We start from the raw sequence: 57,671 nt of genomic DNA, 5'->3' as shown, positions 1-57,671 counted from the left end.
CTGATGTTAATCCTCACCGCCATCAGCGCCTTGCTCGGCGCGCTGATTGCCTGGGGGATCACCCGTACGGTAAGGGGGCAGTTGGGTGGCGAGCCGGCCTATGCGGTACATATCGCCCGGCAGGTGGCGGAAGGCAAGCTATCCATGCCGGTCGATCTGCGTCGTGGCGATAGCAGCAGCCTGCTGGCAGCCATGAACGGTATGCGTGAACACCTGCAAGGTATCGTGCAACAGGTGCGTGAGAGCAGCGAATCCATCTCCATCGGCGCCAGTGAAATCGCGGCAGGCAGTACGGATCTCAGCCAGCGAACGGAAGAGCAGGCTGCCAGCCTGCAACAAACGGCTGCATCAATGGAGCAAATGAGCCAGGCTATTCGTCAGAATGGAGAAACGGTTCGTTCTGCCACCCATTTGGCGAATTCTGCCAGCGATACTGCGGCCAAAGGCGGCGATGCAGTTGGCAATATCGTGCAGACCATGCAGGAAATCAGCGGCAGTTCGCGGAAAATCGGCGACATTATCAGCGTGATTGACGGCATCGCTTTCCAGACCAACATTCTGGCTCTGAACGCGGCGGTCGAAGCCGCCCGTGCTGGCGAACAGGGGAGGGGCTTTGCCGTGGTCGCGGGGGAAGTTCGCTCTCTTGCTCAACGCTCCGCTTCCGCCGCTAAAGAGATCAAAGATCTGATCGGCGAAAGCGTCGCCACAGTGGATAAAGGCGCGGCATTAGTTGGCGATGCGGGCGACACTATCAATGAACTGGTAAGACAGGTGCGCAACGTCGCCTCGATGATTACCGAGATTGGCGTCACGACTGAAGAACAGGAGCATGGCATCAGCCAGATTAACGATGCCATCAACCAACTGGATCAGGTGACCCAGCAGAACGCCGCGCTGGTGGAAGAATCCGCCAGCGCCGCCGACAGTCTGAGCGATCAGGCCGCCAAGCTGGTGGAGCTGATGAGCGTATTCACTGTTGCTCAGGCGCGTAGAACACCTGCGGCTGCGCCGACATTAAACAAGCCGGCCCAGCCTAAACTTGCGCTCTCCTCCAGCAGCGACTGGGAACAGTTCTAAATGACGACCCTGAATATTTTATAAACAGCAGCGCTAACCGCTAAAACGTGCCTGAAGTACTTTCTCCTCAATGACAAGGAAAGGTAAATAAAAATCAGAGGGCGTGTTACCAAACTCATGCCGCATTGGTGGCCTGAGTTTTTTGTATGGATTACAGCGCCCTGCGCAGCCTTGCCACCGCTTCATGCATCTGCGCTCCCGTCGCGGTTGCAAAGGAGAAGCGCAGCGTTGAATAGTCCGGCGTATCAGGGAAAAAGAATTCACCCGGCACGAACACCACCCCCTGATGCAGCGTTTTTTTCAGCCAGTCGGTGGTATTAAACGGCTGACGGAATGTAGCCCACAGAAACATACCGCCTTTCGGCTGGTTAAAAGTGATGACCTCGCCCAGCTCTTTGTCGATCAAGCCAGACAACTGCTCGCTTTTTTCCTTGTAGGAATACCGGATTTTTTCAATCTGCGCCTCCAAACGACCCAACCCCAGATAACATTCCACGATGCTTTGCGACAGTGCGCTGGCATGTAAATCGGCAGCCTGTTTAATAATGGCGACTTTATGCAACAGCCAATCCGGCAGGATCGCCCAGCCAAGACGTAAGCCCGGCGCGAGGATCTTTGAAAACGTGGAGGTATAGAGCACCTGTTCCGTATTGCCCAGTTCATCCTGAGCCAGTTGGAACAGTGTTGGGTGACGTTCTTCGGTAAAACGCAATTCCCCGTAAGGATCGTCTTCGATAATGACAAAACCATAACGCTCCGCCAGGGTGATCAACTGCTTGCGACGCTCATAACTCAGGGTAACGCCGCTGGGATTACCGAAGTTCGGCACGATGTACACGCCTTTAATGCGCCGTTTTTGCAACAAAGTTTCCAGCTCATCCACCACCATGCCATGTTGGTCGGAGGCAACGGACATCACCTGCGCCTGCGCCAGTTCAAGCGTTTGCAACGCAGCAAGGTAGGTCGGGCGTTCAACCACAAATATGTCGCCCGGATCAACCATCGCACGCATAATCAAATCCAGCGCCTGCTGTGAACCCGCTGTCACTACGATGTCTTCAGCCTGCGTTTTCACGCCACGCGCCGCGCAAAGAGCGGCAATGCGCTCGCGTAAAATCGGGCTGCCTTCTGTTAACCCATATTGGAAAGCGCTGGTCGACTGCTCGGTGATGGCTAACTGCGTTGCCTGCTTCAGACCGTCAAAATCAAACAGTGCATCCGACGGTATTCCTCCGGCCAGCGAGATAATATTATCCATCTTGCTCTGTTTAAGCAGTTCACGAATGGCGGAACTTTTCAACTGCGCGATACGGTGCGCCAGTAACCCTTCAGACATTTTTCTTCCCATACCTTATTGCAGAACAGGTCGGCAAGCTGACCTGAATTCGATTAACCACCCAGATAGGCTGAACGTACCGCTTCATTTGCCAGTAATGCCGCACCGGTATCTTCCAGCACCACATGACCGTTTTCCAACACATAACCACGGTCGGCCAGACGCAGAGCCTGATTGGCGTTTTGTTCCACCAGGAAAATGGTCATGCCTTCTTCACGCAGTTGCGCGATGGTATCAAAAATTTGCAGGATGATAATCGGCGCCAGCCCCAGAGAGGGTTCGTCCAGCAGCAATAAACGCGGCTGGCTCATCAATGCCCGGCCAATGGCCAGCATTTGCTGTTCGCCGCCGGACATGGTGCCGGCACGCTGGGCGCGTCGCTCATACAGACGTGGAAACAGGCCGTATACTCGCTCGATCCGCTGCTGATACTGGTCCCTATCGGCAAAGAACCCACCCATCGCCAGATTCTCTTCTACCGTCATGCGAGAAAATACGCGACGACCTTCGGGGACAATGGCGATCGCCTCACGCATAATCTGCGCGGTTTGCCAGTGGGTGATGTCTTTACCATCAAAGGTGATGGCGCCTTCCGTTGCTCGCGGGTCGCCACACAGCGTACCCAGTAATGTGGTTTTACCGGCGCCGTTGGCGCCGATGAGCGTAACGATTTCGCCCTGCTCAATATGCAGGCTCACCTGATGCAGCGCCTGGATTTTACCGTAATGGGCCGAAACCTGATTTAATGACAGCATAAACGTTATCCTTCACCCAGATAAGCACGGATGACATCCGGGTTATTGCGAATTTCAGCCGGGGTGCCGTGGGCCAGCGGCGTCCCCTGATTGACGACATAAATCCTGTCGGAAATCCCCATGACCAGCTTCATGTCATGTTCAATCAGCAGTACAGAAACCTGATGGCGATCGCGCAACTCAGCGATCAGCTGATCCAGCTCGTCGGTTTCTTTCGGGTTAAGTCCGGCGGCAGGCTCATCAAGCATTAACAGCTCCGGGCGTGTCACCATACAGCGGGCGATTTCCAGCCGGCGCTGTTGACCGTAGGCCAGATTGCCCGCCTGGCGGTTGGCCAGCTCCAGCAAACCGATGCGTTCCAGCCACACCGCGGCGCGATCCTGGGCGTCTGATTCCGCACGACGGAAGCCCGGCGTTTTCAGCAACCCGGCGAACACGCCGCTTTTGAGGTGCTGATGTTGCGCCACCAGCAGGTTTTCAATCACGGTCATTTCACGGAATAAACGTACGTGCTGGAAGGTGCGCACTACGCCCATCCGGGCGATTTTCTGTCCTGGCAACCCTTCAAGATGTCGATCGCGCAGCATAATCGTGCCGCCGGTGGGGCGATAAAAGCCGGTCAGGCAGTTAAATACCGTGGTTTTACCCGCGCCGTTCGGGCCGATCAGCGAGACAATTTCCCCCGCGTGAATATCCAGCTCAACATTGTTGACCGCCAGCAGACCGCCGAAGCGCATCATCAGACCTCTGACCGATAATAATGGCTGCGTACTCATGCCTGCTCTTCCTTCTTACCTACTTTCAGCTTCATTTGCGGGCGCTTCATCGGCAGCAAACCTTGCGGGCGCCAAATCATCATCAATACCATCAGCGCACCCAGCAGCAACATGCTGTATTCGTTCAGATCGCGCATCAGTTCACGCGAAACCACCAGCAGTACGGCTGCGAGGATCACCGCAAATTGCGAACCCATGCCGCCCAGTACCACAATCGCCAGCACAAATGCAGACTCGGCGAACGTAAAGGATTCCGGGCTGACAAACCCCTGACGGGCTGCAAACAGCGTACCGGCAAAACCCGCGAACGCGGCGCTGATGGTAAATGCCGTCAGCTTGATCCTGGTCGGGCTTAACCCCAGCGAGCGGCAGGCAATTTCATCATCACGCAACGCTTCCCAGGCGCGGCCCAGCGGCATACGCAACAGGCGGTTGATCACAAACAGGGTCAGCACCACCAGCAGCAACGCCACCAGATAAAGGAAGATAATGCGATCACTGGGGTCGTACTTCAGGCCGAAAAAGTTATGGAAGGTATCCCAGCCGTCGCGGACGCTGCGGCTGAACTCCAGGCCAAAGAAGGTCGGTTTCGGGATCTGGCTGATGCCGTTCGGGCCGCCGGTGATTTCGGTGTTGTTCAGCAGCAGGATACGAACAATCTCACCGAATCCCAATGTGACGATCGCCAGATAGTCGCCCCGCAGACGCAATACCGGGAAGCCGAGCAGGAAACCTGACAACGCGGCCATCATGCCTGCCAGCGGCAGACTTTCCCAAAAGCCCAAACCGTAGTAGTGGTTCAGCAAGGCGTAGGTATAGGCGCCGATGGCATAAAAACCGCCATAGCCTAATACCAACAGACCAGACAGCCCAACCACGACGTTAAGTCCCAGTCCCAGCATCACGTAAATCAGCGTGAGGGTGGCAATATCCACCGTTCCGCGTGACACCAGAAACGGCCAGGCGACGGCGGCGATAATCAGCAGGATCGCCAGCACTTTCTGCCGCGGCGTACTGCCGTCAAAGCTCGGTAATACCAGCGACGGGCCAGAAAATTTCTTCATGCTCTGTTGAAGGAAAGGGCGGATTAGCTGGAAGAAAAAAACCACCACGCAGCCTGCTCCGATCCAGTACCAGCGAACTTGATCGGCTCCCCGGACAACCAGTCTGGTGCCATCAAGCTCCAGTTGCATACCCATGATAAAGGCAGCCAGCACCAGCAGCATAAACGCCGAGACGAATGCATTGAAAAGACTGAGCTGTTTCATACCTTCTCAACCTCCGGACGCCCAAGAATACCGGTGGGCATTACCAGCAGCACCACGATCAACAACGCGAACGACACCGCATCTTTGTACTCGGTGCTTAGATAAGCCGATGTCAGCGCTTCCGCCACGCCCAGAATCAACCCGCCGATCATTGCGCCGGGAATACTGCCAATACCGCCAAGTACGGCGGCGGTAAAGGCTTTCATCCCCGCCATAAAGCCGATGTAAGGGTTAATCACCCCATAGAATTGCCCCAGCAGCACACCCGCCACCGCTGCCATCAGCGCGCCAATCACAAAGGTCAGGGAGATCACCCGGTCAGTGCTGATACCGAGCAGACTGGCCATTTTCAGGTCTTCCGCACAGGCGCGGCAGGCCCGTCCCATGCGTGAATAGCGAATAAACAGCGTCAGCGCCAGCATCGCCAGGAACGTCACAATCCAGATGGTCAACTGCATGGTACTGATCGTCGCGGCAAAGCCGTTGCTCTCGCCCAGCGTCCATTGCCCGGTTATCAGACTAGGCAGCGCGACATCACGGGAGCCTTGCGTCAGGCTGACGTAGTTTTGCAGAAAAATTGACATGCCGATGGCGGAGATAAGGGCGATCAAACGCTTGGACGTGCGTACCGGACGATAGGCGACGCGTTCGATGCTCCAGCCATAGGCGCTGGAAATCACCACGGCGGCGATAAAGGCCACGCCGATTAATAACCAGCCTGCATCAATGCCCATCATCATCAGGGCAGCGATAACGATAAAAGAGACATAGCTACCGATCATATAGACTTCGCCGTGGGCAAAGTTAATCATGCCGATAATGCCGTAAACCATGGTGTAGCCAATGGCGATCAGCGCATAAGTGCTGCCCAACGTCAGGCCGTTGAACATCTGCTGAAGAAAATAGAGGAACTGCTCGGACATACCTTAACCTTAAACTCAGCCCCCGCGTCTTACGAGCACGGGGGCATCGGTATTGAGGGATTAATACAGAATCGGTTGATTATTTCACAACGCTGGAAGTACCGTCTGCGTGCCACTCAAATACACCAAACTCGAACCCTTTCAGGTCACCTTTTGCGTCCCAACTTAATGGGCCCATCACGGTATCAACTGATTTTGCTTTCAGATCGCTTGCCAGCGAGTCTGGTTCCATGCTGCCGCTACGCTGCATGGCAGTAGTCAGGGACTGCAATGCGGCATAGGTCGTCCAGACGAATGGGCCTGTCGGGTCGAGCTTTTTCGCTTTCAGCGCGTCGACGATCGGTTGGTTTGCCGGCACCTGATCGTAACGCTTAGGCAAGGTGACCAGCATACCTTCAGAGGCTTCACCCGCGATATTAGACAGTGATGAGTTGCCCACGCCCTCTGGCCCCATAAATTTGGTCGTCATGCCCGCCTGGCGGGCCTGGCGCAGAATTTGCCCCATTTCCGGGTAGTATCCGCCAAAATAAACGAAGTCCACGTTTTCTTTCTTCAAACGCGCAACCAGCGTGGAGAAGTCTTTGTCGCCCGCTGTCACACCTTCAAACAGCACAACGTTCGCCCCGGTTTTTTTCAGGTTATCCTGAACAGAACGAGCCAATCCTTCGCCGTATTGCTGTTTATCATGCACAATGGCGATACGCTGAGGTTTAATCGTCTCGACAATGTATTTCGCGGCGGTCGGGCCCTGATCAGAATCGAGGCCGGTGGTGCGCAGTATCAGTTCATAACCACGGGTGGTCAGGTCGGCGTTGGTCGCGGCTGGCGTAATCATAATCACGCCTTCTTCTTCGTAAATATCAGACGCAGGCTGGGTGGAGGAAGAACACAGATGACCAATCACATAGCGAATACCGTCATTAATAACCTTGTTTGCTACGGCGACCGCCTGTTTCGGGTCACAGGCATCATCATATTCAACGCCAACCAGTTTATTGCCGTTCACGCCGCCTTTGGCATTGATATCGGCAATGGCCTGACGTGCGCCAATGAACTCCATATCGCCATACTGCGCTACCGGGCCAGACATTGCACCGACAACCGCCACCTTAATATCTGCGGCGTTTGCAGCCTGACTCAATGCGATTGCCATGCATCCCATCAGCAGTGTTTTACCTTTACTAAATTTCATCCGTTTACCCTATGTATCGTTATTATGGATACTGTCGAAAAATTGACGGTTCAGTGTCATAAGATAACCTTTTTCCTGATATACAAAAATAGGTTAAGCCTGTTAGTAGTGATAATTTATAATAAGTTTTTATTTTTCATATTATTAAGCAGGATTTTTATGCTGTGAATTAACGAATTCTATCAAAGGCGAGCTGTCTTCACAGCATAAAATGCTAGCTTTAAAACCCAGCATTTAATTTATTTATGCTTGCCTGTGTTACGTTGCACGTGAACCGATGACGGTTTACTCGAAAAATTGGAGAATCAAAAAATAATTCTCCCTGTTAAAATTTATCATGTAACTATTTGACTACAAATAAGATATATTATTCTTCACTCATTTAATGGAGTGCTCGTAAATGAAACTGACCGTTGAGTGTCTTACTGAATTCAGTCACCAGGATAAAATTGATCTGGCTAAAATCTGGCCGCATCAGAATCTCGATCTTCTGCAAGCTGGGCTGGCACTGGATCGCCGCTTATTTGTCGCCCGTTTTAATGATCGGTTGTTAGCGGGGGTGATGGTGGAAATCAAAGGGGAATACGCCCAACTGAGCGATCTTGTGGTACGTATAGAAACCCGACGACATGGGGTAGGTCTGTATCTCATAGAGGAGGTACTCCGGCAATTACCCGACATCAAAGAGTGCTGGCTGGCTACTGCCGATCACGCTGCGGTTGATGAGTCGGTGCTGGGGAAATTTATGATTAGTTGCGGTTTTTCGCCGGTGTCTGGCGGCTGGCGTTTTATCAGAAACTGAAGTAGGCAAAGGCAAGATTGATGTCATCAAAAAAAACGACCGGGCAACCGGCCCGGTCGTGAGTGCTGAGATTACGCTATCAGGCTTCAATCGCCGCCCGTAGCTTTTTCATCGCATTCTTTTCCAACTGCCGTACCCGCTCTGCGGATACGCCATATTGGTCAGCCAACTCCTGCAATGTTGACTTGTTATCATCATCCAGCCAGCGCGCACGAATGATATGCTGGCTGCGCTCATCCAGGCTTTCCAGCGCGTAGGTCAGTTTATCCGCCGCATGATTGTCCCAGTTATCTTCCTCGATGCCATCGGCAAAATCAGAGGATTTATCCTGTAGATAAAGCATTGGCGACATCGCTTTGCCGTCATGCGTCTCTTCGTCCGGCGTGGGATCGAACGTCATATCCTGTGCGGCCATGCGGGATTCCATCTCACGCACATCTTTGCTGGTGACGCCCAGTTCACGCGCCACCAGTTCAACTTCGTCCTGATTAAACCAGCCAAGACGTTTTTTAGATTTTCTCAGGTTAAAGAATAACTTACGTTGCGCTTTGGTGGTCGCCACTTTCACGATACGCCAGTTACGCAGAACGTATTCGTGAATTTCAGCTTTAATCCAGTGCACCGCGAAGGAGACCAGACGAACGCCCACTTCAGGATTAAAGCGGCGCACCGCTTTCATCAGACCGATGTTTCCTTCCTGAATCAGATCCGCCTGCGGCAGACCGTAGCCAGAATAATTACGGGCAACATGAATAACAAAACGCAGGTGCGACAGAATAAGCTCTTTAGCGGCTTCCAGATCGCCCTGATAATGCAGCCGTTCAGCCAGAGCCCGCTCTTCCTCCGCCGTCAGCATCGGATAGGCATTGGCGGCTCTAATGTAACCTTCCAGACTGCCCTGGGGAACTAAGGTGAAAGTTTGCATATCTTTAGTCATTCAACCCCTCTCATTACTTATTTATGCGGTGCTTCTCACGAGAGAACCGCTCAGGCGATTGTCTCCGACAAACCGCGATATTAATACTGCTTTACGCTGCTGTTTTGCAACAATCATGGCGCAGCATCTGTATATTCAGACTGTGATTCCGCTCGCAAGTTCCTCATATTTTTATCCATCTTATTTAACATATCAAGACGAATATCAGTGAAAATCATGCGCCGACAGCAGCGAAAAAAGCGCTGCGGCCAAGGGGTTTTCCCCTGTGCTCATAGCCTGAATGACAAGGGAAGATTATAGCAAAAAAAGATTACTGTGGTGTAAAACGGCGTAAATGTTGGGCTGTAGCCAGCCATGCGGCCAACCAGCCAATCATCGCCGCGATAAGCAACAACAGCAGGGACTCATCCCAACTTAGTCCTTTTACTGTAAAAGTGGTTCCAAACACTGATGCAACCTGAGTGACGACAGCACCCAGCTTCCACACCAATGCTTGCGACAGGATTAACGACAGCACGGCGCCGCCAAATCCCATTACAGCGCCGCCGTTCAGGAATGGCCGCAGGATAAAGCCATCGGTTGCGCCAATCAGTTTCATGACATTAATGGTTTCACGACGGCTGAAGATACTCAGGCGAACACTGTTGCCGATCACTAAAAAGACGGCGATCACCATTAATATGCCAATTGTCGCGGAAATCTGCCCAACCAGATTGGTTAATGCCACCAGCCGCGCAAACCAGCTGTCGTCCATGCGCACTTCATCCACGCCTTGTGTCGCCGCCACCCGGTCGCGCAGCGTCGTGAGGGTATCTGCACTCTGGAAATTCATCTTGGGGGTAATAATGGCCACCGCCGGCAACGGGTTTTCTTCAAGCATATCCAGCGCACCGCCAAAGCCAGACCAGTTACGGAACTCGCTCATTGCCTCATTACGCGACAGATAATTAACCTTCTCGACCCCGTCTTCTGACTGAAGTTGGGCGATTACCGCTTGTGCGGCGTTATCATCCAGGGATTTATCCAGATATACGGTTAACTGCGGCGTGGGATACCATTGCGTTGCAGCCTGACTGACATTTTTCCATATCAGATAACAAATACTCGGCAACGCCAGAGAAATGGCAATCACCATCACGGTTAACAGCGTCGCCAGCGGCTGACGCAACATATCGGCCAGTGTGTTCATCCAGGCGTAGCGCCACTGTTCCCGCCAACCGCCACGCAACGACTTGGCTTTCATGCCGGGCTTTTTCACATTACGGCTGTTATTCGCCATGATGGTTTCCCCCAATCATGCGACCTTCGGATAGCGTCATTACCCGATAATTCCGCCGGGATATCAACCCGGTGTCATGGGTTGCCATCAATACGGTTACCCCCACCCGGTTGAACTCTTCAAACAGACGCAAAATGCCTTCGGACAGCACATCATCCAGATTACCTGTCGGTTCGTCCGCCAGTAAAACGGCGGGCTTATTGACCACTGCCCGCGCAATACCGACACGCTGCTGCTCCCCGCCTGAAAGCTGGATAGGGTAGTTTCTGGCTTTATCCAACAAACCCACCTTATCGAGCGCGGCGGACACCCGACGGCGGATGTCTTCGCTGCTGGCGCCGGCAATGACGAGCGGCATCGCCACATTGTCATAAACGGTACGCTCCATCAGCAGATGATGATCCTGAAAGATCATCCCGATCTGACGGCGCAGAAAGGGCACTTCACGCTTTGTTAAGCGGCTGATGTTGTGTCCGCTGAACAGAATCTGACCCGCACTGGGGCGTTCAATACCGCAAATCAGTTTCAGCAGGGTGCTTTTCCCCGCGCCTGAATGGCCAGTCAGAAAGGCCATTTCCGCCGGGCGCAGATGAAAATCCACCCCCAGCAAGGCCTGGCGTCCACCGAGATAAGCTTTACTGACCTGTTCAAAGCGAATCATCCGTTTTAATCCTCTCGGGCAAAAAGTGCCTCAATAAAATCGTCAGCCTTGAATGGCCGCAAATCTTCGATACCTTCACCTACTCCAATATAGCGGATAGGAATACCAAACTGGTCGGCGATAGCGAAAATCACCCCGCCTTTGGCGGTGCCATCGAGTTTGGTCAGCGAGATCCCCGTTAATCCGACGGCCTCGTTGAACAGCTTGGTCTGACTCACCGCGTTCTGTCCGGTACTGGCGTCCAGCGTCAGCATCACTTCATGCGGCGCTTCTCCATCCAGCTTTTTCATCACGCGCACAATCTTTTTCAACTCTTCCATCAGATGGGCTTTGTTCTGCAAACGACCAGCGGTGTCTGCAATCAGAACATCCACTCCACGAGCTTTCGCGGCCTGAATGGCATCGAAAATCACTGAAGCCGAGTCGGCGCCGGTATGCTGCGCCACCACCGCCACATTGTTGCGCTGGCCCCAGACCTGGAGCTGTTCAACCGCAGCGGCGCGAAAGGTGTCTCCCGCCGCCAGCATCACCGATTTACCCTGCGCCTGAAACTGCCGCGCCATTTTGCCAATCGTCGTGGTTTTACCGACGCCGTTAACCCCGACCATCAGGATCACGTAAGGCATTTTGCCTTCGATATTCAGCGGTTCATCAACTTTGGCAAGGATGGTCGCCATTTCTTCTTTCAGCTTAACAAAAAGCGTATCCGCATCTTTCAGTTGTTTGCGGTTGGCGTGCTCTATCAGGCTGGTAATGATCTTACGCGTGGTTTCAACGCCGACATCGGCAATCAGTAACTGTTCTTCCAGTTCTTCAAACAGATCGTCGTCGATTTTCTTACCGCGAAACAATCCGATAAATCCTGAACCAAGATTCTGGCGGGTTTTAACCAGACTGCGTTTCAGGCGGGCAAAGAAACCTTCTTTAGTCGGACGCTCCTGTTCGTACATTGCCGGAGCCGTGTTATCGGGCTGGAGGTCTTCTGGTTCAGCTTCAATGACCGGCTCAGTTTCCCCGGCGTTATCCTCAACCAACGGCGTTGTATCCGTCAACGGTGCTTCCGCGTCGGCGTGAGGCTGTTGCGCCCGTTCCTGCCCGGTCATCACGTCGTTTTCCAGTATGGGGGATTCACTGGATTCTGGTTCATGTTCGGCGACCAGATGGGTATCAGTATCCGTAATTTCAGATTTATCTTGCGGTTGCTCTTGCTGTTCTTCGTCCTGTCGGCCTAATCCCAGCCAGGAAAAAAAACCGCGCTTCTTTTCTTTTGTCATGTTGCAATCGCGCTCCACGCCGCTTGCTACAGCGAATAAATAATTAAAACCAAACTATTTTGCCTACAAACGACGAGTTTAACACTTTCCCGCCGACATCAACATGCAGCCAGGAGGGACAATGGCCGACAATCTCGGTAACGAAGTATGTCAAACCGGTAATTTGCGCCGTCACCTGCACTTTTGCATTGCGTGGCTTAAACAACGTTATCTTAACATTCCCTCAACCCCTTACCGCCGTTAGAATAGCGCCTATATTTCCCTGACTGTGTCGGCTGGTTGCCCCAGTACGACAATCAATACGTGAGCTATGGCTAAAAAAAACGCATCGTCAGCCGCCGGACAGATCCGAATCATCGGTGGTCAGTGGCGCGGCAGAAAACTCCCTGTTCCCGATAGTCCCGGTTTACGGCCCACCACCGATCGGGTTCGTGAAACATTGTTCAACTGGCTGGCGCCGGTTATCCAGCAGTCGCGGTGTCTGGACTGTTTTGCTGGCAGTGGCGCACTGGGGCTGGAAGCGTTATCACGTTATGCCGCTTATGCCACACTGCTGGAAATGGAACGCGCCGTGGCTCAACAATTAACGCAAAATCTGACTTTGCTCCGGGCAGAAAATGCGCAGGTCGTTAATACTGATACTTTGCGCTGGCTGGCTCAGGCAGGCGAACCGTTTGACGTGGTGTTTGTCGATCCGCCGTTCCGCAAGGATTTGTTGAACAACTCGTTATCACTGCTGGAACAGCAAGGATGGTTAGCGCCAGAGGCGTGGATCTACGTGGAAACCGAGGCGGAGAATACGCAGTTGGCTATTCCGGGCAACTGGCGACTGCACCGCGAAAAAATGGCCGGTCAGGTGGCGTATCGTTTATATGTCCGCCAGGAGAAAACAGGGGGAACACCGTGATATGGATTAATCTGGGTCGATTATTGATGCTGGGCGTGTGGGGATTTCTGCTATTTAACCTGATTCACCCTTTCCCCAAGCCACTGAATATTTTTATGACAGTGGCGATGGTGTTTATGATCCTGATGCACGGTTTTCAACTGCTGCTGCTAAAGTCGAGCCAGCCAAAAGAAAACTCATCACTGAGCCAGGCGCTTCAGGCGCGCATTTTTCTGTTTGGCGTGTTTGAACTGCTGGCCTGGCAGAAAAAACAGCCTGAACAGCCCGGAAAATAAGCGTTATTCTTGATGGGGAGCAAAGCCGACAAAACGGGTTCCCTTAACTTGCAACATACCCCGCATACCTTTATCAAGCCGATGATATTCCGTCTTGCCAAGCCGCAGCGTAATATCATTTCCGCCATGTAGGGGATGAAATATCGCCTCAAAACGCATATTTTCCATCATCACCACTTCATGTTCGCGGGAACGGCTGCGAGTACGCGGAAATTCACGTTTGGTTTTCACTTCCGCCAATATCGTGCGCAGCGGCGTGGCGTCATTCAACGCTTCCTGATGGCGCTGACGTTGGTACTGGCGCCATGCCAGCGTAAGGATCAGCGCGAAAGCCAGTATCAGCAACAGCGGGATTTCACTCATTCGTCAGTTTTTTTTGCCTGGAAGGTAAGGAAAATGCGTGACATTATCGCCCAGCTCGGAAATTCGGGCGCTGCCCTTTTCAGTTACCGCATCAATACGGATCACGGCTTGTAAAGGAATAAAGCTACGGCTGACGCCTGAAAATTCAGTTTTCAGCTTTTCAGTGGAGGGGTCAACCAGTAGCGTTGATTGGCTATCGAATACGAAGTCAGCAATTTCAATAAAACCAAATAGATTGCTTGGCACCAACTCACGCACATAAAGCTGATAGTTTTTACCGTTATTCATAAACTGAATACGATAAAGTGCGGGTTCATTGCTCATTCAACAACACTCTCCTTCAGGATGTTTCACATGCGCCAATCAGCAGATCAAACGGGCTGATAACATAACATGAAGCACCGGTATACGCATCTGTCTCACCCAATGTTGTTTATACTCCTACACTGAATAATAAGACGGTGGACGCCGTGACGGATTTATCCACTCAGGTGAGAGATAACACTTATTCCGGGTTTCTTTTATCCGGCAGGTTTAATTCAGAAAAGGACAATCTATGCTTTGGTCGTTTATTGCCGTGCTCTTTTCCGGCTGGTTGTATGTTGACGCCAGCTACCGTGGTCCGGTATGGCAGCGCTGGCTGTTCAAACCCGTTACCTTGTTATTACTGCTGGCGCTGGCCTGGCAAACGCCGATACTGAGTGCGCCGGGTTATCTGATTGTCATCGGGTTGCTGGCCTCGCTGGTTGCGGATACCTTGTTATTATTGCCGACACAACGGCTCCTCTATGCGTTCGGCGCCTACTTTCTCTCTCATTTGCTCTATACGATAAGTTTTTTCACCGGCCAGATGGCGCTCACGTTCTTCTGGCCACTGGTGCTGGTGCTTATCATTCTGGCCGTAATACTGATGGTGATTATCTGGAGCCGTCTGGGTGTTCAGCGCTGGCCGGTATGCGCGTTTATCATTATGACCACCCTGATGGTCTGGGTTGCCGGCGAGCGTTATTTTGCCCTCGGAACGGATTATAATTTCTCGCTGTTGGCAGGCAGTTTGTTGCTGTTTATCGCCCATGCGGCCTGGCTTATTCACCACTACCGCATTAATTTTCGCGCCCATCAGGCCATTGTGGCGGCATGCTATTTCGGCGGACATTTCTTAATCGTTCGCTCGCTCTATTTTTAGTGCACACAAAGTAGGCGAAACGCTGGATTAGCCTCATATGGCGGTGTAAAGTTGCTGATGAGAATTACTATCATCAACATAGGAGGAAGATATGCATTCTCATCAGCATCACGGCGCTGAAAAATCAGCCTGCTGCCATGAACACGCCCGTCAACCATCACATGGTGAAAAAAGTTGCTGTTCGGTAAAACACGCTGCGGGTTCTGTCGCCAACACCGGACGCGGTTCGGATCACAGCATCGCGGAAAGCGGTGACAATGCCGATTCAGACGACCCTGACGGCGACGACAGCGACCGACCCGCGCAGCATAAGCGGTTTAGCTGGAAAATCAGCGGGATGGATTGCCCCGGCTGCGCCCGTAAAATTGAAAATGCAGTAAAAAACCTCACCGGGATAGAACAAGCCAATGTGCTGTTCGCCACCGAAAAATTGGTGGTCGACGCCCGTAATGATGTTCGCCCCCAGGTACAACGCGCCGTTCAGCAAATCGGCTTTACGTTGCAGGACATTGCTCCACAAACGCCTCTTTCTCCTGATTCACGTCATTTTATTCATGAATACGGCTTTTTAATGCTGTTTGCGTTGCTGACGGCGACAAGCTGGGGACTATCACTGGTTAGTGAGTCCGGCGGACAAATTGCCTTTATTGCCACCACCGTGGTCGGGCTTATTCCGATCCTGAAAAAATCCATACAGCTTATTCGTTCTGGTACGCCTTTTGCGATTGAAACGCTAATGAGCGTGGCTTCTATCGGCGCATTGCTGATTGGCGCCACAACGGAAGCCACGGTCATTCTGCTGCTGTTTATGCTGGGCGAGCAGTTGGAATCCTATGCGGCTAACCGCGCACGGCGAGGCGTGACCGCGCTAATGGCGTTGATCCCCGAAGAGGCCACGGTGATCAGAAATGAACGGCGCGTTCGTGTACCCGTTGCCAGCCTGTCTCCCGGCGATGTTATTGAAGTCGCCCCCGGTGGCCGACTGCCAGCCGATGCTGAATTACTGATGGCTGAAGCCAGTTTCGATGAAAGCGCGTTAACCGGGGAGTCCGTTCCGGTTGAACGGGCGCCGGGTGATAAGATTGCCGCAGGTAGCCTGTGCGTCGACCAAATGGTGCAGTTGCGCGTGGTTTCACAATCGGGCAATAGCGCCATTGACCGTATTCTGCGATTGATAGAAGAAGCGGAGGAACGCCGGGCGCCGATAGAACGTTTCCTCGATCATTTCAGCCGTTATTACACGCCGGCGATTATGCTGCTGTCTTTGCTGGTTATTCTGATCCCTCCCTTGTTACTGGCGCAACCCTGGCAGGAATGGATTTACCGCGGGTTGACGCTGTTACTGATTGGCTGTCCCTGTGCGCTGGTGATTTCCACGCCAGCGGCGATCACGTCAGGCCTTGCGGCGGCAGCTCGTCAGGGGGCGCTGATTAAGGGCGGTGCGGCGCTGGAGTCGCTTGGCGGCATTGGCACTGTCGCCTTTGATAAAACCGGCACATTAACCGAAGGCAAACCGCAGGTTACCGATATTTTCCCTGCTCCGGGCATCAGTGAAATCGCGCTGCTGGCACGTACCGCAGCGGTAGAGTCAGGCTCACACCATCCGCTGGCCAAAGCTATCGTGCAACGGGCGCTGGCAGAGAGCGCGTTTCTGCCCATTGCGGACAACCGGCGGGCGTTAGCGGGTATCGGCGTAGAGGGCATGATTGCGGGTAAACACCTCCAGGTCAGTTCTCCGACCAGGCTGGCGGCGGGTTCGCTGAGTGCGGACTGGCAACAACGCATCGATGCATTGGAAAATGAAGGCAAAACGGTGGTGGTTGTGCAGGAAGATAGCTGCGTGCTCGGTTTGCTGGCGCTGCGGGATACACTGCGTAACGATGCTAAATCCGCGCTGAGTGGACTACAGGCGCTGAATATCCGCTGCGTAATGTTAACGGGGGATAATCCCAGAGCCGCCGCCGCGATTGCAAGCGAACTGGGTATTGATTACCGGGCCGGTTTGCTGCCTGTGGATAAAGTCATGGCGGTCAGTGAACTTAATCGGCAACGCCCGACGGCTATGGTGGGTGACGGCATTAATGACGCCCCGGCTATGAAAGCGGCGACGATAGGTATTGCCGTGGGCAGCGGTACTGACGTCGCGCTGGAAACGGCTGACGCCGCGTTAACCCATAGCCGTCTGGATGAGTTGGCGATGATGATCCGGCTGTCGCGGGCGACGCACCGTAATATTCGCCAGAACATGACTATCGCCCTGGGGCTGAAAGCGCTGTTTCTGATCACCAGCATCATGGGGATCACCGGCTTGTGGCTGGCGGTGCTGGCGGACTCTGGCGCCACCGCGTTGGTCACAGCCAATGCGCTCAGGCTGCTCAAAAAGCAGGGTTAATAACTCTCTGACGCTCTGCTCGGCGGGGCGTCAGTGTTATCCCCCTTTGCGCAGTAAATAACGATAGGGTAACTGCCCGGTTACCTGCGCCAGCAGATCATGTTCCATATAACGGCAGAAACCGGGAATATCCCGGATTGTGGCGGGATCGTCGGCAATAACCAGTAATGTTTGTCCGGCTGCCATCTGGCGTACCGCTTTGCGCACCATCATCACGGGTTCGGGGCAGCGCAGTCCCTGTGCATCAAGCGTTTTATCGGGATTGGCAAAGGGGTCGGTCATGAAGGTTCTCTGTAATAATGACAAGGGGAAAAACCGCCTTAGTTTACGCTGGGGATTTCTTGGTGCAAGTCACGACAACGTTTGCGTAAAAAACAACCATTGCTTTGCCGTAGCCAATGTGTATTATGCTGCCGCGTTGCAGAATCAGTTATGGTATCAGGCAGTATGTTTCTTGGGTTCCCTCACCCCAATAACCAAAAAGGTCACATTTATGTATCGCTTTACTCCCCGGCAGCGGCTTATGGCGCTGATCTGGCTTTCGTTATTTCATATCCTGATTATTACTTCCAGTAATTATCTGGTGCAGCTCCCGGTGTCGATTTTCGGTTTTCATACCACCTGGGGGGCATTTACTTTTCCGTTTATTTTTCTGGCGACCGACCTCACCGTGCGGATTTTCGGCGCACCGCTGGCACGCCGTATCATTCTGACCGTGATGGTGCCTGCCCTGCTGATTTCCTATTTGGTTTCAGCCCTGTTCTATCAGGGATCGTGGCAGTCATTAAACTCGCTGGAGCAGATCAATATCGTGGTGGCCCGTATCGCCATCGCCAGCTTTATGGCGTATGTGCTGGGGCAGATTCTGGATGTTCACGTCTTCAACCGGCTGCGTCAGCATAACGCCTGGTGGGTAGCCCCGGCGGTGTCCACCGTATTGGGTAATTTCAGTGATACGCTGGCCTTTTTCTTTATTGCTTTTTACCGCAGTACCGATCCCTTTATGGCCGCAAATTGGGTTGAAATCGCGTTAGTGGACTACACTTTCAAACTCTTGATCAGCCTGATTTTCTTCTTGCCGATATATGGCGTTATGTTGAATATGGCGCTGAAACGTCTGAGTGAACAGCGGCCCGGTACGCTTTATCGTCGCCAGGCGCTGGTATCACCGTCAGAATAAGGCGGCACCTTTATGGTTTGTGACAACAAACGGCTTGTTTTACCGACCGGATAGCGTGCGATAATGTTTTCATCTGTTCCAACAAAAGAGAAAGGAAACCCTATGCCGAATGTAGTGAAATACCTCGGAATGAGTATGTTGGTGATTTTGCTTGCTGCCTGTGACGGCAAAACGGAAGACGCCGCGACAGCACCCGCGCAGGACAAACCGGCGGCGGAAGCGTCAGCCGGTCAGAATATTGAACTGATGTCCGGCAAGGTGGCCTTTACCCTGCCGGCCGATATGACTGACCAAAGCGGTAAGCTGGGTACGCAGGCCAATAATATGCATGTTTACGCCAACGCCAGCGGGCAAAAGGCGGTCATTGTCATTCTGGGCGACAACACTACTGAAGCGCTGTCGGTGTTGGCGCAGCGTCTGGAAGATCAGCAGCGTACGCGTGATGCCAACCTCCAGGTTGTGACCAACAAAACCATTGACGTGGACGGGCAAAAACTGCAACAGCTCGACAGCATCATTAGCAGCAGCGGTCAGCAAGCTTATTCATCCGTGGTGTTGGGTAAGGTGGACGATCATCTGCTGACGCTGCAAATTACGTTGCCGGCAGATAACCAGCAGCAGGCCCAAAGCGAGGCGGAAAGCATTATTCAGACTTTGAAGCTGAAATAGTCAGACAGCAGTGCTACCCCAGGCGCGGGTATATCGCGTTTGGGGTATTGTTCGGATAGTTAGAAAAACCGACGATTGATTTCGACTTTACACTTCAGTGTCATACTTTTCCGCTAGTATTGACGCTTCGCGCAGTTTCCTCACCGAGCCGATTTGCGCATTCTCTTATTTTAACTTTTGATATCAATACAATGACCCGTTCTCCCCGATCGACTGCGTGGTTGCGCGTTGTCAGCCTTTCTCTGGCAGCATTTATTTTCAACACCGCTGAATTTGTTCCTGTTGCCCTGTTGTCTGACATCTCTGCCAGCTTTTCGATGAGTGCCGCGCAGGTGGGGCTGATCATTACTATCTATGCCTGGGTAGTCGGGGTTATGTCGCTCCCTTGCATGTTGCTTTCCAGTGATATGGAGCGTAAACGCCTGCTGATTAGAATTTTTATTCTGTTCGCGGCCAGTAACCTGTTGTCCGGTCTGGCGTGGAGTTATTGGGTGCTGGTGATCGCCCGTATTGGCGTGGCGTTGTCCCATGCGGTTTTCTGGTCGATAACGGCGTCTTTAGTGGTACGTCTGGCGCCCAAAGATAAAAAGGCGCAGGCGTTAAGTTTGCTGGCTACCGGAACCGCGCTGGCTATGGTGCTGGGCCTGCCTTTGGGGCGGGTTATTGGTCAGTATCTGGGATGGCGTGTCACTTTTTCGATTATTGGTGTGGTTGCGGGCGTGATTATGTTGGTCATGATGAAACTGTTGCCTGTACTACCCAGCAGTCACGCCGGATCGTTAAAAAGTGTGCCTGAGCTGTTTAAACGGCCAGCCTTGCTCTGCATTTACGGCTTAACGGTTGTAGTGGTCACCGCGCATTTTACGGCTTACAGCTATATCGAACCCTTTGTACAAAAAGTGGCGTTGATGAGCGATAGCTTTATTACCGCGCTCCTGCTGTTATTTGGCGGTGCCGGGATCATCGGCAGCATATTGTTCAGCCGGTATAGCAACAAATATCCCTCGGGTTTTTTGATCTCCGCCATTGCGCTGCTGCTTCTGTGTCTGCTGTTGTTATTGCCGCTATCCTTCAGTAACGTCAGCCTGTTGCTGGTATGCTGTGTCTGGGGTACAGCAATTATGGCGATAGGGCTGAGTATGCAAGTCAAAGTCCTGACGTTGGCCCCTGATGCAACTGATGTTGCCATGGCGCTGTTTTCCGGTATTTATAATATTGGCATCGGCGGCGGCGCGTTACTCGGCAATCAGGTTATTACGCACTTGAATCTGACCGAAATTGGCTTTGTTGGCGCGGTGTTGGCGTTGATTGCGCTGGGATGGTGTATTTTTATCTTCCGGCGTTATTCGCAAATTTTAAACAATACGCTGATTGACTGATTGACTGATTGACTGATTGCTCTTGTCTTAAGTGAGACTGTTATGAGTCCACAGTATGCGCGTTTGGTTACTATGGCGGCGCTTGGGGCGACAACCGTAGCGTTGCTGCTGTTTATCATGAAAATGTTTGCCTGGTGGTATACCGGATCGGTCAGTCTGCTGGCGTCACTGGTGGATTCTCTGGTCGATATCGCCGCATCGCTGGTGAATCTTCTTGTGATACGCTACTCGCTTCAACCTGCCGATCCTGAACATACCTTCGGCCACGGAAAGGCGGAATCGCTGGCTGCGTTGGCGCAGAGTATGTTCGTTTCCGGTTCCGCCTTGTTCCTTATTTTAACGGGTTTACAGCATACGGTGGCTCCCAAGACGCTACATGCGCCTGAGGTGGGGATCGGGGTGACTGTTATTGCTTTACTGTCAACCTTGCTGCTGGTGTCATTTCAGCGCTGGGTGGTTAAACGAACGTATAGCCAGGCCGTGCGGGCGGATATGCTGCACTACCAGTCTGACCTGCTGATGAATGGCGCGATTCTGCTTGCGTTGGTATTAAGCTGGCAAGGCGTTACGCGTGCGGATGCGCTGTTTGCGTTGGGCATCGGCGCTTATATTCTGTACAGTGCGTTACGTATGGGATATGAAGCCGTGCAGTCTTTACTGGATCGTGCATTGCCAGATGAAGAGCGTAACGTTATTGTCAATATTGTATCAGGCTGGCCGGGCATCAGCGGGGCGCACGATTTACGTACCCGTCGCTCCGGGCCTACCCGGTTTATCCAGCTTCATCTGGAGATGGATGACGCGCTGCCTCTGGTGCAGTCACATCAGATTGCCGATGGCATAGAGCAAGCGTTGCTCAGGAGATTTCCCGGTTCTGATATTATTATCCATCAGGATCCGATTTCGACGGTGCCGCAAGCGCAACGGGGCCGATTGGATTAATGCGTTTCCGGCGGTTGTCCGGCATTATTATTGGTCGATTGGCGCTTAAAATGTGATGGTTATGAAGAATTATTGCGCCAATTAGCCTGACCTGAATCAATTCAGCTACGGGTATTTGTTATACTATGCCTCTATTAAAAATTAGAGGGTGACTATCGATACAACAGGCGGCGGCCAATAGGCGATAGAAGAATCCTGCGAAATTACATCTACAAATCCAGAGGTAGTCATGATTAGAAAAATCGGAGTGTTGACGAGCGGTGGCGATGCGCCCGGCATGAATGCAGCAATTCGTGGTGTGGTGCGCTGTGCACTGACGGAAGGGTTGGAAATTTTCGGTATTTATGACGGCTATCTGGGGTTATACGAGAATCGGATGGTGCAGTTGGATCGCTATAGCGTATCAGACATGATCAACCGCGGCGGGACTTTCCTCGGTTCCGCGCGTTTTCCAGAATTCCGTGACGAGGCGGTTCGTGAAGTCGCCATTCAGAATATGAAAGACAAGGGGCTTGATGCGCTGGTGGTTATCGGCGGTGATGGTTCTTACATGGGGGCTAAACGCCTGACTGAAATGGGCTTTCCCTGTATTGGCCTGCCCGGCACCATCGACAACGATGTGGCGGGCACAGACTACACCATTGGTTACTTCACCGCGCTGGAAACGGTGCTGGAAGCCATTGACCGCCTGCGTGATACCTCTTCATCACATCAGCGCATTTCCATCGTTGAAGTGATGGGGCGCCATTGCGGTGATTTGACGCTGGCGGCGGCGATTGCTGGCGGCTGTGAGTTTATTGTTCTGCCGGAAGTGCCATTCAGCCCGGAAGATCTGGTGAGTGAGATCAAAGCCGGCATTGATAAAGGTAAGAAACACGCCATTGTGGCGATTACCGAACACATCTGTGATATCAACGAGTTGGCAAAATATATCCAGCAAGAAACCGGGCGTGATACGCGTGCCACGGTGCTGGGGCATATTCAGCGCGGCGGTTCTCCGGTGGCGTATGACCGTATTCTGGCTTCCCGCATGGGCGCTTATTCGATAGAACTGCTGTTGCAAGGCTACGGTGGGCGTTGTGTCGGTATCCAGAATGAAAAACTGGTACATCATGACATTATCGATGCCATTGAGAACATGAAACGTCCCTTCAAGGGCGACTGGCTGGAAACGGCCAGAAAACTGTTCTGATTCCACCGCCCCCTGTTTTCACTGGCAGGGGGCGCATGATGATTAGCGTGCTAAACGTTAACCCTGTCGATATGAATATCGTTCTTCGTCGGTAAAACGCAGAAACCGAAGTACACTCAGTAATCCCGCATTCATGGCGGGATTTGTTATTATTACCGCTAGCCGATTAACTGGCATAATAGTTGCGCCATTTTCGGTGAATGCCGGTTTCAGGCGTTATCTGTCAGGCATTGGGCGATTTGTTGACCTAAACTTTTTGCGGCAAGTTCGCGGAGTGCAGCCAACACATATGCAGCTTGAAGTATGGCGGGTATGGAAGATATTACTGAGGATTTCGCATGACAAAAGTTACCGTTGCCGCAACACAAATGGCGTGTTCCTGGGATCTGCCCAGAAACATTGAGAATGCCGAGAAGCTGGTGCGGCAAGCGCATGAAAAAGGGGCGCAGGTTATCCTGATTCAGGAGCTGTTTGCCGCGCCATATTTCTGTATTGATCAGAGCCCGGAACACTACGCTTTGGCGCAGGAGCTGGAAACCAGCCCGCTGATTAAACATTTCTCTGCACTGGCGGCTGAACTGGAAGTCGTTCTGCCGTTAAGCTTTTTTGAACGCGCCAATAATGCTTACTACAATTCGCTGGTGATGATCGATGCCGATGGCTCGGTGCTTGATCTTTACCGTAAAACCCATATTCCCAATGGCCCGGCGTATCAGGAAAAGCAGTTCTTTATACCGGGCGATACCGGTTTTAAAGTCTGGCAGACACGCTACGCGAAAATCGGCGTGGGTATCTGCTGGGATCAGTGGTTCCCGGAAACAGCCCGCAGCCTGGCATTGCAGGGGGCAGAGCTGATTTTTTACCCGACCGCGATTGGTTCAGAACCGGCTTATCCTGATATCGACAGCCAGCCGCACTGGACCCGCGTTCAGCAAGGTCACGCCGCCGCCAATCTGGTGCCGGTGATTGCATCCAACCGTATTGGCACTGAAACCAGTAAATTTATCGACGGTTTGGAAATGACCTTCTACGGCTCCTCTTTTATTGCCGATCAAACGGGTGCGCTGGTCGCTCAGGCGAATAAAACCGATGAAGCCGTACTGGTTCATGAGTTTGATTTACAGGCCATTGCTGCACAGCGTGCATCCTGGGGCTTGTTCCGTGATCGTCGTCCGGAAATGTATGGCGCGATCGCCAGTTCTGACGGCAAGACCCGGAGATAATTGATGTCCCAATTAACTACCCCGCATCAGGATGGCTTCGTTATGCCTGCTGAATGGGCGCCACAGGAAGCCTTGTGGATGCTTTGGCCTTACCGCTCGGATAACTGGCGTGAAGCGGCTATCCCGGTTCAGAAAACCTTTGCGCGGATAGCCGAAACCATTGCACGGAAAACGCCGGTGATCATGGGCGTACCGCCCCGTTATATGGATGACGCCAGGCGTGTAATGCCAACGACGATCACGCTGGTTGAAATGGAAAGCGACGATGCCTGGATGCGTGATACCGGTCCAACGATGGTGTTGAATCAGGCTGGGGAGCGTCGTGGCGTTGACTGGCAGTTCAACGCCTGGGGAGGGGAGCTGGGCGGGTTGTATCAGGACTGGCGTCAGGATGAAAAAGTTGCGGCGCAGGTATTGGCTTACCATCGAAATGAACGCTATGCAGCGCCGCTGATTCTGGAAGGCGGCTCGATTCATACCGATGGCGAAGGGACGCTGCTGACCACGGAGGAGTGTCTGCTTAACCCCAACCGTAATCCGCATCTGAGCAGATCACAGATCGAACAGTTAATGCGTGATTATCTGGGTATCTCAACGATTATCTGGCTGGCGGAGGGGGTTTATAACGACGAAACCGACGGCCATATCGACAATATGTGTTGTTTTATCCGCCCCGGTGAAGTGGCGCTGCACTGGACGGATGATGAAAACGATCCGCAATATGTGCGCTCAATGTCGGCTTATCGGGTGTTATCCGCCGCCCGCGATGCGCAAGGCCGCCAGCTTAAAATCTGGAAGCTGCCTGCTCCCGGCCCGTTGTACGCCACGCCGGAAGAGGCACAGGGCGTGGACGAGGGGAGTGCGGTTGAGCGTAATGCCGGGGCGCGTCTGGCGGGGTCGTATGTGAACTTCTTAATCAGCAACCAGCAGATCATTTTCCCGCTGCTGGATGTCCGCACGGATAGCGTTGCCCGTGATTTGTTACAGCAGATGTTTCCAGACTATCTGATCAGTGGTGTGCCTGCCCGTGAGATCCTGCTGGGCGGCGGTAATATTCACTGTATTACTCAGCAAATTCCTGCAATCACGGGGGAATAATCCTGACGGTGAATGTTGATAAAAAAAGGATTCCCGCTTTCGCAGGAATCCTTTTCACACTGTTGACAAAGTCTGATATTAGGGACAGCGCGCCGATGGGGTCTTAGCGGCGCAAGCCGCCGACAAATTTGCCAGGAGCAAATTTGAACAGCATTTATGCTGTCCCATAATGGCCGCTCGGTGCGATAAGCCCGGGTATCTCGGTCTCACCGCCATCGGGTTTGTCATCAACCTCAATCCTTTTTTACTCTTGCCTCAGTTGTTCGAGGGGATAGTGTCTCAGCCTTTTTTGGCTTCCGCCGCGGCTTTCACAATGACTGCGAAAGCGTCTGCTTTCAACGATGCGCCACCTACCAGTGCGCCATCAATATCCGGCTGAGTAAACAGTTCTGCCGCGTTAGAAGCATTAACAGAACCGCCGTATTGAATAGTCACTTGTTCAGCGACGGCGGCATCCTGTTTAGCGATATGATCGCGGATGAATTTGTGAACGGCCTGAGCCTGAGCAGGCGTTGCAGACTTGCCGGTGCCGATAGCCCAGATTGGTTCGTAGGCGATCACGGCGTTTTCAAACACTTTGGCGCCCAGCGTATTCAGCACCGCGTCCAGTTGGCGCGCGCATACGGCTTCAGTCTGGCCAGCTTCATTTTCCGCTTCGCTTTCACCGATGCACAGTACCGGGATCAGGCCTGCTTCTTTCAGTACACCGAATTTTTTAGCAATGAATTCATCGCTTTCTTTGTGATAAGTACGGCGTTCCGAGTGACCGATGATAATGTATTTCGCACCGATATCTTTCAACATGGCGGCAGAGGTTTCACCGGTATAGGCGCCGGAAAGATTCACATCTACGTTTTGCGCACCCAGCGCGATACGGCTGCCAGCCAGTTGATGATTAGCCTGATCCAGATAGATTGCCGGCGGGGCGATGGCGACGCCACAGCCGTCAACCGTGCTCAATTCATGACGCAAGCCAGCAATCAGCTCGATGACCATGTCGGTGCTACCGTTCAGTTTCCAGTTACCCATGACTAATGGATGTCGCATTTTTTTCCCTCCAGGCGGAATAGCGAATGAATCGAAATTTTACTGCCTAACAGTATAGAGATGAAATATTACCGTGACTTTGTTTTTCGTCATTAATTACCGTGCGGATCATGGTTCAGATAGCGTTAGCTTAATCGGTTCAACGGCAAAAGTTAGCCCTTTTTCGCGGTTATCTGCCACAACATAGCGCAACGCCCCTTCTGTTTGCTGATAAAAATGCTGTCCTTTACCTGCATCCAGGAGTGCGGTGATTTTTTTGGTGCTTTGTTCTTCCGTCAACGAAGGCGCGAAAGCCCGTAATAGTGCCGCCATATAACTGATGGCCTGCGTGCGCCGGACTTCTGTTTCCTTATCTTCCGGCTGTGGAAGCCAGGTAATTTGCAGCGTTTTGATTTTACCCGTTCCTTTCTCCAGCGCCGTTGAAGCATACAGGCTATCGTTGATTTTGCTGGCGGCGCGGGTCAGCAGAGTAGAGTTGTGGCCGGTATCAACTACCCGGAATTCCCCAATCGGCAGTGCCGGGTTACTCAGGTTATAACGGGTGCGAAACTGCACAATCGTCTGGTCAAAGGTCGGCGCGCCCGCCAGCAGATAAGGCGCGGCGAACGGCGTCTTCGGTGGAAAAATCGGATCAGACCATGCGCCGGGGGGATACAGCGCCAGTGCTGGCAGGATAAACAGGAACGCGAGGGTTTTTCTTATCATGGGTAGATTTTATCGGGTGAATGTTAAATTGAGCCAATAGCGGCGGATAACGATGATATGTCTGATTAAAGCGGCATTCATGAGTGATTGTCAAAATTCACGTAAAGATTGCTGGTGCACCGGGCTGTTAGGGTAAACTCAGCCCAAACCAAACGGCAATTCAGGGGCCTGTACTTAATGACGTTACAGCAATGGTGTTTTTCGTTTAAAGGCCGGATTGGCCGCCGTGATTTCTGGATGTGGATCGGCATCTGGCTGGTGCTGATGGCGGCGCTGTTCACGTTGGCCGGGCAAAACTGGCTGGATATGCAATCCACGGCTTTTGGTGTTGTGGCGTTGCTGTGGCCAATGTCAGCGATATTGGTAAAGCGTCTGCACGATCGTAATAAAAGCGGCTGGTGGGCGCTCTTGCTGGTTGTGGCATGGGTTCTTGCTGCCGGTAACTGGCATATGCTGCCTGCCATTTGGCAGTGGGGCATTGGCCGTTTTATTCCAACATTAATCTTCGTGATGGTGTTTCTCGACTGCGGTATTTTTGTCGGCACCTCTGGGGACAATCGTTTTGGGCCGGAAGCGGAACCGATTAAATTCCGCCCCTGAATATTTATCACCAGTAGTGTTCACTGGTGATATGCCCAGGCCTGCGGCGCAGGTGCTTGGTCATTTGCCGTTCTTCTTTCAGTATTTGCTGGGTATCGCGCACCATCTGCGGATTACCGCACAGCATGACGTGGCTGGTCTGCGCATCCATTGGTAAACCCACGGCGGATTCAAGCGCGCCATTGGCGATCAGGGCAGGGATACGGCCTGTCAACGAACCAACCTCTTCCTCACGGCTGACGACCGTTTGAATATGCAATTGACCATTGTAGTGTTGTTGCAATTGCTGCATCAGCGGCAGATAGCTTAAGTCACGAGCAAAACGGGCGGCATGAACCAGCACGATGTTTTTAAAACGCGCCAAATCATTGCCTTCCTGTAGGATGGAAAGATAAGGGCCAATCGCTGTGCCTGTAGCCAGCATCCACAGGGTTTCGCAGGGTGGGATCTCATCCAGTACGAAAAAACCAGCGGCCTCTTTGGTCACCATAATTTCGGCATCAGGTTGCAAAGCGTGTAAACGGGGGCTTAATTTCCCTTCAGGAACGTTAACCAGATAGAACTCAAGATTATGGTTGCTGGGGGCGTTGACATAAGAATAGGCACGTTGAACGCGCTCACCCTCCACATCCAGAGCCAGTTTGGCATACTGTCCGGCAGTGAAGGGCGCGGTGGGAGCATGAATCCGAATGCTGAACAGGCTCTCTGTCCAGTTTTCCACCTGAATAACTTTACCTGTCACCCATTCGGCCATTGTTATGTGCTCCTGTTTCTATTGCGGTATCTGTGTTACATCGCTGCGGCCATCAATTGGCCGCCACTAAGATACGCTATTTATTAACAACTGTGAAACAATCAGTCAGTTAAACCTATGGTTTAACTATCACGTTAAAGCAGAAAATCATGTAATGCCTGATCTTTACGATCGAGGTAATGCGTAGACTTGATGCGGCGAATGGTGCGTGATTTCCCGCGAATCAGCAGGGTTTCGGTGGTGGCGATATTCCCTCTGCGTGAGATCCCGTCCAGCAGATCGCCTTTGGTGATGCCGGTGGCCGAGAAGATCACGTTGTCATTGCGCGCCATATCACTGAGATGCAACACTTTCCCGGCTTCAATACCCATTTGCTGGCACCGTGTCAGCTCATCTTTACCGATACAGCGGTTCTCTTCACTGTCGCCTTTAACCTGATGGCGGGCCAACAGCCGACCTTGCATATCGCCGTCGAGCGCTCTGATGACCGCCGCAGAGATAACGCCTTCCGGCGCACCGCCGATGCCATAGAGCACGTCAACCTCGCTGTCAGGCATACAGGTCAGAATCGAGGCGGCGACGTCGCCGTCCGGAATGGCGAAAACTTTTACGCCCAGCGTCTGCATTTCGGCAATACAGTTGTCATGGCGCGGTTTAGCCAGCGTAATGACCGTTAGCTGACTGAGCGGTTTATTCATCTTCCGTGCGATATTGCGCAAGTTTTCCGCCAGCGGACGTTGCAGGTCAATGACGCCTTTTGCCGCAGGGCCGACAATCAGTTTTTCCATATACATGTCAGGCGCGTGCAGAAAAGCCCCTTTTTCGCCAACGGCCAGCACCGCCAGCGCATTAGCTTGCCCCATTGCGGTCATGCGCGTGCCTTCGATCGGATCGACGGCAATGTCTACCGTATCACCCAGACCGGTGCCGACCTGCTCGCCGATAAAGAGCATCGGCGCTTCATCAATTTCGCCTTCACCGATGACAATCTGACCATTGATATTGACCTGATTAAGCATAATACGCATTGCCTGTACCGCCGCGTTGTCAGCGGCGTTTTTGTCGCCACGGCCTAACCATTTATAACCCGCCAGCGCGGCTGCTTCAGTGACTCGCGAGAATTCGATGGCTAATTCACGTTTCATGGATACCTGTCTGTTGTTGATCGGGGAAGGGATTTTGTGGGCGGGATTTTATCACACCAGCAGGCGAGAGGTGTAAATGACAAAAAGCAGACAGATCAGGCTGGTGCATTCTCTCCGTAGTGCTTGCGGCCCGGAATGTCCGACATGGAACCGACGTAAATGATATTTACTTCTGGTCACTGACCAATAGACGGAAAATGGGCGCGACAGGCGCGCCCACGGAGGATTATTCGTCGTGTTCTTCCCAGTCACGGGCACGTGCGACGGCTTTTTGCCAGCCGCTGTAACGGTAGTTACGTTCAACCGTTTCGATACCAGGGCGGAATTCACGCTCAATCGTGGCTTTGCTTTTCACTTCATCCAGATCATTCCAGAATCCGGTTGCCAGGCCAGCCAGGAAAGCAGCGCCCAGCGCGGTCACTTCACGGACTTCCGGGCGTTCAACACGCGTACCGAGAATATCGGACTGAAATTGCATCAGGAAGTTGTTGGCAACTGCGCCGCCGTCTACCCGCAGGGCTTTCAGGCGGGTGCCCGCGTCTGCCTGCATGGCATCCAGTACGTCACGAGTCTGATAAGCGATTGATTCCAGCGTAGCGCGGATAATGTGATTCGCATTCACACCACGGGTCAGGCCGAAGATGGCGCCACGGGCATACGGATCCCAGTAGGGAGCGCCAAGTCCGGTAAAGGCGGGAACGACATAGACGCCGTTGGTGTCTTTTACTTTGGTGGCGAAATATTCCGAATCCATTGATTCGCCAATCAGCTTCAGTTCATCACGCAGCCACTGAATGGAGGCGCCGCCAACGAAAACGGAACCTTCCAGCGCATAGTTGACCTCGCCACGCGGCCCACAGGCAATAGTGGTTAACAGGCCGTGTTTTGACAGCACGGCTTCGGTGCCGGTGTTCATCAACAGGAAGCAACCGGTGCCGTAAGTGTTTTTCGCCATACCGGGGTGAACACAAAGCTGCCCATACAGCGCAGCCTGCTGATCGCCTGCGATACCGGCAATCGGAATACGCGTCCCTCCTTTACCACCGATATTGGTTTGTCCATAAACTTCTGAAGAGGCATGGACTTCCGGCAGCATCGGTCGTGGAATATCCAGCGCCTGTAACATGCGCTCATCCCATTCAAGGGTGTGGATGTTGAACAACATGGTGCGGGATGCGTTGGTGTAATCCGTTACGTGAACGCGTCCCTGCGTCATTTTCCAAATCAGCCAGGTATCAACCGTGCCAAACAGTAGCTCGCCACGCTGCGCTCGTTCACGTGAGCCTTCAACGTTGTCCAGAATCCATTTCACTTTGGTGCCGGAGAAATAGGGATCAACCACCAGCCCGGTGGTATTGCGGATATACTCTTCCAGACCGTCTTTCTTCAGCTTTTCGCAGATCTCCGCCGTCCGGCGGCACTGCCAGACAATAGCGTTGTAAATTGGTTTGCCGGTCTCTTTTTCCCACACGATAGTGGTTTCACGCTGGTTGGTGATACCGATACCCGCGACTTCATCCGCATTGATATCGGCTTTGGCCAGAACTTCCACCAGTGTGGAGCTTTGTGAGGCCCAGATTTCCATCGGATCGTGTTCTACCCAACCCGCTTTCGGATAGATTTGGCTGAACTCACGCTGTGAGACGCTGACGATGTTGGCATCGTGATCCAGTACCACCGCCCGGGAGCTGGTGGTTCCCTGATCAAGAGCGACAATATATTTTTTTTCCGGGTTCATAAATTCAATCCTGTCATTGTTATCCGTAAAAGGTATCACTGAGGCGTTAAATCTAACGGCTCTCGGTGCCAATTGTGGTTTCGTTGTTGGTTTCGCAAACATCACAAGGCAGATTACGGCCAATCAAAGTACGATAGGCAAGTGCTCCCAGGCAGGCGCCTACGATGGGGCCGAAAATCGGCACCAGGAAATAAGGGATTTCGCGCCCGCCAGTAAAGGCGATGTCACCCCAGCCGGCCAGAAAAGCAAACAGCTTGGGACCGAAATCACGAGCCGGGTTCAGCGCAAATCCGGTGAGCGGCCCCATCGAGGCGCCAATAACGGCGATTAAAATACCGATCAGTAAAGGGGCCAACGGCCCGCGCGGGATACCGTTGCCATCGTCAGTCAGGGCCAGAATCAACCCCATCAGGATAGAGGTAATTACGGTTTCAATCAGAAAGGCCTGCATGACGGAAACCTGTGGATGGGGGTAAGTGGAGAAGGTGCCAGCGAGATTCAGGCTTTCCGCACTGCCGCGCACGATGTGATGCGTCTGTTCAAAATCCACGAACAGGTTGTAATACAGAGTGTAGACCAGCGCTGCGGCGCAGAAAGCTCCCGCTAGCTGGGCCAGAATGTAGGGGACGACTTTGCGGCCATTAAAGCAGGCAAACAGCCACAGGGCGATAGTGACCGCCGGGTTGAGGTGAGCACCGGAAATTGCGGAGGTCAGGTAAATGGCCATTGCCACTCCCAAACCCCAGATAATGCTGATTTCCCATTGCCCGAAGCTGGCCCCTGCTACTTTGAGCGCGGCGACGCAGCCGATGCCGAAGAATATCATCAGACCGGTGCCCAGAAATTCGGCAATACACTGGCCTTTTAGGGTAGGACTTTTTGATTGGCTCATAATTATTTTCCTGCTGGCTAGAGTACAGAGTGGTGGGTCTTGAAAGGACGCCGAAATATGGCGTCCTCTGCTTTAAATGTATTTATGGTGTGAATTTATCGTTAATGTTCGAAAACGAGAAATATCGAAATCAAAATGTGTGTTGTTCGTCAAAGAAATGAGCGAATTCGCTTAATTAATTGCCTGGATGGTCAGTAACACACGCCTTATGTTAAATGTTAGGTTAAATCTATTAACATAAAAAATAAGACGATAGGCTATTAACCCTCTTTTTCAGTTTGGGCTGATAGTGGTAGTAAAGAAAAGATGTCACACTTAGCGTTGTGTGGGATGTCTGCTAGACAGGGGTACATTGGCTACATACAATTCTGTCACTGAATTTATGCCTTGCGATTAAAAGGGGTTTGAAGAATGTCATTTGAAGTGTTTGAAAAGCTGGAAGCGAAAGTTCAGCAAGCGATTGATACGATTACATTGTTACAAATGGAAATTGAAGAGCTGAAAGAGAAGAACAACGCCTTGTCGCAAGACGTTCAGGCGGCGGCGGGTTCCCGTGAAGCGCTGGTGCGTGAGAACGAACAGTTGAAAGAAGAGCAGGCGGTATGGCAGGAACGCCTGCGGGCGTTGTTAGGGAAGATGGAAGAAGTCTGATATTTTCAGAAAAGGGCGTTTTTTCGCCCTTTTCGCAACGGAATACGTTTTATAGCAGAACCGGGATTATTCAATATCCAGCGGATCTTCCGCCAGAATGATCCCGGTGTTATCTGCGTAAAGATGATCGCCGGAGAAGAACGTGACGCCGCCAAAATTAACGCGGATATCGCTTTCGCCAATCCCTTCGCTGGCCGCACCGACCGGGATCGCCGCCATCGCTTGAATACCGATATCCAGTTCAGCCAGATCGTCTACCTGACGCACCGCACCATAGATGACAATACCTTCCCATTCGTTCTGGGTTGCCAACCTTGCCAGTTCGGCGTTGATTAGCGCACGGCGCACCGAACCGCCGCCGTCAATCAGGAGTACTCGCCCGGCGCCGTTTTCTTCCAACAGGTCGTAAAGCAGGCCGTTATCCTCAAAACATTTCACCGTGGTGATTTTCCCACCAAATGAAGTACGCCCGCCAAAATTAGAGAACAGAGGTTCAACAACATTCACCTCTTCGTGATAAATATCGCACAGTTCGGAAGTATCGTATTTCATAGGATTGACGTCAGGTTGCCGCTGGGGTAATGAGTATATCCCTTTCTGACGGATGTTGGCAAAATCATCAAATGTTAACTTGATACGCATCAGTAAACTGCTGCTTACCTTTACGTCACCGATCAGCTCAGTATAACGCCCACGGCAAACAGAATATTGGTCAGCAACGCTCCCTTGACGGTTTTTTCCAGCATCGGACGCATACTAAATGCGCTGGTTTCACGCAAAACGTAAATAGCCTGTTTGAGCAGCAAAGGCAGTGTCAGGATGAACAGCCAGCCAGCCAGGCTATGCAGATAGAGTATGGCAAACAGGGCGAGGCAAACCGGTGCAAGCAGCAGCAGCACCATGTGATAGCAGCGGGCTTTTTGCGCGCCCAGACGCACCGCCAGCGTATTTTTCCCGCTGATGCGGTCATTGTCGATATCGCGTAGATTATTGATGTTCAACACGGCTGTTGCCAGCAGACCGCAGGCTGTGGCCGGCAGCATGACGATGCTGTCGAACTGACCGGTTTGCAGGTAATAGGAACCGGCAACGCTCAACCAGCCGAAAAAGATCAACACTGAGATGTCGCCCAGCCCGATATAGCCATAAGGCCTGTTGCCGACGGTATAGGTGATGGCGGCCAGAATTGCCACCAACCCCAGAGCCAGGAAGCCGATGATATCGGTTGGTTTTTCACAGGCGGCAATCACCAGCGAGACACCTGAGATAATGGTCAGGGCAATGGTGACTATCAGTGCATTTTTTAGCTGCGTCAGGGTAATGGCGCCCGTCTGGATGCCACGCAACGGGCCGATACGTTCTTCGGTGTCGCTGCCTTTTATTGCATCTCCATAGTCATTCGCCAGATTAGAAAGAATTTGCAGTAATCCGGCCGTAAGCAAAGCCAGCAGTGCGATTCCCGGTTTAAAACTGCCATGCCAGCTTGCAATCGCCGAGCCGGTGACGATAGAAGCGAAAGCTAATGGCAATGTTTTTGGACGCAAACTGTCCAGCCAGGCTTTGGTCTTGCTGCTATGGGTTGATAAGGTCATGGTGTGCTTCAATTTTTATTGATGATGCATATACCCGTCATTTTTCAAGTTGCAAGTGCATTGACTTCCTGCACCTTGAAATCGAGTAGGTATATATGAATACATCTGTTTATAAAAAAATCTCTGTAACGACAATGCTATAAACACAAATGGGAGGCTAGAGCCTCCCATTTGACAGTTAACAGGACGATCCGTGAAAACGGATTATAAGATAAACCGGCTCAGATCTTCATCTGCTACTAATTCATCCAGGTGACTACGTACGTAATCTGCGTCAATGGTAACATTTTGGCCATTCATTTCGCTGGCATCGTAGGAAATATCTTCAATCAAACGCTCCAATACGGTATGCAAACGACGGGCGCCGATATTCTCAGTACGCTCGTTAACCTGCCATGCGGCTTCCGCAATTCGACGGATACCGTCGGTAGAGAATTCAATGCTGACGCCTTCTGTTGCCATTAATGCTTTGTATTGCGCAGTTAATGATGCGCTTGGCTCTGTCAGAATACGCTCAAAATCTTCAGTGGTCAGCGCTTGTAATTCAACCCGAATGGGCAAACGCCCCTGCAATTCAGGGATCAGATCCGACGGACTGGAAACCTGGAATGCGCCTGAGGCGATAAACAGGATGTGGTCAGTTTTGACCATCCCGTGCTTGGTGGAAACGGTGCAGCCTTCCACCAGCGGCAGCAGATCACGCTGTACGCCTTCACGGGACACGTCCGGGCCTGAGGTTTCACCCCGCTTACAGATTTTGTCGATCTCATCGATAAACACGATACCGTGCTGCTCGACAGCTTCGATCGCCTGTTGCTTCAGCTCTTCGGGGTTAACCAATTTAGCGGCTTCTTCTTCTATCAGCAGCTTAAAGGCTTCCTTGATTTTCACTTTACGCGTTTTCTGTTTCTGACCTGCCAGATTCTGAAACATGGATTGCAACTGGTTGGTCATCTCTTCCATGCCCGGCGGCGCCATAATTTCGACGCCGACCGGTGCTGCGGTCAGATCGATTTCAATTTCTTTATCGTCCAGTTGGCCTTCACGCAATTTCTTGCGAAACGCCTGGCGCGCCGCTGATGGTTCATTAGCCTCTTCAGACTGTCCCCAGTTGTTTTTAGCCGGGGGGATCAGAACGTCCAGAATACGATCTTCCGCCAACTCTTCGGCGCGGTGACGGTTCTTTTCAATGGATTGCTGACGCACCATTTTTATTGCTGAATCCGTTAAATCACGGATGATCGAGTCGACTTCCTTACCGACATAGCCGACTTCGGTGAATTTGGTGGCTTCAACCTTGATAAATGGCGCATTGGCCAGCTTGGCCAGACGGCGGGCGATTTCAGTTTTACCCACGCCGGTTGGGCCAATCATCAGAATATTTTTGGGTGTGACTTCGTGGCGCAGTGCTTCTTCCAATTGCATACGCCGCCAGCGGTTACGCAGCGCAATGGCTACGGCACGCTTGGCTTTGTGCTGGCCGATGATATAGCTATCAAGTTCGCTGACTATCTCGCGCGGGGTCATTTCAGACATAGTTGATCCTTACGCCTTTGAGGCTAATTCTTCAATCGTGTGGAACTGATTGGTATAGATACAGATATCGCCGGCAATACCTAACGATTTCTCGACAATATCCCGCGCGCCTAACTCCGTATTTTCCAGCAACGCACGAGCCGCAGCTTGTGCATAGGGGCCGCCGGAACCGATGGCGATCAAATCATTCTCCGGCTGAACGACATCGCCGCTGCCGGTAATAATCAGTGATGCATTTTCATCAGCGACGGCGAGTAAAGCTTCCAGCCGACGCAGCATACGGTCTGTACGCCAATCCTTCGCCAGTTCTACCGCCGCTTTCACCAGATGCCCCTGATGCATTTCCAGCTTGCGCTCAAAAAGCTCGAATAGGGTAAAAGCATCTGCTGTACCACCGGCAAAACCTGCTATAACGCGATCATTATAGAGGCGGCGTACTTTACGCACGTTGCCTTTCATAACGGTATTTCCCAGCGTGGCCTGACCATCACCGCCGATGACCACGTGGCCGTTGCGGCGTACACTTACAATTGTTGTCACAAGTAAGTCCCCGTTACCGAATAAAAAGACCCCCGCTGTCAGCGGGGCATATTGATTTTATAAATGGGGGAGGGGGTGGGATTTTTCAACCCCCACTGGCAAGCGGGATACAACTGGACGCCCCAATCTCTTTAAGACGCTGTAGCATTTTGTCGGCAGCCGCACGGTTATTATAAGGGCCCAGCATAATCCGGTTCCACCCCCCGTTAGAGGCGATCCGGCTTTCAATACCGGCAAAAGCCAATTGCGCTCTTACCGACTCGGCAGGTTCCATGCTTTTGAATGACCCGCATTGCACAATCCAGCGTTGTGTTTTTTCTGGCTTAGACGCCTCAGGCTGTTTCACTGCGTCCGGTTTTTGTATTGGCGCTACCGGCGCGGGTGTCGCCGTTATTGGCGGTGGCGTTGTCGCCGGTGTTTGCGCTGGCGGTTTGATGATTACCTGTGAGCGCGGCACCTGAGTCTGATCGTTATAAGGAACCTCAGAGAGCTGTGTGGGCTGGCGACGCATATCAGACTGCATCTGCTCCAGCAGTTGGCGCTGTTCATCGGTCAACTGTACCGGCGACTGAATATCCCCTCCGGCAGAGGGTTCGGTTGGTGAAGGAACGCCAAGCTGACGGTTTTCCAGCTCTTTGATGTATTGCCAGCGTTCTTCCGGCTTGGGAGGCAACCCACTCCCTTTACCCATACTTTGACGTGGCAATACGGGCGACTCTTCTGGTTTGTTATGGGCGATGAAATACAACCCGCCGGCAAAGGTGACCAAAACGGCGACAGCCAGCGCTATCATGGTTTTAGACGTTCCTGACGCGTTGCTTTTTCTCCGGGTGGTTGTCTTTTTCCGGCGCGTAGTCGAGCGCCCCCGGCTGACATAGTCTCTTTGTGCCACTGTCGTTTCGCTGTGAATTGAATAAAGTGATTAGGGGCCATGTTACTGAACCCTAAAATATTTGACCAGCACCAGAAGTCTTAAAGCCTGTTACGGGAAAAATTCAGTGCCGCAGTGCTTTCACGAATGACCAGTTCACTGGCCAGCAGTCGGGAACCACTGTGTACAGTGTGCCCGTGTAGCTGCTCCAATAATAGCAGCATCGCTTCGCGTCCGATCTGATAACGTGGTTGCGCCACTGTCGTTAATGGCGGCGAGCAATATTGAGCGTGTTCGATATCATCAAAACCGACTACCGAGATATCACGCGGTATATCCAGTCGCATTTTTTTCGCCTGTGAAAGTACGCCCAGCGCGATAATGTCGTTATGGCAAAAAATGGCGCTGGGGGGCTGGGGGTGTTTCATCAGCGCAATCAAGCCGTTTACCCCGGTTTGATAACTAAAATCGCCTCGGATAATGTATTGGTTATCGATGATTATTCCGCAGCGGCGCAATGCCTGAATATAACCCTGCAAGCGGTATTGGCTTAGGTACATATGCTCGGGGCCTGCAATGCAGGCGATACGCTGATGACCTAACTGATGCAAATAGTGTACGGCTTCAAAAGAGGCCGTCAGGTTATCAATATGTACGGTCGGCAATGCTAATTCCGGCGAAAACTCATTGGCCATCACCATTGGCGGCAGATTCCGCTGCTCTTCTTTCCCTGCTTCGAACGGCAGGTCAGATCCCAGGAGCAGCATACCGTCAATCTGTTTGGTAATAATTAAATCGACAAAGGTTTTCTCTTTCTGGCGCTGGTGGGCGCAGTCACCAATCAGTACCAGATACCCGTGTTCAGCCGCGGTTTCTTCAATGCCTCTGAATATTTCAGAAAAATAAGGATCGCAGATGTCCGGCACAATGGTCAGGATGGTACGTGATTCATTACGTTTAAGGTTGCGGGCCAACGAATGGGGAGAATATCCCACGGCAATAACTGCTTGTTCTACTTTTTTTCGTGTTGTTGTAGATACTTTTTCTGGATTCATCAGCGCCCTGGATACGGTTGCTGTTGAGACGCCAGCTTTATCTGCCACATCTTTCATCGTTGCTGTGCTGACTTCTTTCTTTTGCTCCAACGCTTCTCTCCTTGCGTCAGTGTAAACTGGCGCTATCCGCCAGGGTTGCCTGTTTACCTTGCCGGCTGGGGTTATTCAATTGTTTTGGCGTTGCTATTCTTTTCAGAATATCGCTTTCGCGGACAGTCTTAACAGATTGAGCGCAATTTTTATTGCTTAATTTGCATAGAAACTGTGATAGATGTCAGTTTCTCGATGCAGTTCGCAATAACAACACCGTTGGAAGCGCTAGCTGTCCGTTGGGTCGACATCCAGCACCCACTTCACTTTGCGCGACTGTGGCAACGTGTTGATTAATGGTATTGATGCTTTTACCAGGCGTTGTAACAATGCCCGTGAGGGATGTTGCAGCAGCAACTGCCAGCGGAAACGGCCTGCTCGCTTGGGTTGTAATGCCGGCACCGGGCCAAGCAGCCAGAGCCCTTCATCACGTAGCGGGCTGCTTTCCAGCAGGTTCCTCAACTGTTGCAGGAACAATGCCGCCTGCTGATTGTCATGATCGGCGGCGCGAAACAAAATGTGGTTAGTGAACGGCGGCAGAAAAACACTTTGTCTCTCTTTTAGCGTTTGGCTGGCAAAGGCGTCATAGCCCTGTTGCAGCAGAACTTGCAGCAAAGGATGTTCCGGGTGATGCGTCTGCAACACCACATCCCCCGCTTTTCCGGCTCGTCCGGCCCGCCCTGAAACCTGCGTATAGAGTTGGGCGAAACGCTCGGCAGCGCGAAAATCGGCAGAAAACAGCGAACTGTCAACATCCAGCAGCGCCACCAGGGTCACATTGGGAAAGTGATGGCCTTTGGCCAGCATTTGCGTGCCGATAAGGATGCGGGCGCCGCCTTGTCTCACCTGTGACAACTGGTGTTCTAGCGCCCCCTTGCGGCTGGTGGTATCGCGATCAATGCGGGTAATCGGTATTTCCGGAAACAGCGGCGCTAATACCTGTTCCAGTCGTTCTGTCCCCATGCCGACCGGAACCAGATTGGTGGAGCCGCATTGTGGGCACTGATCCGGCACCGGGCGGTGGCTATCGCAATGATGGCAGCTCAGTATATGTTGCTGCTGATGCAGGGTGTAATAGTGATCGCAGCGCGGGCACTCGGCAATCCAGCCGCATTCATGACACATTACCACCGGAGCGAAGCCGCGCCGGTTCAGAAATAAAATCACCTGATTATCCTGCGCCAGATGATGCCGGATCCGGGTGATTAATGGTTGTGACAGCCCGGCAGTAAGCGGCTGGCCCTTTAAATCAAGAACGTGCTGACTGGCCAGCCGTGCATTTCCTGGCCGTTTACTGAGTTTCAACTGCCGGTACTTCCCGATTTGTACGTTGTAGAGCGTTTCCAGCGCGGGGGTGGCTGTGCCCATGACTATCGGAATATTTTCTTCTCTGGCGCGGAATACGGCCAGATCCCGCGCATGGTAACGCCAGCCTTCCTGCTGTTTGTAAGAGCTGTCGTGCTCCTCATCGATCACGATCAGGCCCAGCCGGGCAAACGGGGTAAATAGGGCTGAACGGGTACCAATGACGATGGCCGTCTCACCCGAGCGGGCGCTCAACCAGACGGCAAGCCGTTCGCTGTCGTTCAGGCCGGAATGCAACACGTCGACCGGCGCATTGAAGCGTTCACGAAAGCGGGCAATGGTCTGTGGCGTCAGGCCAATCTCCGGCACCAGAACCAATGCCTGTTTCCCCTCGGCCAGTACGTTTTCCAGTACGCTGAGATAAACTTCTGTTTTCCCTGAACCGGTAATGCCCGCCAGCAGCCAGGCCGAGAAATGTTTATCCTCACTGCGAATCGCTCCCACGGCGGTGGCCTGCTCGGTGTTTAAACGCAGGCGATCGCCCGAAATGCTGAAATTCTTACGCCAGTCGCGTACTGCTTGCCCTGCGGCCTTTAAATCACACAGTCCCTTTTTGCGCAGGGCCTGCAACGCCGTTTCCGTTAAGTCGGTTTCGCTGACCTGATGGCGATAAAGCGGCGCCTGAAATAATGCCGCCATTGCCTGCTGCTGTTTCGGTGCACGTTTCAGCGTATCCAGCGGCGTCGCTTTACCCTGTTCGGTGGCGAACCATTGCCACAGCGGCGCACGGTGCGCGGGTTTTCCCTGACGCAATAAGATGGGGAGGGCATGGAACAATACTTCCCCGATCGGGTAGTGATAGTAATCCGTCGCCCACAGTAAAATGCGCCACAGGCTGGGCGGGAACAACGGCTGCTCGTCGAGTATGGCGTGCAGCGGTTTTAGCTGCGCCAATGGAAGCTCGCTGGACTCGCTGAGTGCGGTGATAATGCCGATAGCCTTACGGTTTCCGAAAGGTACGCTGACGCGTACGCCCACCGGAGGCTTAACGCCCGCGGGGAGTATATAATCGAATGTCCGTGCTAATGGCACGGGGAGTGCGACCTGAGCGACAGACATGACTTCTCCGGCTGTGATCCGCTGCCCGTAGAGCGGTTCGTGCGACGCGTAATACGGGAGTGAAATAATGCAAGGCAGCTAGTGTACATGCTGCGCATGATAATGTGTGGATGCGATTGCATCGGGTGGGTAGATTCTGTATGATTCGCCGCCATTATACTGCGTTGTATAATGGTTGATTGACTCAACTTCTTATTACTCAACTTTCGTGTGGTGTCTGGCGGAACAGGGCTGGATAGCGACACGGCCTTAACAGAGGTTTCCCATGAAAAAAGGTATTCACCCGAATTATGCAGAAGTTACGGCAACGTGCTCTTGCGGTAACGTTATCAAAACCCATTCTACCGTGGGTCACGATCTGAACCTGGACGTTTGTGGCGAATGCCACCCGTTCTACACCGGTAAGCAACGTGATGTTGCAACGGGTGGTCGTGTCGATCGCTTCAACAAGCGTTTCAGCGTACCGGGCAGCAAAAAATAAGTTTTACCGGTTAGCTGTAAGACAACAAAGGCACCTCTGGGTGCCTTTGTTTGATCATAACCATTGCATTGTGGTGAAAAGCGGCTCATCCGTTAATCCGTCCATGCTGGCCTGGTACAGGTTCCTCAGCCAGATTCTCAGTATTCCCAGGTATCCGGGTTGATCCCCATTTCCCGCATGATGATTTTGGCTTCTTCTGGAATTTCATCACTACGTTCTTTACGCAGATCCTCATCGTTTGGCAATGGCTGACCGGTGAATGCATGTAAAAATGCCTCACACAGCAGTTCGCTATTGGTTGCGTGACGCAGGTTGTTAACCTGACGCCGCGTCCGCTCATCTGTCAGTATCTTCAATACTTTCAGCGGAATAGATACAGTGATTTTCTTAACCTGCTCGCTTTTTTTACCGTGTTCAGCGTAGGGGCTGACATACTCGCCGTTCCACTCAGCCATGGGATACCTTAAAGATTAGTCGTAATGAAGATATACCCGTCGTCTTCCGGGTTGCAGGTGTATTGGCTTCCTGCGTCCTGAAATCTGTTGGATATAGCATCTGTCATGAAATATCACAATTCTAGCGGTTATTATGCTTATGCTCAATCTATACGCAAAGAAGTTTAGAAGTCTAGATGTATTGACGTCCAAGTAAACTGAGTTTACTCTTTAGTTCCTATCTCAGCCTCCAGCCAGGAAAAGAGCCGATGACGCGTAAACAGGCAACGATCGCAGTTCGCAGCGGGTTAAACAATGACGAGCAGTACGGCTGCGTAGTTCCTCCTATTCATCTTTCCAGCACTTATAACTTTACCGGATTTAACCAGCCAAGAGAGCACGACTATTCCCGCCGGGGTAATCCCACCCGCGATGTCGTTCAGCGTGCGCTGGCTGAATTGGAAGGTGGTGCGAATGCCGTACTGACCAGCAGCGGCATGTCCGCCATTATGCTGGTCTGCACGGTTTTTCTGCGCCCCGGCGATCTGCTTGTGGCGCCTCATGATTGCTATGGCGGCAGTTATCGCCTGTTCGACAGCTTACATAAACGTGGTGCCTTTCGCGTCAGGTTTGTCGATCAGGGAGATGAAGCGGCGCTCAATGCGGCACTGGAAGAGAAGCCTAAACTGGTGCTGGTAGAAAGCCCCAGCAATCCGCTGCTGCGCGTGGTGGATATCGCCGCCATTTGCCAGGCGGCGCGTGCTGCGGGTGCAACCAGTCTGGTGGATAACACCTTCCTGAGTCCGGCATTGCAGCAACCGCTGGCACTGGGCGCGGATTTGGTGGTTCACTCCTGTACCAAGTATCTGAACGGTCATTCCGACGTGGTGGCGGGGGCAGTGATTGCCCGCGATCCGGAAACGGCAACCGAGCTTGCCTGGTGGGCAAACAATATCGGCGTAACCGGCGCCGCGTTTGACAGCTATTTGCTGCTGCGCGGCCTGCGCACATTGTCTCCGCGTATAGCGGCGGCGCAGAAAAATGCGCTACAGTTGGTTGAGTATTTACAGCAACAGCCGCTGGTGAAAAAATTATATCATCCTTCGTTGCCGCACAATCCCGGCCATGAAATTGCACGTCGTCAGCAATCCGGGTTTGGCGCTATGCTCAGTTTTGAGCTGGATGGGGATGAAGATACCCTGCGCCGTTTCCTGGCATCGCTGGAACTCTTTACTCTGGCGGAGTCGCTGGGTGGGGTGGAAAGCCTGATTTCCCATGCGGCGACAATGACACATGCCGGTATGGCGCCGGAAGCGCGTGCCGCTGCCGGGATTTCTGAAACATTATTGCGTATTTCAACCGGTATTGAAGACGGTGATGATCTTGTTGCCGATCTGGATCGTGCATTTCAGGCCGCAGCGAAGGGGTAACAATGAGTGCATCAGGAGTAGTGGGAACGGTAACTGGCCGGCAATTGCATAAGTTTGGCGGGAGTAGCCTGGCTGATGTGAAATGTTACCAGCGCGTTGCCGGTATTATGGCCGAGTACAGTCACCCCGGCGATTTGATGGTGGTTTCTGCCGCCGGTGGCACCACTAACCAGCTAATCAGCTGGTTACAATTGAGTCAAATCGATCGCCTCTCTGCTCATCAGGTTCAGCAGGCGTTGCGGCGCTACCAGAGCGACCTGATTGCCGGGTTACTCCCCCCTGAAGCGGCTGAACGCCTGACGAGCCAGTTTATCCGCGATTTGGAGCGTTTAGCCGCACTTCTGGATGGCAAAGTCGATGATGCCGTGTATGCCGAAGTGGTTGGGCACGGGGAGATCTGGTCGGCTCGCTTGATGTCCGCCTTGCTTAATCAATTGGATATGCAAGCCTCCTGGCTGGATGCGAGAGATTTTCTGCGTGCGGAGCGGACAGCGCAGCCCCAGGTGGATGAAGGCCGTTCCTGGCCTTTGCTGCAACAGTGTCTGGCGCAGCATACCGGGCAGCGTCTGGTAGTCACCGGGTTTATCTGTCGTAACGAAGCGGATGAAACGGTGTTGCTGGGGCGTAATGGCAGCGACTATTCCGCTACGCAGATTGGTGCATTGGCGGGCGTTGAGCGCGTGACCATCTGGAGTGATGTCGCCGGGGTTTACAGCGCCGACCCGCGTAAAGTTAAGGATGCCTGCCTGCTGCCTCTGCTACGGCTGGATGAAGCGAGTGAACTGGCGCGATTGGCTGCGCCGGTACTGCATACTCGCACGTTACAACCGGTATCCGGCAGTGATATCGATCTGCAACTGCGTTGCAGTTATCAGCCGGAGCTAGGTTCTACCCGTATTGAGCGCGTGTTGGCGTCCGGTACGGGAGCCAAAATTGTCACCAGTCATGATGACGTTTGTCTGATTGAAGTTCAGGTGCCTACGGAACACGACTTCCCACTGATACAAAAAGAAGTTGAGCAGTTACTGAATCGTTCGCAAATAAAACCGCTGGCAACGGGGAGCCATCACGATCGCAATCTGCTGCAACTGTGTTACACCTCAGAGGTGGTCGACAGCGCCTGGCAATTACTGAACCAGGCCGATTTGCCTGTACGATTAACCATGCGCGAGGGGTTAGTGCTGGTAGCGATGGTGGGCGCTGGCGTCTGCAAGAATCCGTTGCATAGCCACCGTTTTTACCAACAGTTGAAAGATCAGCCGACGGAATTTATCTGGCAGTCTGAAGATGGCATCAGTCTGGTGGCGGTATTGCGCGTCGGGCCAACAGAACACCTGATCCGTGGGCTACATCACTCGTTGTTTCGTGCGGAAAAACGCATTGGTCTGGTGTTGTTTGGCAAAGGGAATATCGGTTCCCGCTGGCTGGAACTGTTTGCCCGTGAGCAAACGAATATTTCTGCCCGCACCGGGTTTGAATTTGTGCTTGCCGGTGTGGTGGACAGTACTCGTAGTCTGTTGAATTACGACGGTCTGGATGCCAGTAGGGTGTTAGCCTTTTTCGAGCGTGAAGCACTGGAACGTGATGGCGAAGATCTGTTCCTGTGGATGCGGGCGCATCCATTTGATGATTTAGTGGTGCTGGATGTGACCGCCAGTGAGTCGGTTGCCGATCTGTACCTTGATTTCGCCAGCTACGGTTTTCATGTGATCAGCGCCAATAAGCTGGCAGGCGCTTCCGGCGGCAATAATTATCGCCAGATCCGGGATGCTTTCGCCAAGACGGGCCGCCACTGGTTATATAACGCCACCGTCGGCGCGGGTTTACCTGTGAACTTTGCCGTCAGAGACTTGCGCGAAAGTGGCGACAGTATTCTGTCCATCAGTGGCATTTTCTCCGGCACGCTGTCGTGGCTGTTTCTGCAATTTGATGGTTCAGTGCCGTTCACTGATCTGGTTGATCAGGCCTGTCAGCAAGGGCTGACGGAGCCTGATCCGCGCGTTGACCTGTCTGGGCAGGATGTGATGCGTAAGCTGGTGATTCTGGCTCGTGAGGCTGGCTATGAAATTGAACCGAGTCAGGTTCGCGTTGAGTCGCTGGTTCCGGCGGGTTGTGAAAAAGGTTCCGTCGATCAGTTCTTTGAGAATGGCGAACCGCTGAACGAGCAGATGTTGCAAAGGCTGGAGGCCGCTCAGGAGATGGGGCTGGTTTTGCGGCATGTCGCCCGTTTTGACAGTAACGGTAAAGCCCGTGTCGGTGTTGAGGCGGTAAGGCCCGATCATCCGCTGGCATCCTTGTTGCCGTGCGATAATGTGTTTGCAATAGAAAGCCGCTGGTATCGGGATAATCCGTTGGTGATCCGTGGGCCGGGAGCCGGGCGGGATGTAACCGCCGGGGCTATCCAGTCGGATTTAAACCGTCTGGCGCAACTGCTTTAATGCCGGGGACAAAAAGACGCCGGGAGGTTTCGTTACCCCGGCGTATATTCCAGCGGAGAATATTAAAAAGCAGGTAATCAATATTAACGATATTGCTATATTTATAGAAAATAAAGCTGTGATGATTTATTTTTAAACGGAAATTCATGATGTTTATCACAAAAAAATAATTTAAACACCGTATTAACTTGTTCGTATTCTGAAGTTTATGCATCATGTAATCCGATTTGGGATTGTTACTGAACTTTGGGCAAAACCCAGGCATCATCAGTGTATAGTACGATATATTCTGATGATGCCTGGGTTTTTGTTTTTATGGGTAATTGATAGTCGTTTATTTATTAAAAAAGCACGTAAAGCATTATTGCTATAATTTACATACTACTAATCATAAGTATCATTTTTCTATAAGTTAGATAAAGAATATCCGAAAATTATTGAAGCCCTGAAACGCAGGAGAAACGCGGGAGAAGGTAAATGACAAAAATTCGTGTTTTACAGAATAAAGAAAAGGTAACGGTTAATGCGGAACTGCATTCTCAGTTTATAGAAAACCTTGGCACTAATATTTACAATGGTATCTGGGTTGGTGAAGATTCGAAAATCCCTAATTATCATGGGATCAGGAAGGATATTGTGGATGCGTTAGCCCGGATTTCGCCACCGGTGCTAAGGTGGCCGGGGGGATGCCATGCCGATCATTACCACTGGCGTCACGGAATCGGCAACCGGTCTGAACGTCCGGTGGATTACAATGAGGTATTTGGTTCCAATATCTTGGATTACAACCAGTTTGGCACCCATGAGTTTATCACGTTATGTCATCTCGTCGGTTCAAAACCGTGGATAAATATTAATATGTTGACCGGTTCGCCTGCTGAAATGGTTGAATGGGCAGAATACTGCAACCGGAAGGAATTCACTACGCTTGCTAAAGAAAGGGAAGCAAACGGTAGCCCTGAGCCTTTCCATGTTGAATACTGGGGAATAGGAAACGAAAGCTGGGCCGGGGGCGGAACCTATACGGCGGCTGAATATATTGCTGAATACAGAAAATATGCCACGGCATTCCCGACATTTAGTAATATGCTGTCACCTCAGAGTGAACATTATCCGTTAAAATTTATAGCTGTAGGCCCCGATGGCAATAAAGAAAAAGAGCGTGTTTTATGGACGAAGGAATTTTTTTCTTCTATTTCAAGATTCAGGCAGCCTAAAATAGATGGTTACGATTTGCATTTTTATAATTGGAATATTTCTGATCCGACTGACAATATCGTTGATTTTAATGAGAAGCAATGGTTTAAGGTTTTATCAGGCGCTCTGGAGATCGAAGATGTTGTCATTGAACAACATGATTTAATACAAGAAGGAATTAATAATATCGCTGAAACAGAGGGGCCTTTTCAATATAAAATAGACTGTGATTTAATTATTGGTGAATGGGGGAATTGGCATACTTTTTCATGTGATGATGGACGGGTATTATGGCAACAATGCACCATGCGAGATGCCATAACGACTGCTTTGACGCTCGATATTTTCCACAGGCATAGCGATAAAGTTAAAATGGCCTGTGTGGCTCAAACAGTAAATGTGCTGAATTCACTCTTTCTCACCGATGGCGAGCGCACTATTTTAACACCCAATTATCATGTATTTGATATGTATAAGGTGCATAGAGAAGCGGATTTATTAGTGTGTCAGGTCGACACGGAGGTGCTTTCCAGTGAAAACAATAAAACAGTTAATGCAATATATGGGTTTGCTTCAATGAAGGACAATGTCATCAATCTTAATATCATCAATACCGATATGTTCAAAGAGCACACCATCCTTATTGAATTTGATAAGCCAGTTGAGTTTTCTAACGGAACAATATTAAAAGGAGAAAGCGCACGCTCACATAACACATTCGCCGCGCCTCATTGCGTAATACCCGCAGTATTCAATTCGATTAACAAGGTGAGTGATGGTATTTGGGCGATGAGCGTTTCTCCGTCGTCTATAAGCGTAGTCTCTTTTAATGTCTGACTTAACGTCATTGGCGCGACAATAAGGTAAAACAGAATCCCTGACGTAAGTCGGAGATTTACGTCAGGGAGGGAAACCAACACTGCTGCAACTGGAAAATGACGGGTATGGAACGGGAATATCTTTCCATGAACAGTGCGTTTCTCCGCATGTGTAATATTGTTGAGCTGGCGGGGGTAACGTGAAAATTCCTCATGTTACATGAGGAATCATCACTTCATCACCTGTTTAAAAAGATTGACTCTTTAAGCGGATTACGTCATTTTCTATACGGACGTCTAAACGTATAGACGTTTGAAAATGATAACAATGACAATAGGTAATGGGGTGGCAGGATGAGTTTTTTTCACGCAAACCAGCGGGAAGCACTGAATCAAAGTCTGGCGGAATTGCAGGGACAGATTAATGTTTCATTTGAATTTTTCCCACCGCGCACCAGTGAAATGGAGACCACTCTCTGGAATTCCATCGACCGTCTGAGCAGCCTCAAGCCGAAGTTCGTTTCTGTTACCTACGGCGCGAATTCTGGTGAACGCGACCGTACCCATAGCATTATTAAGGCGATTAAAGAACGGACGGGATTGGAAGCCGCACCTCATCTCACCTGTATTGATGCCTCACGCGAGCAGCTACGTGAAATCGCCCAGGATTACTGGCAGAGCGGTATTCGGCACATCGTCGCGTTGCGCGGCGATTTACCCGAGGGTGACGGTAAACCCGAAATGTATGCCGCCGATTTAGTCTCCCTGCTAAAAGAAGTGGGCGACTTTGATATTTCCGTTGCCGCTTATCCGGAAGTGCATCCCGAGGCAAAAAGCGCTCAGGCTGACCTGATCAACCTGAAGCATAAAATTGACGCCGGGGCTAACCGGGCGATCACCCAGTTCTTTTTTGACGTTGAAAGCTATTTGCGTTTCCGCGATCGCTGTGTTTCTACCGGTATTGATGTTGAGATTGTGCCCGGTATTCTGCCGGTTTCCAATTTCAGGCAATTACAGCGCTTTGCTACCATGACTAACGTGCGTGTGCCGAACTGGATGACGGCAATGTTTGATGGTCTGGATAATGATCCCGAAACCCGCAAAATGGTTGGCGCATCCATTGCTATGGATATGGTAAAAATCCTGAGCCGTGAAGGGGTAAAAGACTTCCACTTCTACACCCTCAACCGTGCTGAACTGAGCTACGCAATTTGTCATACTCTGGGCGTGCGCCCTGCTATTGGCTGACCGGGGCTAATGAAAACCCTGCGCAAGCAGGGTTCAGACCATCGACAAAGCTCATTATTAGGGAGAGCGTGCTGAGGGGTCGTAGCGGCGTAAGCCGCCGGAGCGCCCCTCGGTACGGTAGGCCCGTGTATCTCAGGCTTACAGGCTACTTTGTCAGCAACCTCAACCCTGTGCAAGCAGGGTTCAGACCATCGACAAACTACCACAGAGTTAGTCATGCTCACTGCTGTTGCCGGGTAAAGCCGGTTCCTATTTTCTCTGCATTCAAACCAAGATTTTTTCACCAGTATATTCATGCCATGAGTAAAGTTTCTGCTCCTATCGTGGATGGGTACGATGTTGACTGCGAACTTAACTGTTTTCCAGTCATTCAGCACAACCTGTATCGTTAACAAAAATACACAAAATGCTATCAATGCCAAATTGCTTGAATACGCCTGGTAACTCGTTATAGCGTGGCAGATGGTTGGCGGAGCTGGCTGATAAACATGGACTCGACCTATTAATAGTAAAAATATTGTTTTATTTAGGTGGAAATAAATAGATACGCTTTGATGGGATGTATTATTCAGGTTAACTATTGATAGGGTTAATCTATCAATTGTATTCTATCTATCGTTTTTTGCTATCATGATAAGGAGAATAATTAATGAATATTCGGGATTTAGAGTATCTGGTGGCGTTAGCAGAACATCGTCATTTTCGGCGGGCCGCAGATTCTTGCCACGTTAGCCAACCAACACTCAGTGGGCAAATCCGTAAGCTGGAAGATGAATTAGGCGTAATGCTGCTGGAGCGAACCAGTAGAAAAGTCCTGTTTACCCAGGCTGGTTTATTGCTGGTTGAACAGGCGCGCACCGTATTACGTGAAGTTAAGGTATTGAAAGAGATGGCCAGCCAGCAGGGAGAAACCATGTCAGGGCCGTTGCATATCGGCCTGATCCCGACAGTCGGGCCTTACCTGCTGCCACAAATTATCCCGATGTTGCACCGCACATTTCCCAAGCTCGAAATGTATTTGCATGAAGCACAAACCCATCAGCTTTTGGCTCAACTGGACAGCGGCAAGCTGGATTGCGCCATATTAGCGCTAGTGAAAGAGTCTGAAGCCTTTATCGAAGTGCCCTTGTTTGATGAACCGATGAAGCTGGCAATTTATCAGGATCACCCCTGGGCGAATCGGGAACGGGTCGCAATGGCTGATCTGGCTGGTGAGAAACTGCTAATGCTGGAGGACGGCCATTGCCTGCGCGATCAAGCGATGGGATTCTGTTTTCAGGCCGGGGCGGATGAAGACACGCATTTCCGTGCCACCAGCCTGGAAACGCTGCGTAATATGGTGGCGGCGGGCAGCGGTATCACCCTGTTGCCATCGCTGGCGGTGCCTCATGAACGCGAACGCGATGGCGTCTGCTACCTGCCCTGTTACAAACCGGAGCCGAAGCGCACCATTGCTCTGGTTTACCGCCCCGGCTCACCGCTGCGCGGACGCTATGAGCAACTGGCCGATACCATCCGTGAGCATATGCAAAGCCATATGGAAACCGCGTCAAAACAAGCGGTTTAATCCATTTAGCGCTGCAACCCGATAGGCTTCCGCCATTGTTGGGTAGTTGAAGGTAGTATTAACGAAGTATTCGATAGTATTACCTTCACCCTTCTGTTCCATAATCGCTTGCCCGATATGAATAATTTCAGCCGCACGTTCACCGAAACAGTGGATCCCCAATATCTGTTTCGTTTCACGGTGGAATAAGATCTTCAGGCTTCCCACGTTCATCCCGACAATCTGCGCGCGCGCCAGGTGCTTAAACTGCGCACGGCCCACCTCATAGGGTACTTTCATTGCGGTGAGTTGCTGCTCGGTTTTTCCCACGGAACTGATTTCAGGAATGGTGTAAATCCCGGTGGGAATATCCTCGATCAAATGGGCGTTGGCATCACCTTTGATGATGGCCTGTGCAGCGAGACGGCCCTGATCGTAAGCGGCGGAGGCCAGACTGGGGTAGCCGATGACGTCGCCGACGGCGTAAATATGCGCCAGCCCGGTCTGATACATGCTGTTGACTTTGAGTTGCCCGCGGCTGTCGGTGCTCAGGCCGATATGTTCCAGACCGAGCGTTTCCGTGTTACCGGTACGTCCGTTAGCGTATAGCAAGCAATCAGCTTTCATCTTTTTACCTGACTTGAGGTTAACGATGACGCCATCTTCCAATCCCTCAATGCTTTCAAACTCCTCGTTATGGCGGATTACCACGCCATTGTTCCAAAAGTGGTAAGACAGCGCGTCCGACATCTCTTGATCGAGAAAGGCCAGCAGACGATCGCGAGTATTGATGAGATCAACTTTAACGTTGAGACCGCGGAAAATGGACGCATACTCACAGCCAATCACCCCCGCCCCGTAAATAATGACATGCCGGGGCTCGTGGTCGAGTTGCAGGATGGAATCGCTGTCGTAAATCCGGGCGTGGTTGAAATCGACCTCTGCCGGGTGGTAAGGGCGAGAACCCGTGGCAATGATGATATTGGCCGCAGTCAGCGTGTCGTGGGTATTGTCCGGGTAATGAATGGCAAGGGTATGCTCATCAATAAACCGGGCCTCGCCAGAGAATAGATCGCACTGATTACGTTCATAAAACCCCTGGCGCATTTGGGTTTGCTGGCCGATAACGCTGTCTGCGTGGCGCAGAATGTCAGAAAATGAGGAGCTGATAATACGAGCATTATCGCTGTATAGCGGATTTTGATTAAATTCAATAATACGGCTAACGGCATGGCGAAGCGCCTTGGATGGAATGGTTCCCCAATGGGTACAACCGCCGCCAACATTATAATGCCGCTCAATAACCGCTATTTTTGCACCCTGCTTGGCTAATCCCATAGCGGCGCCTTCACCGCCGGGGCCGGAACCAATAACGATGGCATCATAATCGAACTGTTTTGGTGTGGTCATTGTAGGTTAACCCATTTTATGCAAATTAATAACATGATTGTAACATCCACCAGGGAAGAACCCAATCATGCTTGTATTTATTATAGAAACCTATTATCGCATTTTTAATATGGCAAATTTTGTCCCAGTATGTTGGCAATAAAGTTTGCTATAGTGCCTTTCTGGAAAGGAGGGCAGATGATTTGGTCAGGATAATGGGTGTCAGAGCACAACAAAAAGAACGGACTCGTCGTTCCCTTATTGAGGCGGCGTTCAGCCAGTTAAGCGCTGAACGCAGTTTTGCCAGCCTGAGCTTACGTGAAGTTGCGCGTGAAGCCGGTATCGCGCCGACCTCTTTCTACCGCCATTTTCGTGACGTGGATGAACTGGGGCTGACAATGGTGGATGAAAGCGGGCTAATGCTGCGTCAGTTAATGCGTCAGGCACGCCAGCGGATTGCCAAAAGCGGCAGCGTGATAAAAACATCCGTCTCGACCTTTATGGAGTTCATCGGCAATAACCCCAATGCTTTCAGATTATTATTGCGTGAGCGTTCAGGAACGTCCGCTGCGTTTCGTGCGGCGGTCGCGCGTGAGATACAGCATTTTATCGCCGAACTGGCTGATTATCTGGAAGTCGAAAACCATATCCCGCGTAGTTTTGCGGAAGCGCAGTCGGAAGCGATGGTCACCATTGTTTTCAGTGCCGGAGCGGAAGCGCTGGATGTCGGTCTGGAACAACGGAAGCAGTTGGAAGAGCGGTTGGTATTGCAATTACGCATTATTTCTAAAGGCGCCTATTACTGGTATCGCAAAGAGCAGGACAGCGGATCCGGTAGGTCGTAAATTTTAGATATAAACAGGCATGAAAAAGGAAAAGCCATGACAGAACAACCTCATCATCGGGAAAAAGGTACGCTGATCCTGGCGCTGGTCGCCGGTTTGTCGGTTAACGGCTCATTTGCGGCGTTGTTCAGCGCCATCGTCCCGTTTTCGATATTTCCCCTGATTGCGTTGGTTTTATCGGTATATTGCCTGCATCAGCGTTATATGAACCACAGTATGCAGGAGGGAATTCCTGTGCTGGCATCAGCCTGTTTTCTGTTAGGATTACTGCTTTACAGCGCCATTGTTCGTGTTGAGTACCCTGCCATCGGCTCAAATTTTGTTCCCTCAATTTTGTGCGTGGTATTGGTATTCTGGATTGGTTTTAAGCTGAGGGGCCGCAAATCCTCTGAAGAGAGCGATCCCCCCGGGGCATGAAGCGACAGGCGGGCATGACAACATGATTATTGGCGTTTCTCCAACAGCACGCCGCACTCCATATGACGGGTATAGGGAAACTGGTCAAACAGTGCCAATTGACTGATCTGATGGGTTTCCACTAACGTCTCCAGATTCTGGCACAGCGTTTCCGGGTTGCAGGAAATATAGAGAATACGCGGATAACCCTGCACCATTTTGACCGTTTCCGTGTCCAGCCCGCTGCGCGGAGGATCGACGAAAATGGTTTCACAGCGATAGCTTGTCAGATCGATGCCTTGCAAACGCGTAAACTGCCGCACGCCATTCATGGCCTGGGTGAACTCTTCGGCTGCCATCCGGATAATCTGTACGTTATCAATATGATTGGCGGAAATGTTGTATTGTGCGGCTGCGACAGAAGGTTTGGCGATTTCGGTCGCCAGAACGCGATCAAAATTGCGCGACAGCGCCAATGAGAAGTTGCCGTTGCCGCAGTACAGTTCCAGTAAATCCCCGGTGGAGCCTTTCGTGGCATCCAGCGCCCATTCCAGCATATGAATGTTCATGGTCGCATTGGGTTGAGTAAAGCTGTTTTCGACCTGGCGATAAATCATATCGCGCCCTGCAACGTGCACACATTCATCAACATAATCCCGATCGAGACAAATCTTGGTTTTTGTCGCACGCCCAATAAGCTGTAGTTGGAACCCCTGTGCACGCAACTCGTCCCGTAACGTTTCGGCATGTTGTCGCCATTCGTCATCCAGCGCCCGGTGATACAGCAGGGAAACCGCCATTTCACCACTTAATGTTGAAAGGTAGTCAATCTGGAACAGTTTGCGGCGCAGGATAGGATTGTGCCGCAAAGATGCAATCAATACCGGCATCAGTTGGTTTATCAGCTCACTGGCCGCGGGGAAACAGTCGACCCGAATACGCTGCTTGGTCTGCTGATCGAACATAATGTGGTAGATATCGTCCCCATCGTGCCAGATGCGAAACTCAGCACGCATCCGATAATGACGGACGGACGAGCGGAAGATAGCCGGTGTCGGCGCATGAAAGGGCGCCATCATCCTGCACAGACGTTCAGTTTTTTGTGCGATCTGGTCATCGTACTGATCAATAGGCAGGATTTCTGGCGTCATGGTTTTCTCGTCTGAACGGCATCTAAAAGGACTTTATTGGCCGGGAATTGTAGGGAATCCGGTCGGGATGTCCAGTTTTGTCGCCCGATCGCTTTGTAATGGAATGGAAGTCTAGACATCTGCATAAGGCGATCGTAGCATAGCCGCCCGGCCTCGTAGTATGAGTTAAAAGGGAATCCAGTGTAAATCTGGAGCTGACGCGCAGCGGTAAGGGTAGTCCAGGCGATAGCATGTATGCAGACACTGTCTTTTGAGGATGGGAAGTCATCGCTCCTTGTTGTTACTCATCATCGTTGTTACCAACGATATTTAGAGAATTAACATAACAACGACCCCAAGCCCGAAGACCTGCCGGTATACGTCGCAGTGACCATGATCATCGCGTGCTATTTATCATGGTAATGCGGCATCCTCTATATTGTTTGGATGCTCTATTGATGCTTAAAAAAACAACGCTGCTGACAGTGCTCTCTGTCACGGCTTTTCCTGCCTGGGCGCAAGACAATAATCCTTCATCACAAGAGAACTCCGATGAACTGGTCGTTACCGCCAGCCGGTTTCCACAACCCGCTTCCTCCGTACTGGCTTCGATGGATGTCATTACCCGTGAAGACATCGACCGCTGGCAGGCTAAAAATGTATTAGAAGTCATGCGCCGGTTGCCGGGTGTGGATATCGCGCAAAATGGCGGGCTGGGGCAAAGTGCGTCAATGTTTATTCGCGGTTCAGAAGCACGCCACAGTCTGATTCTGATTGATGGTGTCCCAGTTGCAAAACCGGGTATTACAGGTGATGTCGATTTCAACCAGATACCTATTTCCCTTGTACAGCGCATTGAATTTATTCGCGGGCCTCGTTCTGCCGTGTATGGTGCGGATGCAATTGGCGGTGTGATTAACATCATTACGCAAACTGACAACGATAGCGCCAACCTGCGTGCTGGCGCAGGTTCAAATCATTATCAGGAATACGGTGGCGGTATCCGCCATACGATAGCCGATAATACAAAAGTCACGTTGGCTGGTGCCTATCAGGGTACTAAAGGTTTCAATGTCCAGCCCAATTCCGCGTATAGCGGTGATGGGGATAAAGACGGTTGGCGGAATAAATCGTTTTGGGCGGGTGTTGAACATAAATTTGATGAGCGCTTCTCTGGGTTCTTACGCGGCTACGGTTATGGCTCGAATAATGATTACGACACGGGAGGCTATGGCGGTAGCGATAAGCAACAAATTTATAATCATACCTACAGCACTGGCTTACGTTTCTCGCAGGGAGCTTACGCCTCTCAATTGATCGCCAGCTACCAAAAATACAGTATGCTGAATTATATCAGCACCCAAGGGCGCTATGGCGCGGATCATTCACTGGACGATATGGAACAGCGTAATCTGCAATGGGGAAATACGTTTGCCATTGCCCAGGGTACGGTGAATGCGGGTATTGATTGGAAGCAGCAAAAGCTGACGTCTGGTGGTGTGAGTTTTAACACCGGAGCCCGGGAATCGAATAACTATAAACAAGATAATACCGGCGCTTATGTCACCGCACAGCAGCAATATGGATCGGTGACATTAGAAGGTTCTGCCCGTGGAGATGATAACGAACAGTTTGGAAATCATGGAACGTGGCAGGTAGCAGCTGGCTGGGCATTTGCACCTGATTATCGCGCTACGCTTTCCTACGGTACGGGGTTTCAGGCGCCAACATTAGGCCAATTATACGGACAGAAACGCTTTGACATCGATTCGAATAAAAATCTGAAACCAGAAGAGTCAAAACAGTGGGAAGCTGGACTTGAGGGACGGATAGTATCGCTGAATTGGCGTTTGTCGGCATACATCAATCAGATTGATAATCTGATCAATTATGAATATGCCTTCGCGACGAATACAGGAACGTATTACAATGTTAAAGCCGCGACAATGAAAGGTCTTGAGTGGATTGGGTCATTTGATACCGGCAGTTTGCATCATCAAATTACTTTAGGCTATCTTGATGCCCGCAGTGATGAAGATGACAAAGTATTGGCTCGTCGGGCTAAACAGCAGGCTAAATATCAACTCGATTGGACGCTGTACGATATTGATTTCGATCTTAGCTATCAGTATGTAGGAAAACGCTTCGACAATGCGCAGAACACTCGCCGCTTACCGAGCTACAGTACAGCCGATCTTTCCGCCTCATATCCCATCACCCCCCAGCTAACGGTTCATGGTAGAATTGCCAACTTGTTTGATAAAGATTATGAGACGGCATATGGCTACCGTACGGCAGGGCGAGAATACTATCTCACCGGAAGCTATACCTTCTGACCTGCCAGCCCGTTCTACCATACTGGTGTTTGACTCAGGCGTAGGCGGGTTGTCTGTTTATGATGAGATCCGGCAATTACTGCCGGATCTCCACTATATATATGCATTCGATAACGAGGCATTCCCTTATGGTGAAAAACCTCAGCAGTTTATTATCGAACGTGTCGTTGAAATTGTTACTGCAATTCAGCAGCGTCACCAACTGGCGCTGGTAGTAATTGCCTGTAATACCGCCAGTACCATTTCCCTCCCAGCCTTGCGTGAGCGCTTTAATTTCCCTGTGGTGGGCGTGGTTCCTGCGGTTAAACCTGCCGCCAAGCTGACGCGTAATGGCGTTGTTGGACTATTGGCTACCCGTGCGACCGTGCAGCGTCCCTATACGCATGAGCTCATCGCCCGTTTCGCCAATGATTGCCGGATATTGTCGCTGGGTTCTTCCGAATTGGTTGAACTGGCTGAGGCAAAGCTTCAGGGGGAAACCATCGCTATCGAAGACCTGCAGAAAATCTTGAGGCCGTGGTTACGGCTACCGGAACCGCCTGACACGGTGGTTTTGGGGTGTACCCATTTTCCTTTGTTGGCGCGGGAGCTGCATCTGGCATTGCCGGAGGGTACCCGGTTGGTGGATTCGGGAGCGGCTATCGCCAGAAGAACGGCATGGTTGGTCGCTAATTTTGAACGAGCGCCTGTCTCAACGGAAAAGAATCTGGTTTATTGCCTGACGATTACACCTAAAGTTGCCATGTTATGGCCAGTATTACAGCGTTACGGCTTCCTTTCGCTGGAAAAACTACCACTTTAAGGCGCTGGTGGGTAAATAGTAGGCGTTTGATGATTTTTATGCAAAATACCTATTGCGGCCTGCGCAGAAGTCCCTATAATGCGCCACCACTGACCCGGCAACGGCGCTTGCGCGGTTGTGAGGGCAGCAGGAAGTCAGGCATTAATCACTTGACTTCACAGCGGAAATGCATAAACTATGCGGCCCGCGCCACAGCGTAATGTGGCACTGCTCTTTAACAATATAATCAGACAATCTGTGTGGGCACTCACAAGACGGTATCGGCAAGCGATATAAAAAGTCTTGAAGAGTGACTGACAGTAAATTCATTACGAATAAACAGTTGATAATTCTTTGAGCACAGCTATTAAGTTAGCGAATCAAACAAATCTTAAATTGAAGAGTTTGATCATGGCTCAGATTGAACGCTGGCGGCAGGCCTAACACATGCAAGTCGAGCGGTAGCACAGGGGAGC

At 51.6% G+C, this 57,671-nt stretch carries 55 protein-coding genes, 1 rRNA gene and 1 riboswitch (1 of these 57 running past the window's edge); of the genes, 27 read left to right on the top strand and 29 right to left on the bottom strand.

Features of this window, described 5'->3' with window-relative positions; all coding sequences use genetic code 11:
- Positions 1-1,077: the 3' portion of a methyl-accepting chemotaxis protein gene (locus BIY29_RS05225; RefSeq protein WP_121574096.1), read on the top strand. 573 nt of this gene lie to the left of the window's left edge; 1,077 of the gene's 1,650 nt are visible here — the last part of the coding sequence; its start codon lies beyond the left edge, outside the window; it ends in the stop codon at positions 1,075-1,077.
- 151 nt (positions 1,078-1,228) lie between these two features.
- On the opposite strand, the gene BIY29_RS05220 is transcribed toward BIY29_RS05225, so the two are convergent.
- The 6 genes from BIY29_RS05220 to BIY29_RS05195 form a co-directional block, all read right to left on the bottom strand.
- Positions 1,229-2,413 (bottom strand): aminotransferase-like domain-containing protein, encoded by a 1,185-nt coding sequence (locus BIY29_RS05220; protein WP_420808406.1) that lies wholly within the window; start codon positions 2,411-2,413, stop codon positions 1,229-1,231.
- Between the two features lie 53 nt (positions 2,414-2,466).
- Complete coding sequence (gene livF, locus BIY29_RS05215; protein ID WP_121574094.1) at positions 2,467-3,168, bottom strand: high-affinity branched-chain amino acid ABC transporter ATP-binding protein LivF; 702 nt, start codon at positions 3,166-3,168, stop codon at positions 2,467-2,469.
- Positions 3,169-3,173: 5 nt separating this feature from the next.
- Positions 3,174-3,944: a high-affinity branched-chain amino acid ABC transporter ATP-binding protein LivG gene (livG, locus tag BIY29_RS05210; protein WP_121574093.1), complete on the bottom strand. Its 771-nt coding sequence runs from the start codon at positions 3,942-3,944 to the stop codon at positions 3,174-3,176.
- Entirely contained in the window at positions 3,941-5,212 is a 1,272-nt protein-coding gene (locus BIY29_RS05205) for a high-affinity branched-chain amino acid ABC transporter permease LivM (protein WP_121574092.1), read from the bottom strand. Before BIY29_RS05205 ends, livG begins: the two co-directional genes overlap by 4 nt.
- The gene (livH, locus tag BIY29_RS05200; RefSeq protein ID WP_121574091.1) at positions 5,209-6,135 is read right to left on the bottom strand and encodes a high-affinity branched-chain amino acid ABC transporter permease LivH; all 927 of its coding nucleotides are present in this window, start codon (positions 6,133-6,135) and stop codon (positions 5,209-5,211) included. Before livH ends, BIY29_RS05205 begins: the two co-directional genes overlap by 4 nt.
- 79 nt (positions 6,136-6,214) lie before the next feature.
- Positions 6,215-7,327 (bottom strand): branched-chain amino acid ABC transporter substrate-binding protein, encoded by a 1,113-nt coding sequence (locus BIY29_RS05195; RefSeq protein ID WP_121574090.1) that lies wholly within the window; start codon positions 7,325-7,327, stop codon positions 6,215-6,217.
- Positions 7,328-7,727: 400 nt separating this feature from the next.
- Between BIY29_RS05195 and panM the strand changes: the two genes are divergently transcribed.
- Positions 7,728-8,129 carry an aspartate 1-decarboxylase autocleavage activator PanM gene (gene panM, locus BIY29_RS05190; protein WP_121574089.1) on the top strand — a complete coding sequence of 134 codons (402 nt, stop codon included), beginning with the start codon at positions 7,728-7,730 and terminating at the stop codon, positions 8,127-8,129.
- Between the two features lie 79 nt (positions 8,130-8,208).
- On the opposite strand, the gene rpoH is transcribed toward panM, so the two are convergent.
- The 4 genes from rpoH to ftsY form a co-directional block, all read right to left on the bottom strand.
- Complete coding sequence (gene rpoH, locus BIY29_RS05185) at positions 8,209-9,066, bottom strand: RNA polymerase sigma factor RpoH (RefSeq protein ID WP_121574088.1); 858 nt, start codon at positions 9,064-9,066, stop codon at positions 8,209-8,211.
- Positions 9,067-9,376: 310 nt separating this feature from the next.
- Positions 9,377-10,345, bottom strand: a complete 969-nt coding sequence (ftsX, locus tag BIY29_RS05180; RefSeq protein ID WP_121574087.1) for a permease-like cell division protein FtsX — start codon at positions 10,343-10,345, stop codon at positions 9,377-9,379.
- Positions 10,335-11,006, bottom strand: a complete 672-nt coding sequence (gene ftsE, locus BIY29_RS05175) for a cell division ATP-binding protein FtsE (protein WP_121574086.1) — start codon at positions 11,004-11,006, stop codon at positions 10,335-10,337. The genes ftsX and ftsE overlap by 11 nt, the downstream gene beginning before the upstream one ends.
- A gap of 5 nt (positions 11,007-11,011) precedes the next feature.
- Positions 11,012-12,280 carry a signal recognition particle-docking protein FtsY gene (gene ftsY / locus BIY29_RS05170; protein ID WP_121574085.1) on the bottom strand — a complete coding sequence of 423 codons (1,269 nt, stop codon included), beginning with the start codon at positions 12,278-12,280 and terminating at the stop codon, positions 11,012-11,014.
- A gap of 121 nt (positions 12,281-12,401) precedes the next feature.
- Between ftsY and BIY29_RS20795 the strand changes: the two genes are divergently transcribed.
- The 3 genes from BIY29_RS20795 to BIY29_RS05160 all read left to right on the top strand — a co-directional run bounded on the left by BIY29_RS20795 (position 12,402) and on the right by BIY29_RS05160 (position 13,462).
- A complete protein-coding gene (locus BIY29_RS20795) occupies positions 12,402-12,524 on the top strand; it encodes a hypothetical protein (RefSeq protein WP_276310280.1) in 123 nt (40 codons plus the stop codon).
- A gap of 66 nt (positions 12,525-12,590) precedes the next feature.
- The gene (rsmD, locus tag BIY29_RS05165) at positions 12,591-13,187 is read left to right on the top strand and encodes a 16S rRNA (guanine(966)-N(2))-methyltransferase (RefSeq protein WP_121574084.1); all 597 of its coding nucleotides are present in this window, start codon (positions 12,591-12,593) and stop codon (positions 13,185-13,187) included.
- On the top strand, positions 13,184-13,462 hold the full coding sequence (locus BIY29_RS05160; protein WP_121574083.1) for a DUF1145 family protein: 279 nt from the start codon (positions 13,184-13,186) through the stop codon (positions 13,460-13,462). The genes rsmD and BIY29_RS05160 overlap by 4 nt, the downstream gene beginning before the upstream one ends.
- 3 nt (positions 13,463-13,465) lie before the next feature.
- Here BIY29_RS05160 and BIY29_RS05155 read toward each other — a convergent pair whose 3' ends face one another.
- Positions 13,466-13,825 (bottom strand): DUF2500 domain-containing protein, encoded by a 360-nt coding sequence (locus tag BIY29_RS05155; protein WP_121574082.1) that lies wholly within the window; start codon positions 13,823-13,825, stop codon positions 13,466-13,468.
- 3 nt (positions 13,826-13,828) lie between these two features.
- Entirely contained in the window at positions 13,829-14,149 is a 321-nt protein-coding gene (locus BIY29_RS05150) for a DUF1820 family protein (RefSeq protein ID WP_009114875.1), read from the bottom strand.
- Positions 14,150-14,381: 232 nt separating this feature from the next.
- Between BIY29_RS05150 and BIY29_RS05145 the strand changes: the two genes are divergently transcribed.
- Together BIY29_RS05145 and BIY29_RS05140 are read left to right on the top strand one after the other, a co-directional pair.
- A complete protein-coding gene (locus BIY29_RS05145) occupies positions 14,382-15,011 on the top strand; it encodes a lysoplasmalogenase (protein ID WP_121574081.1) in 630 nt (209 codons plus the stop codon).
- A 91-nt stretch (positions 15,012-15,102) separates the two neighbouring features.
- A complete protein-coding gene (locus BIY29_RS05140) occupies positions 15,103-17,403 on the top strand; it encodes a zinc/cadmium/mercury/lead-transporting ATPase (protein ID WP_121574080.1) in 2,301 nt (766 codons plus the stop codon).
- A 36-nt stretch (positions 17,404-17,439) separates the two neighbouring features.
- On the opposite strand, the gene tusA is transcribed toward BIY29_RS05140, so the two are convergent.
- On the bottom strand, positions 17,440-17,685 hold the full coding sequence (tusA, locus tag BIY29_RS05135; protein ID WP_121574079.1) for a sulfurtransferase TusA: 246 nt from the start codon (positions 17,683-17,685) through the stop codon (positions 17,440-17,442).
- Positions 17,686-17,896: 211 nt separating this feature from the next.
- Between tusA and BIY29_RS05130 the strand changes: the two genes are divergently transcribed.
- From BIY29_RS05130 to aguA, 7 genes are all read left to right on the top strand, one after another.
- Entirely contained in the window at positions 17,897-18,583 is a 687-nt protein-coding gene (locus BIY29_RS05130; protein WP_121574137.1) for a 7-cyano-7-deazaguanine/7-aminomethyl-7-deazaguanine transporter, read from the top strand.
- Between the two features lie 102 nt (positions 18,584-18,685).
- Entirely contained in the window at positions 18,686-19,252 is a 567-nt protein-coding gene (locus BIY29_RS05125) for a DcrB family lipoprotein (protein WP_121574078.1), read from the top strand.
- 191 nt (positions 19,253-19,443) lie between these two features.
- Positions 19,444-20,631 (top strand): sugar transporter, encoded by a 1,188-nt coding sequence (locus tag BIY29_RS05120; RefSeq protein ID WP_121574077.1) that lies wholly within the window; start codon positions 19,444-19,446, stop codon positions 20,629-20,631.
- Positions 20,632-20,673: 42 nt separating this feature from the next.
- Positions 20,674-21,573, top strand: coding sequence for a CDF family cation-efflux transporter FieF (fieF, locus tag BIY29_RS05115; RefSeq protein ID WP_121574076.1), 900 nt, complete (start codon positions 20,674-20,676; stop codon positions 21,571-21,573).
- A 229-nt stretch (positions 21,574-21,802) separates the two neighbouring features.
- Positions 21,803-22,765 carry a 6-phosphofructokinase gene (gene pfkA / locus BIY29_RS05110; protein WP_121574075.1) on the top strand — a complete coding sequence of 321 codons (963 nt, stop codon included), beginning with the start codon at positions 21,803-21,805 and terminating at the stop codon, positions 22,763-22,765.
- 338 nt (positions 22,766-23,103) lie between these two features.
- Positions 23,104-23,988, top strand: coding sequence for an N-carbamoylputrescine amidase (aguB, locus tag BIY29_RS05105; RefSeq protein ID WP_121574074.1), 885 nt, complete (start codon positions 23,104-23,106; stop codon positions 23,986-23,988).
- 3 nt (positions 23,989-23,991) lie between these two features.
- Entirely contained in the window at positions 23,992-25,086 is a 1,095-nt protein-coding gene (gene aguA / locus BIY29_RS05100) for an agmatine deiminase (RefSeq protein WP_121574073.1), read from the top strand.
- Positions 25,087-25,365: 279 nt separating this feature from the next.
- Here the strand turns inward: aguA and tpiA are convergent, their stop codons facing one another.
- A complete protein-coding gene (gene tpiA, locus BIY29_RS05095) occupies positions 25,366-26,133 on the bottom strand; it encodes a triose-phosphate isomerase (protein WP_121574072.1) in 768 nt (255 codons plus the stop codon).
- A 108-nt stretch (positions 26,134-26,241) separates the two neighbouring features.
- Complete coding sequence (locus tag BIY29_RS05090) at positions 26,242-26,838, bottom strand: DUF1454 family protein (protein ID WP_121574071.1); 597 nt, start codon at positions 26,836-26,838, stop codon at positions 26,242-26,244.
- 177 nt (positions 26,839-27,015) lie between these two features.
- Here BIY29_RS05090 and BIY29_RS05085 point away from each other — a divergent pair, with 177 nt between their 5' ends.
- Positions 27,016-27,438, top strand: coding sequence for a DUF805 domain-containing protein (locus tag BIY29_RS05085; protein ID WP_121574070.1), 423 nt, complete (start codon positions 27,016-27,018; stop codon positions 27,436-27,438).
- Between the two features lie 7 nt (positions 27,439-27,445).
- Here BIY29_RS05085 and fpr read toward each other — a convergent pair whose 3' ends face one another.
- The 4 genes from fpr to BIY29_RS05065 form a co-directional block, all read right to left on the bottom strand.
- A complete protein-coding gene (fpr, locus tag BIY29_RS05080; RefSeq protein ID WP_121574069.1) occupies positions 27,446-28,192 on the bottom strand; it encodes a ferredoxin--NADP(+) reductase in 747 nt (248 codons plus the stop codon).
- Between the two features lie 134 nt (positions 28,193-28,326).
- On the bottom strand, positions 28,327-29,337 hold the full coding sequence (gene glpX / locus BIY29_RS05075) for a class II fructose-bisphosphatase (protein ID WP_121574068.1): 1,011 nt from the start codon (positions 29,335-29,337) through the stop codon (positions 28,327-28,329).
- Positions 29,338-29,563: 226 nt separating this feature from the next.
- Positions 29,564-31,075: a glycerol kinase GlpK gene (gene glpK / locus BIY29_RS05070; RefSeq protein ID WP_121574067.1), complete on the bottom strand. Its 1,512-nt coding sequence runs from the start codon at positions 31,073-31,075 to the stop codon at positions 29,564-29,566.
- A 52-nt stretch (positions 31,076-31,127) separates the two neighbouring features.
- The gene (locus tag BIY29_RS05065) at positions 31,128-31,967 is read right to left on the bottom strand and encodes an MIP/aquaporin family protein (RefSeq protein ID WP_121574066.1); all 840 of its coding nucleotides are present in this window, start codon (positions 31,965-31,967) and stop codon (positions 31,128-31,130) included.
- Positions 31,968-32,378: 411 nt separating this feature from the next.
- Here BIY29_RS05065 and zapB point away from each other — a divergent pair, with 411 nt between their 5' ends.
- Positions 32,379-32,618, top strand: coding sequence for a septal ring assembly protein ZapB (gene zapB, locus BIY29_RS05060; RefSeq protein ID WP_121574065.1), 240 nt, complete (start codon positions 32,379-32,381; stop codon positions 32,616-32,618).
- A 66-nt stretch (positions 32,619-32,684) separates the two neighbouring features.
- Here zapB and rraA read toward each other — a convergent pair whose 3' ends face one another.
- The 7 genes from rraA to priA form a co-directional block, all read right to left on the bottom strand.
- Positions 32,685-33,170 (bottom strand): ribonuclease E activity regulator RraA, encoded by a 486-nt coding sequence (rraA, locus tag BIY29_RS05055; RefSeq protein WP_121574136.1) that lies wholly within the window; start codon positions 33,168-33,170, stop codon positions 32,685-32,687.
- A gap of 122 nt (positions 33,171-33,292) precedes the next feature.
- Positions 33,293-34,210 carry a 1,4-dihydroxy-2-naphthoate polyprenyltransferase gene (locus BIY29_RS05050; protein WP_121574064.1) on the bottom strand — a complete coding sequence of 306 codons (918 nt, stop codon included), beginning with the start codon at positions 34,208-34,210 and terminating at the stop codon, positions 33,293-33,295.
- A gap of 204 nt (positions 34,211-34,414) precedes the next feature.
- On the bottom strand, positions 34,415-35,746 hold the full coding sequence (hslU, locus tag BIY29_RS05045; protein ID WP_121574063.1) for an HslU--HslV peptidase ATPase subunit: 1,332 nt from the start codon (positions 35,744-35,746) through the stop codon (positions 34,415-34,417).
- 9 nt (positions 35,747-35,755) lie between these two features.
- Positions 35,756-36,286, bottom strand: a complete 531-nt coding sequence (gene hslV / locus BIY29_RS05040; RefSeq protein WP_121574062.1) for an ATP-dependent protease subunit HslV — start codon at positions 36,284-36,286, stop codon at positions 35,756-35,758.
- 85 nt (positions 36,287-36,371) lie between these two features.
- Complete coding sequence (gene ftsN / locus BIY29_RS05035; RefSeq protein WP_121574061.1) at positions 36,372-37,178, bottom strand: cell division protein FtsN; 807 nt, start codon at positions 37,176-37,178, stop codon at positions 36,372-36,374.
- Positions 37,179-37,258: 80 nt separating this feature from the next.
- Positions 37,259-38,302 (bottom strand): DNA-binding transcriptional regulator CytR, encoded by a 1,044-nt coding sequence (gene cytR / locus BIY29_RS05030; RefSeq protein ID WP_121574060.1) that lies wholly within the window; start codon positions 38,300-38,302, stop codon positions 37,259-37,261.
- A gap of 228 nt (positions 38,303-38,530) precedes the next feature.
- A complete protein-coding gene (gene priA, locus BIY29_RS05025; RefSeq protein ID WP_121574059.1) occupies positions 38,531-40,726 on the bottom strand; it encodes a primosomal protein N' in 2,196 nt (731 codons plus the stop codon).
- Positions 40,727-40,991: 265 nt separating this feature from the next.
- On the opposite strand from priA, the gene rpmE reads away from it, so the two are divergent.
- Positions 40,992-41,207 (top strand): 50S ribosomal protein L31, encoded by a 216-nt coding sequence (gene rpmE, locus BIY29_RS05020; protein ID WP_009114838.1) that lies wholly within the window; start codon positions 40,992-40,994, stop codon positions 41,205-41,207.
- 137 nt (positions 41,208-41,344) lie between these two features.
- Here the strand turns inward: rpmE and metJ are convergent, their stop codons facing one another.
- Positions 41,345-41,662 carry a met regulon transcriptional regulator MetJ gene (gene metJ / locus BIY29_RS05015; protein ID WP_121574058.1) on the bottom strand — a complete coding sequence of 106 codons (318 nt, stop codon included), beginning with the start codon at positions 41,660-41,662 and terminating at the stop codon, positions 41,345-41,347.
- 248 nt (positions 41,663-41,910) lie between these two features.
- On the opposite strand from metJ, the gene metB reads away from it, so the two are divergent.
- From metB to oxyR, 5 genes are all read left to right on the top strand, one after another.
- Positions 41,911-43,071 carry a cystathionine gamma-synthase gene (metB, locus tag BIY29_RS05010; protein WP_121574057.1) on the top strand — a complete coding sequence of 387 codons (1,161 nt, stop codon included), beginning with the start codon at positions 41,911-41,913 and terminating at the stop codon, positions 43,069-43,071.
- A gap of 2 nt (positions 43,072-43,073) precedes the next feature.
- Positions 43,074-45,509, top strand: a complete 2,436-nt coding sequence (locus tag BIY29_RS05005; protein WP_121574056.1) for a bifunctional aspartate kinase/homoserine dehydrogenase II — start codon at positions 43,074-43,076, stop codon at positions 45,507-45,509.
- Between the two features lie 477 nt (positions 45,510-45,986).
- Positions 45,987-47,543, top strand: coding sequence for an alpha-L-arabinofuranosidase C-terminal domain-containing protein (locus tag BIY29_RS04995; RefSeq protein ID WP_121574054.1), 1,557 nt, complete (start codon positions 45,987-45,989; stop codon positions 47,541-47,543).
- Positions 47,544-47,878: 335 nt separating this feature from the next.
- Positions 47,879-48,772: a methylenetetrahydrofolate reductase gene (gene metF / locus BIY29_RS04990; RefSeq protein ID WP_121574053.1), complete on the top strand. Its 894-nt coding sequence runs from the start codon at positions 47,879-47,881 to the stop codon at positions 48,770-48,772.
- A 649-nt stretch (positions 48,773-49,421) separates the two neighbouring features.
- A complete protein-coding gene (gene oxyR, locus BIY29_RS04985) occupies positions 49,422-50,339 on the top strand; it encodes a DNA-binding transcriptional regulator OxyR (protein ID WP_121574052.1) in 918 nt (305 codons plus the stop codon).
- Here the strand turns inward: oxyR and sthA are convergent.
- A complete protein-coding gene (sthA, locus tag BIY29_RS04980; RefSeq protein ID WP_121574051.1) occupies positions 50,322-51,728 on the bottom strand; it encodes a Si-specific NAD(P)(+) transhydrogenase in 1,407 nt (468 codons plus the stop codon). The two genes, oxyR and sthA, sit on opposite strands and share 18 nt — an antisense overlap.
- A 191-nt stretch (positions 51,729-51,919) precedes the next feature.
- Between sthA and fabR the strand changes: the two genes are divergently transcribed.
- Both fabR and BIY29_RS04970 read left to right on the top strand, forming a co-directional pair.
- On the top strand, positions 51,920-52,552 hold the full coding sequence (fabR, locus tag BIY29_RS04975) for an HTH-type transcriptional repressor FabR (protein WP_170158885.1): 633 nt from the start codon (positions 51,920-51,922) through the stop codon (positions 52,550-52,552).
- A 36-nt stretch (positions 52,553-52,588) separates the two neighbouring features.
- Positions 52,589-52,969, top strand: a complete 381-nt coding sequence (locus BIY29_RS04970; RefSeq protein ID WP_121574049.1) for a YijD family membrane protein — start codon at positions 52,589-52,591, stop codon at positions 52,967-52,969.
- 26 nt (positions 52,970-52,995) lie between these two features.
- Here the strand turns inward: BIY29_RS04970 and trmA are convergent, their stop codons facing one another.
- Positions 52,996-54,099 (bottom strand): tRNA (uridine(54)-C5)-methyltransferase TrmA, encoded by a 1,104-nt coding sequence (gene trmA, locus BIY29_RS04965; protein WP_121574048.1) that lies wholly within the window; start codon positions 54,097-54,099, stop codon positions 52,996-52,998.
- A 134-nt stretch (positions 54,100-54,233) separates the two neighbouring features.
- A riboswitch (cobalamin riboswitch) is annotated at positions 54,234-54,469 on the top strand.
- A 67-nt stretch (positions 54,470-54,536) separates the two neighbouring features.
- Here trmA and btuB point away from each other — a divergent pair.
- From btuB to BIY29_RS04950, 3 genes are all read left to right on the top strand, one after another.
- A complete protein-coding gene (btuB, locus tag BIY29_RS04960) occupies positions 54,537-56,414 on the top strand; it encodes a TonB-dependent vitamin B12 receptor BtuB (protein ID WP_121574135.1) in 1,878 nt (625 codons plus the stop codon).
- Positions 56,359-57,216, top strand: a complete 858-nt coding sequence (gene murI, locus BIY29_RS04955) for a glutamate racemase (RefSeq protein WP_121574047.1) — start codon at positions 56,359-56,361, stop codon at positions 57,214-57,216. Before btuB ends, murI begins: the two co-directional genes overlap by 56 nt.
- A gap of 372 nt (positions 57,217-57,588) precedes the next feature.
- Positions 57,589-57,671: ribosomal RNA gene (locus BIY29_RS04950) — 16S ribosomal RNA — on the top strand; the annotation flags it as partial.

It is taken from the genome of Brenneria alni (assembly GCF_003666245.1).
GTDB classification, from domain to species: domain Bacteria; phylum Pseudomonadota; class Gammaproteobacteria; order Enterobacterales; family Enterobacteriaceae; genus Brenneria; species Brenneria alni.
This window is presented reverse-complemented; position numbering and strand designations above follow the sequence as displayed.

Excerpts from the sequence above, each read along its gene's own strand:
- BIY29_RS05220 (WP_420808406.1), bottom strand. The coding sequence starts at position 2,413 with ATGTCTGAAGGGTTACTGGCGCACCGTATCGCGCAGTTGAAAAGTTCC.
- rpoH (WP_121574088.1), bottom strand. The coding sequence starts at position 9,066 with ATGACTAAAGATATGCAAACTTTCACCTTAGTTCCCCAGGGCAGTCTG.
- BIY29_RS05005 (WP_121574056.1), top strand. The coding sequence starts at position 43,074 with ATGAGTGCATCAGGAGTAGTGGGAACGGTAACTGGCCGGCAATTGCAT.
- BIY29_RS05090 (WP_121574071.1), bottom strand. The coding sequence starts at position 26,838 with ATGATAAGAAAAACCCTCGCGTTCCTGTTTATCCTGCCAGCACTGGCG.
- oxyR (WP_121574052.1), top strand. The coding sequence starts at position 49,422 with ATGAATATTCGGGATTTAGAGTATCTGGTGGCGTTAGCAGAACATCGT.
- btuB (WP_121574135.1), top strand. The coding sequence starts at position 54,537 with ATGCTTAAAAAAACAACGCTGCTGACAGTGCTCTCTGTCACGGCTTTT.
- fieF (WP_121574076.1), top strand. The coding sequence starts at position 20,674 with ATGAGTCCACAGTATGCGCGTTTGGTTACTATGGCGGCGCTTGGGGCG.
- BIY29_RS05065 (WP_121574066.1), bottom strand. The coding sequence starts at position 31,967 with ATGAGCCAATCAAAAAGTCCTACCCTAAAAGGCCAGTGTATTGCCGAA.
- BIY29_RS20795 (WP_276310280.1), top strand. The coding sequence starts at position 12,402 with ATGGCCGACAATCTCGGTAACGAAGTATGTCAAACCGGTAATTTGCGC.
- panM (WP_121574089.1), top strand. The coding sequence starts at position 7,728 with ATGAAACTGACCGTTGAGTGTCTTACTGAATTCAGTCACCAGGATAAA.
- BIY29_RS05195 (WP_121574090.1), bottom strand. The coding sequence starts at position 7,327 with ATGAAATTTAGTAAAGGTAAAACACTGCTGATGGGATGCATGGCAATC.
- BIY29_RS04970 (WP_121574049.1), top strand. The coding sequence starts at position 52,589 with ATGACAGAACAACCTCATCATCGGGAAAAAGGTACGCTGATCCTGGCG.
- livF (WP_121574094.1), bottom strand. The coding sequence starts at position 3,168 with ATGCTGTCATTAAATCAGGTTTCGGCCCATTACGGTAAAATCCAGGCG.
- rraA (WP_121574136.1), bottom strand. The coding sequence starts at position 33,170 with ATGAAATACGATACTTCCGAACTGTGCGATATTTATCACGAAGAGGTG.
- pfkA (WP_121574075.1), top strand. The coding sequence starts at position 21,803 with ATGATTAGAAAAATCGGAGTGTTGACGAGCGGTGGCGATGCGCCCGGC.
- BIY29_RS05085 (WP_121574070.1), top strand. The coding sequence starts at position 27,016 with ATGACGTTACAGCAATGGTGTTTTTCGTTTAAAGGCCGGATTGGCCGC.
- tpiA (WP_121574072.1), bottom strand. The coding sequence starts at position 26,133 with ATGCGACATCCATTAGTCATGGGTAACTGGAAACTGAACGGTAGCACC.
- glpK (WP_121574067.1), bottom strand. The coding sequence starts at position 31,075 with ATGAACCCGGAAAAAAAATATATTGTCGCTCTTGATCAGGGAACCACC.
- metJ (WP_121574058.1), bottom strand. The coding sequence starts at position 41,662 with ATGGCTGAGTGGAACGGCGAGTATGTCAGCCCCTACGCTGAACACGGT.
- BIY29_RS05205 (WP_121574092.1), bottom strand. The coding sequence starts at position 5,212 with ATGAAACAGCTCAGTCTTTTCAATGCATTCGTCTCGGCGTTTATGCTG.
- BIY29_RS05140 (WP_121574080.1), top strand. The coding sequence starts at position 15,103 with ATGCATTCTCATCAGCATCACGGCGCTGAAAAATCAGCCTGCTGCCAT.
- livH (WP_121574091.1), bottom strand. The coding sequence starts at position 6,135 with ATGTCCGAGCAGTTCCTCTATTTTCTTCAGCAGATGTTCAACGGCCTG.
- BIY29_RS04995 (WP_121574054.1), top strand. The coding sequence starts at position 45,987 with ATGACAAAAATTCGTGTTTTACAGAATAAAGAAAAGGTAACGGTTAAT.
- aguA (WP_121574073.1), top strand. The coding sequence starts at position 23,992 with ATGTCCCAATTAACTACCCCGCATCAGGATGGCTTCGTTATGCCTGCT.
- fpr (WP_121574069.1), bottom strand. The coding sequence starts at position 28,192 with ATGGCCGAATGGGTGACAGGTAAAGTTATTCAGGTGGAAAACTGGACA.
- BIY29_RS05120 (WP_121574077.1), top strand. The coding sequence starts at position 19,444 with ATGACCCGTTCTCCCCGATCGACTGCGTGGTTGCGCGTTGTCAGCCTT.
- BIY29_RS05125 (WP_121574078.1), top strand. The coding sequence starts at position 18,686 with ATGCCGAATGTAGTGAAATACCTCGGAATGAGTATGTTGGTGATTTTG.
- sthA (WP_121574051.1), bottom strand. The coding sequence starts at position 51,728 with ATGACCACACCAAAACAGTTCGATTATGATGCCATCGTTATTGGTTCC.
- ftsY (WP_121574085.1), bottom strand. The coding sequence starts at position 12,280 with ATGACAAAAGAAAAGAAGCGCGGTTTTTTTTCCTGGCTGGGATTAGGC.
- livG (WP_121574093.1), bottom strand. The coding sequence starts at position 3,944 with ATGAGTACGCAGCCATTATTATCGGTCAGAGGTCTGATGATGCGCTTC.
- aguB (WP_121574074.1), top strand. The coding sequence starts at position 23,104 with ATGACAAAAGTTACCGTTGCCGCAACACAAATGGCGTGTTCCTGGGAT.
- ftsX (WP_121574087.1), bottom strand. The coding sequence starts at position 10,345 with ATGGCGAATAACAGCCGTAATGTGAAAAAGCCCGGCATGAAAGCCAAG.
- hslU (WP_121574063.1), bottom strand. The coding sequence starts at position 35,746 with ATGTCTGAAATGACCCCGCGCGAGATAGTCAGCGAACTTGATAGCTAT.
- ftsE (WP_121574086.1), bottom strand. The coding sequence starts at position 11,006 with ATGATTCGCTTTGAACAGGTCAGTAAAGCTTATCTCGGTGGACGCCAG.
- zapB (WP_121574065.1), top strand. The coding sequence starts at position 32,379 with ATGTCATTTGAAGTGTTTGAAAAGCTGGAAGCGAAAGTTCAGCAAGCG.
- BIY29_RS05145 (WP_121574081.1), top strand. The coding sequence starts at position 14,382 with ATGCTTTGGTCGTTTATTGCCGTGCTCTTTTCCGGCTGGTTGTATGTT.
- trmA (WP_121574048.1), bottom strand. The coding sequence starts at position 54,099 with ATGACGCCAGAAATCCTGCCTATTGATCAGTACGATGACCAGATCGCA.
- priA (WP_121574059.1), bottom strand. The coding sequence starts at position 40,726 with ATGTCTGTCGCTCAGGTCGCACTCCCCGTGCCATTAGCACGGACATTC.
- glpX (WP_121574068.1), bottom strand. The coding sequence starts at position 29,337 with ATGAAACGTGAATTAGCCATCGAATTCTCGCGAGTCACTGAAGCAGCC.
- BIY29_RS05150 (WP_009114875.1), bottom strand. The coding sequence starts at position 14,149 with ATGAGCAATGAACCCGCACTTTATCGTATTCAGTTTATGAATAACGGT.
- tusA (WP_121574079.1), bottom strand. The coding sequence starts at position 17,685 with ATGACCGACCCCTTTGCCAATCCCGATAAAACGCTTGATGCACAGGGA.
- murI (WP_121574047.1), top strand. The coding sequence starts at position 56,359 with ATGGCTACCGTACGGCAGGGCGAGAATACTATCTCACCGGAAGCTATA.
- rpmE (WP_009114838.1), top strand. The coding sequence starts at position 40,992 with ATGAAAAAAGGTATTCACCCGAATTATGCAGAAGTTACGGCAACGTGC.
- BIY29_RS05155 (WP_121574082.1), bottom strand. The coding sequence starts at position 13,825 with ATGAGTGAAATCCCGCTGTTGCTGATACTGGCTTTCGCGCTGATCCTT.
- metF (WP_121574053.1), top strand. The coding sequence starts at position 47,879 with ATGAGTTTTTTTCACGCAAACCAGCGGGAAGCACTGAATCAAAGTCTG.
- BIY29_RS05050 (WP_121574064.1), bottom strand. The coding sequence starts at position 34,210 with ATGACCTTATCAACCCATAGCAGCAAGACCAAAGCCTGGCTGGACAGT.
- BIY29_RS05130 (WP_121574137.1), top strand. The coding sequence starts at position 17,897 with ATGTATCGCTTTACTCCCCGGCAGCGGCTTATGGCGCTGATCTGGCTT.
- metB (WP_121574057.1), top strand. The coding sequence starts at position 41,911 with ATGACGCGTAAACAGGCAACGATCGCAGTTCGCAGCGGGTTAAACAAT.
- rsmD (WP_121574084.1), top strand. The coding sequence starts at position 12,591 with ATGGCTAAAAAAAACGCATCGTCAGCCGCCGGACAGATCCGAATCATC.